Origin of the sequence: Methylobacterium amylolyticum (assembly GCF_030700245.1) — a bacterium.
Taxonomy (GTDB): Bacteria; Pseudomonadota; Alphaproteobacteria; order Rhizobiales; family Beijerinckiaceae; genus Methylobacterium.
This window is the reverse complement of the sequence record NZ_JAUYZI010000049.1, coordinates 1-41,750: the sequence shown is the minus strand read 5'-3', so window position 1 is coordinate 41,750 and position 41,750 is coordinate 1. Positions and strand designations below refer to the sequence as shown.

The 41,750-nt window shown below is 72.6% G+C and carries 38 protein-coding genes and 2 tRNA genes; 21 read left to right on the top strand and 19 right to left on the bottom strand.

Annotation, left to right across the window (positions count from 1 at the left end):
* Positions 1–951: 951 nt before the first annotated feature.
* Together Q8W71_RS26030 and Q8W71_RS26025 are read left to right on the top strand one after the other, a co-directional pair.
* Positions 952–1,491: a phasin family protein gene (locus tag Q8W71_RS26030; RefSeq protein ID WP_305528320.1), complete on the top strand. Its 540-nt coding sequence runs from the start codon at positions 952–954 to the stop codon at positions 1,489–1,491.
* Entirely contained in the window at positions 1,488–2,435 is a 948-nt protein-coding gene (locus tag Q8W71_RS26025; protein ID WP_305528319.1) for an alpha/beta fold hydrolase, read from the top strand. The genes Q8W71_RS26030 and Q8W71_RS26025 overlap by 4 nt, the downstream gene beginning before the upstream one ends.
* A gap of 159 nt (positions 2,436–2,594) precedes the next feature.
* Here the strand turns inward: Q8W71_RS26025 and Q8W71_RS26020 are convergent, their stop codons facing one another.
* On the bottom strand, positions 2,595–3,062 hold the full coding sequence (locus Q8W71_RS26020) for an Lrp/AsnC family transcriptional regulator (RefSeq protein WP_305528318.1): 468 nt from the start codon (positions 3,060–3,062) through the stop codon (positions 2,595–2,597).
* 220 nt (positions 3,063–3,282) lie between these two features.
* On the opposite strand from Q8W71_RS26020, the gene Q8W71_RS26015 reads away from it, so the two are divergent.
* Both Q8W71_RS26015 and Q8W71_RS26010 read left to right on the top strand, forming a co-directional pair.
* The gene (locus Q8W71_RS26015; RefSeq protein WP_305528322.1) at positions 3,283–5,607 is read left to right on the top strand and encodes a 1-deoxy-D-xylulose-5-phosphate synthase N-terminal domain-containing protein; all 2,325 of its coding nucleotides are present in this window, start codon (positions 3,283–3,285) and stop codon (positions 5,605–5,607) included.
* A gap of 354 nt (positions 5,608–5,961) precedes the next feature.
* Positions 5,962–6,405 carry a helix-turn-helix domain-containing protein gene (locus Q8W71_RS26010; protein WP_305528317.1) on the top strand — a complete coding sequence of 148 codons (444 nt, stop codon included), beginning with the start codon at positions 5,962–5,964 and terminating at the stop codon, positions 6,403–6,405.
* A 52-nt stretch (positions 6,406–6,457) separates the two neighbouring features.
* On the opposite strand, the gene Q8W71_RS26005 is transcribed toward Q8W71_RS26010, so the two are convergent.
* From Q8W71_RS26005 to Q8W71_RS25995, 3 genes are all read right to left on the bottom strand, one after another.
* Positions 6,458–7,501 (bottom strand): patatin-like phospholipase family protein, encoded by a 1,044-nt coding sequence (locus tag Q8W71_RS26005; protein WP_305528316.1) that lies wholly within the window; start codon positions 7,499–7,501, stop codon positions 6,458–6,460.
* Positions 7,498–8,268: a DUF4336 domain-containing protein gene (locus Q8W71_RS26000; protein WP_305528315.1), complete on the bottom strand. Its 771-nt coding sequence runs from the start codon at positions 8,266–8,268 to the stop codon at positions 7,498–7,500. Before Q8W71_RS26000 ends, Q8W71_RS26005 begins: the two co-directional genes overlap by 4 nt.
* Positions 8,269–8,405: 137 nt before the next feature.
* Positions 8,406–8,564, bottom strand: a complete 159-nt coding sequence (locus Q8W71_RS25995; RefSeq protein ID WP_305528314.1) for a hypothetical protein — start codon at positions 8,562–8,564, stop codon at positions 8,406–8,408.
* A gap of 547 nt (positions 8,565–9,111) precedes the next feature.
* Between Q8W71_RS25995 and Q8W71_RS25990 the strand changes: the two genes are divergently transcribed.
* Complete coding sequence (locus Q8W71_RS25990; RefSeq protein ID WP_305528313.1) at positions 9,112–9,921, top strand: outer membrane protein; 810 nt, start codon at positions 9,112–9,114, stop codon at positions 9,919–9,921.
* A gap of 105 nt (positions 9,922–10,026) precedes the next feature.
* On the opposite strand, the gene Q8W71_RS25985 is transcribed toward Q8W71_RS25990, so the two are convergent.
* From Q8W71_RS25985 to Q8W71_RS25965, 5 genes are all read right to left on the bottom strand, one after another.
* Positions 10,027–11,562: a CYTH and CHAD domain-containing protein gene (locus Q8W71_RS25985; protein WP_305528312.1), complete on the bottom strand. Its 1,536-nt coding sequence runs from the start codon at positions 11,560–11,562 to the stop codon at positions 10,027–10,029.
* A 267-nt stretch (positions 11,563–11,829) separates the two neighbouring features.
* Positions 11,830–12,375, bottom strand: a complete 546-nt coding sequence (locus Q8W71_RS25980; protein WP_305528311.1) for a c-type cytochrome, methanol metabolism-related — start codon at positions 12,373–12,375, stop codon at positions 11,830–11,832.
* A gap of 173 nt (positions 12,376–12,548) precedes the next feature.
* Positions 12,549–13,067 carry a cell wall hydrolase gene (locus Q8W71_RS25975; RefSeq protein WP_370875538.1) on the bottom strand — a complete coding sequence of 173 codons (519 nt, stop codon included), beginning with the start codon at positions 13,065–13,067 and terminating at the stop codon, positions 12,549–12,551.
* A 544-nt stretch (positions 13,068–13,611) separates the two neighbouring features.
* A complete protein-coding gene (locus Q8W71_RS25970) occupies positions 13,612–13,908 on the bottom strand; it encodes a DUF2218 domain-containing protein (protein WP_305528309.1) in 297 nt (98 codons plus the stop codon).
* 244 nt (positions 13,909–14,152) lie between these two features.
* Entirely contained in the window at positions 14,153–15,598 is a 1,446-nt protein-coding gene (locus Q8W71_RS25965; protein WP_305528308.1) for an FAD-binding oxidoreductase, read from the bottom strand.
* A 134-nt stretch (positions 15,599–15,732) separates the two neighbouring features.
* Here Q8W71_RS25965 and Q8W71_RS25960 point away from each other — a divergent pair, with 134 nt between their 5' ends.
* The 3 genes from Q8W71_RS25960 (at position 15,733) to Q8W71_RS25950 (ending at position 17,092) form a co-directional block, all read left to right on the top strand.
* Positions 15,733–16,428 (top strand): fumarylacetoacetate hydrolase family protein, encoded by a 696-nt coding sequence (locus Q8W71_RS25960; RefSeq protein ID WP_305528307.1) that lies wholly within the window; start codon positions 15,733–15,735, stop codon positions 16,426–16,428.
* Between the two features lie 4 nt (positions 16,429–16,432).
* On the top strand, positions 16,433–16,897 hold the full coding sequence (locus tag Q8W71_RS25955; RefSeq protein ID WP_305528306.1) for an NUDIX domain-containing protein: 465 nt from the start codon (positions 16,433–16,435) through the stop codon (positions 16,895–16,897).
* Between the two features lie 120 nt (positions 16,898–17,017).
* A tRNA-Gly gene (locus Q8W71_RS25950) sits at positions 17,018–17,092 on the top strand.
* 141 nt (positions 17,093–17,233) lie between these two features.
* Here Q8W71_RS25950 and Q8W71_RS25945 read toward each other — a convergent pair.
* Positions 17,234–18,190, bottom strand: coding sequence for a hypothetical protein (locus Q8W71_RS25945; RefSeq protein WP_305528305.1), 957 nt, complete (start codon positions 18,188–18,190; stop codon positions 17,234–17,236).
* Between the two features lie 329 nt (positions 18,191–18,519).
* Between Q8W71_RS25945 and Q8W71_RS25940 the strand changes: the two genes are divergently transcribed.
* The 3 genes from Q8W71_RS25940 to Q8W71_RS25930 are packed head-to-tail and all read left to right on the top strand — an operon-like array spanning position 18,520 to position 21,346.
* Positions 18,520–19,944 (top strand): ATP-binding protein, encoded by a 1,425-nt coding sequence (locus Q8W71_RS25940; RefSeq protein WP_305528304.1) that lies wholly within the window; start codon positions 18,520–18,522, stop codon positions 19,942–19,944.
* Positions 19,941–20,615: a response regulator gene (locus Q8W71_RS25935; RefSeq protein ID WP_305528303.1), complete on the top strand. Its 675-nt coding sequence runs from the start codon at positions 19,941–19,943 to the stop codon at positions 20,613–20,615. Before Q8W71_RS25940 ends, Q8W71_RS25935 begins: the two co-directional genes overlap by 4 nt.
* A 44-nt stretch (positions 20,616–20,659) precedes the next feature.
* Positions 20,660–21,346 (top strand): TenA family protein, encoded by a 687-nt coding sequence (locus tag Q8W71_RS25930; RefSeq protein WP_305528302.1) that lies wholly within the window; start codon positions 20,660–20,662, stop codon positions 21,344–21,346.
* A 30-nt stretch (positions 21,347–21,376) separates the two neighbouring features.
* Here Q8W71_RS25930 and Q8W71_RS25925 read toward each other — a convergent pair whose 3' ends face one another.
* Together Q8W71_RS25925 and Q8W71_RS25920 are read right to left on the bottom strand one after the other, a co-directional pair.
* Complete coding sequence (locus tag Q8W71_RS25925; RefSeq protein WP_305528301.1) at positions 21,377–22,243, bottom strand: branched-chain amino acid aminotransferase; 867 nt, start codon at positions 22,241–22,243, stop codon at positions 21,377–21,379.
* Between the two features lie 179 nt (positions 22,244–22,422).
* Positions 22,423–22,863: a cupin domain-containing protein gene (locus Q8W71_RS25920; RefSeq protein WP_370875537.1), complete on the bottom strand. Its 441-nt coding sequence runs from the start codon at positions 22,861–22,863 to the stop codon at positions 22,423–22,425.
* A gap of 450 nt (positions 22,864–23,313) precedes the next feature.
* Between Q8W71_RS25920 and Q8W71_RS25915 the strand changes: the two genes are divergently transcribed.
* From Q8W71_RS25915 to hpaI, 4 genes are all read left to right on the top strand, one after another.
* Complete coding sequence (locus Q8W71_RS25915) at positions 23,314–24,606, top strand: O-acetylhomoserine aminocarboxypropyltransferase/cysteine synthase family protein (protein WP_305528299.1); 1,293 nt, start codon at positions 23,314–23,316, stop codon at positions 24,604–24,606.
* 24 nt (positions 24,607–24,630) lie between these two features.
* Positions 24,631–25,662: a homoserine O-succinyltransferase MetA gene (metA, locus tag Q8W71_RS25910; RefSeq protein ID WP_305528298.1), complete on the top strand. Its 1,032-nt coding sequence runs from the start codon at positions 24,631–24,633 to the stop codon at positions 25,660–25,662.
* A gap of 26 nt (positions 25,663–25,688) precedes the next feature.
* Complete coding sequence (locus Q8W71_RS25905) at positions 25,689–27,455, top strand: long-chain-acyl-CoA synthetase (RefSeq protein ID WP_305528321.1); 1,767 nt, start codon at positions 25,689–25,691, stop codon at positions 27,453–27,455.
* Positions 27,456–27,535: 80 nt separating this feature from the next.
* On the top strand, positions 27,536–28,303 hold the full coding sequence (gene hpaI / locus Q8W71_RS25900; protein ID WP_305528297.1) for a 4-hydroxy-2-oxoheptanedioate aldolase: 768 nt from the start codon (positions 27,536–27,538) through the stop codon (positions 28,301–28,303).
* Between the two features lie 5 nt (positions 28,304–28,308).
* On the opposite strand, the gene Q8W71_RS25895 is transcribed toward hpaI, so the two are convergent.
* Positions 28,309–28,812, bottom strand: coding sequence for a CYTH domain-containing protein (locus tag Q8W71_RS25895; protein ID WP_305528296.1), 504 nt, complete (start codon positions 28,810–28,812; stop codon positions 28,309–28,311).
* Positions 28,813–28,958: 146 nt separating this feature from the next.
* Here Q8W71_RS25895 and Q8W71_RS25890 point away from each other — a divergent pair, with 146 nt between their 5' ends.
* Positions 28,959–29,675 (top strand): CatB-related O-acetyltransferase, encoded by a 717-nt coding sequence (locus tag Q8W71_RS25890; RefSeq protein ID WP_305528295.1) that lies wholly within the window; start codon positions 28,959–28,961, stop codon positions 29,673–29,675.
* A gap of 78 nt (positions 29,676–29,753) precedes the next feature.
* Here Q8W71_RS25890 and Q8W71_RS25885 read toward each other — a convergent pair whose 3' ends face one another.
* The 4 genes from Q8W71_RS25885 to Q8W71_RS25870 form a co-directional block, all read right to left on the bottom strand.
* Complete coding sequence (locus Q8W71_RS25885; RefSeq protein WP_305528294.1) at positions 29,754–32,390, bottom strand: TIGR02302 family protein; 2,637 nt, start codon at positions 32,388–32,390, stop codon at positions 29,754–29,756.
* A 105-nt stretch (positions 32,391–32,495) separates the two neighbouring features.
* A complete protein-coding gene (locus Q8W71_RS25880) occupies positions 32,496–33,704 on the bottom strand; it encodes a polyhydroxyalkanoate depolymerase (protein ID WP_305528293.1) in 1,209 nt (402 codons plus the stop codon).
* A 291-nt stretch (positions 33,705–33,995) separates the two neighbouring features.
* Positions 33,996–35,498 carry a phosphomannomutase/phosphoglucomutase gene (locus Q8W71_RS25875; RefSeq protein WP_305528292.1) on the bottom strand — a complete coding sequence of 501 codons (1,503 nt, stop codon included), beginning with the start codon at positions 35,496–35,498 and terminating at the stop codon, positions 33,996–33,998.
* Positions 35,499–35,730: 232 nt separating this feature from the next.
* On the bottom strand, positions 35,731–35,940 hold the full coding sequence (locus tag Q8W71_RS25870; protein ID WP_305528291.1) for a hypothetical protein: 210 nt from the start codon (positions 35,938–35,940) through the stop codon (positions 35,731–35,733).
* A gap of 197 nt (positions 35,941–36,137) precedes the next feature.
* Between Q8W71_RS25870 and Q8W71_RS25865 the strand changes: the two genes are divergently transcribed.
* The 4 genes from Q8W71_RS25865 to gph all read left to right on the top strand — a co-directional run bounded on the left by Q8W71_RS25865 (position 36,138) and on the right by gph (position 38,245).
* Entirely contained in the window at positions 36,138–36,794 is a 657-nt protein-coding gene (locus tag Q8W71_RS25865) for a Maf-like protein (RefSeq protein ID WP_305528290.1), read from the top strand.
* Positions 36,791–36,976, top strand: a complete 186-nt coding sequence (locus Q8W71_RS25860) for a DNA gyrase inhibitor YacG (protein WP_305528289.1) — start codon at positions 36,791–36,793, stop codon at positions 36,974–36,976. Before Q8W71_RS25865 ends, Q8W71_RS25860 begins: the two co-directional genes overlap by 4 nt.
* A 108-nt stretch (positions 36,977–37,084) precedes the next feature.
* A tRNA-Phe gene (locus Q8W71_RS25855) sits at positions 37,085–37,160 on the top strand.
* A 371-nt stretch (positions 37,161–37,531) separates the two neighbouring features.
* On the top strand, positions 37,532–38,245 hold the full coding sequence (gene gph, locus Q8W71_RS25850) for a phosphoglycolate phosphatase (protein ID WP_305528288.1): 714 nt from the start codon (positions 37,532–37,534) through the stop codon (positions 38,243–38,245).
* 22 nt (positions 38,246–38,267) lie between these two features.
* Here gph and Q8W71_RS25845 read toward each other — a convergent pair whose 3' ends face one another.
* A complete protein-coding gene (locus Q8W71_RS25845; RefSeq protein WP_305528287.1) occupies positions 38,268–38,729 on the bottom strand; it encodes a response regulator in 462 nt (153 codons plus the stop codon).
* A gap of 335 nt (positions 38,730–39,064) precedes the next feature.
* On the opposite strand from Q8W71_RS25845, the gene Q8W71_RS25840 reads away from it, so the two are divergent.
* Complete coding sequence (locus tag Q8W71_RS25840; RefSeq protein ID WP_305528286.1) at positions 39,065–39,844, top strand: SDR family oxidoreductase; 780 nt, start codon at positions 39,065–39,067, stop codon at positions 39,842–39,844.
* A 33-nt stretch (positions 39,845–39,877) separates the two neighbouring features.
* Here the strand turns inward: Q8W71_RS25840 and Q8W71_RS25835 are convergent, their stop codons facing one another.
* Positions 39,878–41,245, bottom strand: a complete 1,368-nt coding sequence (locus Q8W71_RS25835) for an MFS family transporter (protein WP_305528285.1) — start codon at positions 41,243–41,245, stop codon at positions 39,878–39,880.
* Positions 41,246–41,750 lie beyond the last annotated feature (505 nt).

Sequence of the window (41,750 nt, the reverse complement as noted above, 5' to 3'; positions counted from 1 at the left end):
ATGAGCCGCGCCCGGACCCCATCCTGGGCCGATCCTGAGGTAAGACTGCGGGCCCGCATGCCACTACGGGCACGGGCCGGGCTGCAAAGCCCCAGCGACGATGCGGGTTCCGGGGGCGCGAGCCGGGGGAGCAGCGATGCTTCCTGGGCCGGGCGCCCTGGCCGAGACCGCTCACGTGCGGGCGTAGACCGGGCGGGCTGTCAGACACCGCGACGACAAGATGGCCGGCGGCCCCGGTGACGGGGGGCGTCGGCCACGGGGCGCCGCGGGGGCCGGCTTCCGCGTGTGTCACACGACCAGGGCTCCCGCGGCGTCCCGCGTCCCCTGTTCCAATTGGGCCATGTCCCCGGCGCGAAAGCGGGTGGGGGCGATCCGCCATGTCCGGATGTAAGCCGATGCTCCACCGTCCTTGCGAGCGCAGCGAAGCAACCCAGGGTAGCGCCACCTCCGGAGGGCGCGCGCTGCCCCGGGTCGCCTCGCCCCAGGCTCGCGACGACGTCGCGGGCCCGGTCGACCGGGCGGGACGGCCGGATCGGGAGACCGTGAGTGTTGCGCAGGGCTCCGAACTCGGATGAACGCAGCACAGCCGCAGCGTGTCGGTCGGCGGTTCTGACACGCACTCCGTCATCCCGGGGCGCCGGAGGCGAGCCCGGGATCCAGAAACGCCGACGACAGCCATGCCCGGCACGCCAAGCCCGGAGCGCCCTGCGGTTCTGGATTGCCCGCCTCCGGCGTGCCCCTTCGGGTCCGGGCTCCGCTGCGCGGCCCCGGAATGACGGTGGTGGTGGATCGCAGCCGAGGTGGCCCGGCGTTAACCCGAGTTCGGAGACCGTCAGTGTTGCGGAGCGGTGATTGACGGCGTCGCGAAGCTGTCGGATCCCGCAACCTCCGGGCGTTTGTGCGGCGCCGCCGTTGCCGTATGGATGCGGTTCGGGATCAGGGGAGAGGGCGGTGGAGAACGACAACCTGCCTGCGGTCTCGTCCGAGGCCGGCCGCCGGATGGCCGAGAGCGGCGTCGCCCGGGCGCGCGAGGCCTACGAGCGCTACGCCGAGGCCGGCGAGCAGGCGCTCAACGCCTTCGAGACGTCCATGGCCCAGAGCTTCGAGGGCTGGCGGCAGGTGATGGGCTCCACCCGCGAGGCCGCCGTCCAGCTCGCCGACAGCAACGTCGCCGGCGCCCGCAAGGCGCGCGAGCAGTGGGAGGGCGCGGCGGCCAAGCTCTACAACGCCTGCGAGGACAATGCCGGCCTGATGCTGGCCGCCATGCGCGAGATCGCTCACCGGGTGCTGGTGGCCTCTGACACCAACGTCCGCGCCTCCCTCGACTTCGCCGAGCGGCTCGCGCAGGCCCGCGACCCGAAGGAGGCGATGGCCTTGCAGGCGAGCTTCCTCCAGGAGCAGTCGCGCCGGCTCACCGACCAGATGGTCGACCTGCACCGGACCACCACCCGGCTCGCCCGCGAGGCCGCCGCGCACGCCGAGGCGCCGTGATCCCGCTGATCGGGTCGCCCGTCGGCGAGCCCGCGCCGCCGGGCCGGCCGCCGCGGCTCGGCGAACTGAGCGAGGCCGACGTCCCGTTCCGCACCGGCCATTTCCTGGCCTACGCCCCGCACGATTTCCACCGCATCGCCTACGTCGAGTGGGGCGACGCCGACAGCCCGTACGTGGTCGTCTGCCTCCACGGCCTCAGCCGCCAGGGCCGCGACTACGACCCGCTCGCCTACGCGCTCGCCAAGGCCGGCTACCGGGTGGTCTGCCCGGATCTCCCGGGCCGCGGCCTCTCGGGCTGGCTCAAGGACCCGGAACTCTACGCCCTGCCGCAATACGCCGCCGACATGGCCGCGCTGATCGCCCACCTGCGGGTCCCGGGCAAGATCGACTGGATCGGCACCTCGCTCGGCGGGCTGACCGGGATGGTGCTCGCCGCCGCCCGCCGCACGCCGATCCGGCGGATGGTGATCAACGACATCGGCCCGTTCCTGCCCTGGGCGGCGGTCCGGCACATCGGCTCGCGCCTGCGCGACGCGCCGCGGTTGCACCACAACCTCGCCTCGGGCGAGGCGCGCCTGCGCACGGTGCTCGCGCCGTTCGGCCCGCTCACCGACGAGCAGTGGCGCCACATCGCCCGGCACAGCTTCTTCCCCGAGCCGAACGGCGGATTCCGGCCGCACTACGACCCGGCGATCGGCGACGCCTTCCGCCCCGGCCGGGTCTATAGCGTCAGCATGTGGCGCGACTGGGACGCGATCACCTGCCCGGTGCTGCTGCTGCGGGGCCAGCACTCCGAGCTGCTCTTGTCCGACACCGCCGACGAGATGACCCGCCGCGGGCCGCGGGCGAAGCGGGTCGAGATCCCGGAATGCGGCCACGCCCCGGCGCTGCTCGACGAAGGCCAGATCCGGATCGTCACCGACTGGATGGGGCCGGCGGGGTAGAGGGCGGTAGTATCGCGGGCGCGGCGACGCGACCCGGGGCGGCGCGAGGCCGGGAGGTGTGACGCTGCTGGGAAGCGTGGCGCTGCCGGGTTGCTTCGCTTCGCTCGCAAAGACGGCGTGGTGACCGAGAGCCTTGCCGATGTTCGGAATACAGAAGAACTAAACCGGCAGGACGTTGGTGTACTTCACCTGCCCGAGCGCAAAACTCGACTCGATCGAGCCGACGCCGTCGAGGCGGGTGAGCTTGTCCTTCAGGAATCGCTCGTAGGCGGCGAGGTCCGGCACGACGACGCGCACGAGGTAGTCGTGCCGCCCGGTCATCAGGTAGCACTCGACCACCTCCGGCCAGCGCGCCACGGCCTCCGCGAACCGGTCGAGTTCCTCCTCCCGCTGCCGCTCCAGCTTGACCGAGGCGAACACCGACATCGGCAGCCCGACCCGGGCCTGATCGACCAGGGCGACGTAGCCCTTCAGGATCCCGGCCTCCTCCAGCATCCGGACCCGACGCAGGGTCGGCGAGGCCGACAGGCCGACCCGCCCGGCGAGATCCTGGACGGTGATTCGCCCGTCCCGCTGCAACTCGGCGAGGATCTTCCGGTCGATCGCGTCGAGGGGCCGGATTGGCATGGAACGGCGGATATCCGGGCGCGATTGAACGATGCTGCCAAATCGTAGCGGCGTCGGAGCGCGTTTGGCAATTCAGACCCCGCGGCCCGTGGCATGGTCCGGCCATCGCCTTCGAGCCGATTCGCGACGAGAGAAGCCCGCCGTGCCCGTCACCCCCGCCGATCCGCGCCTGCCCTACCTCGCCGAGCTGGAGCGGCGGGCGCTGTGGCTGTCCACGTGGATGATCCACAACGCCAACCACGTCCGCCCGAACCACGACGGCATGAAGGTCGGCGGCCACCAAGCGTCCTCGGCCTCGCTCGCGACGATCCTGACCGCCCTGTACTTCGCCGCGCTGCGGCCGGAGGACCGGGTCGCGGTCAAGCCGCATGCCGGCCCGGTCTTCCACGCGATCCAGTATCTGGCAGGCCGGCAGACCCGGGAGAAGCTGGAGAACTTCCGCGGCTACGGCGGCGTCCAGTCCTACCCGTCGCGGACCAAGGACACCGACGACGTCGATTTCTCCACCGGCTCGGTCGGCCTCGGCGTCGCGCAGACGCTGTTCGGCAGCCTCGTGCGCGACTACGTCCGCGCTCACGGCTGGGGCCTCGACCAGCCCGAGGGCCGGATGGTCGCGCTCGTCGGCGATGCCGAGATGGACGAGGGCAACATCTTCGAGGCCCTGATGGAGGGCTGGAAGCACGGCCTGCGCCGGACGTGGTGGATCATCGACTACAACCGCCAGAGCCTCGACGCGGTGATCCGCGAGGGCCTCTACAGCCGCTTCGAGGAGATCTTCAAGTCGTTCGGCTGGGACGTGGTCGTCCTCAAGTACGGCTCGCTGATGGACGCGGCCTTCGCCGAGCCCGGCGGCGCGCGGCTGCGCACGTGGATCGACACCGCCCCGAACCAGCTCTACGCGGCGCTGACCTTCCAGGGCGGGGCGGCGTGGCGGCGGCGCCTGACCCAGGACCTCGCCGACGACGCGCAGGCGCTGGCGCTGGTCGAGCGCCGCAGCGACGACGAATTGGCCGCACTGATGGGCAACCTCGGCGGCCACGACATGGTCAACCTGCTGAAGGCCTTCGAGGCGGCCGACAACGACCGCCCGACCGTGTTCATCGCCTACACCGTCAAGGGCTACGGCCTGCCGCTGGCCGGCCACAAGGACAACCATTCGGGCCTGCTCACCCCCGCCCAGGCCGAGCTGTTCCGGGACAAGGCGCAGGTGCGCGCCGGCCGCGAGTGGGAGCCGTTCGAGGGCCTGAACCTGCCGGAGGCGGACGTGCGCCGCTTCATCGAGCGGACGCCGTTCTTCACCTCCGGCCCCCGCCGCTACGCCGCGCCGACGCTCGCCGTGCCGGCCGATTTCCCCTGCCCGCGCCAGCCGACCCTGTCGACCCAGGCCGGCTTCGGGATGATCCTCAACGATCTCGCCCGCTCGGACGCGCCGATCGCGGAGCGCATCGTCACCACCTCGCCCGACGTGACCGTCTCGACCAATCTCGGCGGCTGGGTGAACCGGCGGGGCCTGTTCGCCCGCGAGGAGCTGCGCGACCTGTTCCGCTCCGAGCGCATCCCCTCGACCTTCAACTGGGACTTCTCCACCAAGGGCCAGCACCTGGAACTCGGCATCGCCGAGATGAACCTGTTCCTGCTGCTCTCCGCGCTCGGCCTGTCGGACCGCCTGTTCGGCGAGCGGCTGATCCCGATCGGCACGCTCTACGATCCCTTCATCTGCCGCGGCCTCGATGCCCTGAACTACGCCTGCTACCAGGACGCGCGCTTCATCATCGCGGCCACCCCCTCGGGCGTGACGCTCGCGCCGGAGGGCGGCGCCCACCAGTCGATCGGCACGCCGCTGATCGGCATGTCCCAGGACGGGCTCTCGACCTTCGAGCCGGCCTACGTCGACGAGCTGTCGGTGATCCTCGCCCACGCCCTCGACCACGTGCAGCGCGAGGGCAAGGACGGCGGCTCGGTCTACCTGCGGCTGTCCACGCGCCAGATCGCCCAGCCGCAGCGGCCGATGACGCCGGAGCTGAACCGGGCGATCGTCGAGGGTGCCTACTGGATGCGCGAGCCCGGGCCGAACGCCGACGTGGTCGTGGCCTATACCGGCGCCGTCGCCCCGGAGGCGATCGAGGCGATCGGCCTGATGGCCGAGGACCGGCGCGACATCGGCCTGCTCGCGATCACCTCCGCCGACCGCCTCCACGGCGGCTGGAGCGCCGCGCAGCGGGCGCGCGAGGCCGGGGACCACGACGCGTCGAGCCCGATCGAGGATCTGCTCGCCGGCCTGCCGTCCCATTGCGGGATCGTCACCGTCTGCGACGCCCACCCGGCCACACTCGGCTGGCTGGGCTCCGTGCACGGCCACCGCACCCGCGCCCTCGGCGTCGAGCGGTTCGGCCAGACCGGCACGGTCGCCGATCTGTACCGCCACTACGGGCTGGACGCCGAGGGGATCGTCGCCGCCGCGACCGCGCTGGCGCCGGAGCGGCCGATCCGGATGCGCGGCTTCGGCCACCGCCCGGGCCGCACCGGGCTCAAGCTGCTCGCCTGAGCCGGCTGGACCCCCGGGTCGTGATTCGCGCGCCGCCGCGGATGTCGGCGGGCATCGGCCGGCCGGTGCCGGGTCGTCCGGCCCGGCGCCGGGCCGTGCGTACTCTCCCGAAACCGCCGACCGGAAGGTGCCGGTAAGGCAAAATGCAAAGAGGGGTTGAAAAAGCGCTGCGATTGGGAGAGCTTGGCCGGGAGTTTCAGGCGCGGCCATTCCAGTTGTGCGCAACCGATATGCGGCGGCGACATGGGCTGATCGTGGACTTGACGCGTTCTATTGTGCAGCTTTGAGTTGCATCGGCGCGGTCCCACCGGAACGCTGCCCTATGCGCGTTTCCGAAAGAGCCAGATCCCGCCCATGCCGAACCGCAAGCCCAAACAGACGACCGAGATCGATCACGGGGTCGGGAGCCGGATCGCGTTCCTGCGGGCCGCCAACGGCCTGAGCCAGTCGGCCCTGGCGAGCGCCCTCGGCGTCAGCTTCCAGCAGGTGCAGAAGTACGAGACCGGCAAGAACCGCGTCGGCGCCGGGCGGCTCCAGGCCATCGCCGACCGCCTCGGCGTGCCGGTGTCGAGCTTCTTCGGCGAGCCGGAGCAGCCCGCCGAGGGCGAGACCGGGCCGGCCCTGCTGCGCATTTCCGGCGCGGTCGACCTGCTGCGGGCCTACAATTCCATCGCCGACGAGCAGATCCGCCGCGACGTGCTCGCTCTGGTCAAGTCCGCGGCCCGGATCGGTCAGGCCGCCGCCGGCGCGAGCGCCGAGGGTGGGGCGGACGACGCGGCGACTCGGACCGGCTTCTGACGGCGCCCGGAACGGCCGCCCCCGAGGCGGGAGCCACCGCGATCCTGGTCCCTCACCCGTACTCCGAGAGCGCGATCCTGCGGAAGCGCCCGCCGTCCGGCGGGAGGTCGCGCAGGATGTCGAGGCCCCGCGCCATGTCGGCCCGGCCCGCCGACCAGCGGTCCCGCAGCGAGGCGGGGGAGTAGTCGAAGCTCTTGCCCGCCACCTCGTCGGGGCCCGCCCGGTAGACGGCGTGGAGCAGCGTCGCCGTCGGGCCGTCGGGTTGGAAGCGCTGCCGCAGGGCGTACTCGCGCTCCAGCGCCGCGATGGTCCGGCGAGGGGCACCCGCGAAGATCAGGTCGTTGGCCCGCTCCAGCACCGCGTCGAGCGAGGCCGGCCGCGGCGCGGCGCTGGCGAACAGGTCGAGGGCGATGCAGACGCGGTCGCGCTCCGGCTCGTCGGCGAGAACCGGGTCGAGGGGCAGGTTGTTGGTGTAGCCCGCGTCGCACAGGAGCCGGCCCTCGATCTCCACCGGCGGGAAGGCCGGCAGGATCGCCGCGCTGGCCAGGACGTGCTCGGGCCCGATCCGCGTCCGCCCGCTGTCGAAATACACGTCCGACCCGGTCTCGACATCGACGCAGGCGACCGTGAGCCGGGTCTCACCGCCGTTCAGCCGGTCGAAATCCACCAGCCGCTCCAGGGTCCGGCCCAGCGGCGCGTGATCGTAGAGCGCCACGTCGTTCGGCACCCAGGGCAGCGCCGACCACAGCCCCGGCAGTCGGTGCCGGTAGATGCTCGGACGGCCCGCCGCCAGCGCCAGCGCGACGTGCAGGCCGTTGTACACCTGCCGGGACCTGAGATCCGCGGCCGGGGCGCGGGGCGTCTCCTGCCGGGCTTCGGCCCAGAACTGCCGCAGGCGCTCCAGCCGCCGCTCGGGCGGGTTGCCGGCGATCAGCGCCGCGGTGACCGCGCCGACGGAGGCGCCGACCACCCAGTCCGGCCGCAGCCCGGCCGCGTCCAGGCTCTCGAACGCCCCGGCGTGGTAGGCGCCGAGCGCGTTGCCGCCGCCGAATACGAGGGCGAGATCGGATCCGGGAAGCGCTGTGGCGCCGGTCACGCGGGCGCCCCCTCCCGGGCGGCCTCGGGGCCGAGATCGCCGAGCCATCCCAGCGATGTCCGGAGCGTCCGCGCGGCGTCGCGCTCGAACCACGCGCCGTGGGCGAAGATCACCTGCCGGGGGGCCAGGGCCACGAGCCGCGCCGCCGCGCGCGCCGCCTCGCGGCGGCGCAGCTTGATCACGAGGCGCAGGTAGGGCGGGGGGCGACCGGCCGGTGCGGTCATGCCGGCGAGCCGCAGCACCGGCCCCAGGATTGGTCCGAGCTTCGCCGGCTCCAGGTTGAGGACGAGATCGGTGAGAACCAGGGTCCGGCTCGCTCCGTGGAAGAAGGCCACCTCGCGGAAGCCGAGGCCGCCCGGAACCACGATCTGCGCGAGGTCGGCTGCCCATTCCGGGGGCGCCGCATCGCCCAGCACCCGGTCGATGCGCAGTCCGGACCGGCGCACCGGCCGGCGCTTGCCGAGGTTCGGCGCGGCCCAGGTCAGGGCCTGCGGGCAGTGCTGCTGCCACGCCTGGAGGAACGTCCAGTGGGCGATGTTGGGAGCGACGAGGTGCCGGATCGGCCCCATCGTCTCGATGTCCGCGTGCAGGTCCGGATCGTAGCGCGTGGGCGAGTGCAGCAGGATCCCGCCGTCGCGCAGCCGGATCACCGTCATCCGCACCGGCAGGGGCATACCGAGCACCCGCAGCGGACCGCTGTCCACGATCCAGACGTCGTCCGCCACGGGCTTCAACGCGTCGAGCGGCGGATAGGTAGCGTCGGGCAAGCGGCTGTCCTTCCGGCACGGGCCGGCGGGCGGCCCCTGCGGAGAACTGCGCTGAGGCGCCGCGTTTCCCGCGAAATCGTCGGGGGAGGCCGGAACGTGGCGGTGCGCGGGGCCGCGCCCGCGCACCGGGAGGCTGATCAGCGCGATTTGCCGAGGGAGGCCCCGAGGCCGACGCCGAGGCCACCGAGATTGAGACCCACCCCGAGGCCGCCGTTGCCGAGCCCGACGCCGAGGTTGCCGCCGGTGACCGACTTCAGGGCTTTGGTATCGAGTTTCTGCTTCTGCACGTTCGTCACCTCTTGCTCGACGAGCGACCGGACCGTCACTCCGTCATCAATTTATGGTTGAAGATCTCGAGGTCCATATCGCGCGGCTCGATGCGCAATGCGTAGGTAATTCGTGCTGATCCCCCGTGGCGCGGGCCGGTAAGTCTCGGCCATTGCGGGGGCGTCCGTGGCCGGAAGATTTCTGCGTCGCCGATCATTCCCGCCGACCGCGTTGGAACGACCGATCGCGATCGCGCCGGGCGCACGGTCCCCCGACGCGCCTCGTCGAGCCATCCCCGTCAGCGGCCCGGCGGTTCCGCCGCGATTCTCATCACGAATTCGCGATGAAAAAATGCCTTTCCTTCGATCACGACTGCAATCGGACGCATCAGAAGGCATCAAGAGTGTCCAGCAGGGCCGTATCGACTGCGGGGATCTGCGAACGTGGCCGCCATTCACAATTCAGAAACGATGTTGCGCCGCACGTAACGGAAATCATGTTGCAGATGCGCTACAGATCGAATGAAGGACTGATGTTACGGTCATCGCCATCAGTCATCGCCGAACGACGGACATCATGAGCAGGATCGTAACCTCCCTGGCCGCCTTCACGGCCCTCACCGCCGCCGCGGCTGCGGCCGATCTGCCGCGCCGCGCGCCGCCGCCGGTCTTCACGCCGGTGCCGGTCTTCACCTGGACGGGCGCCTATTTCGGCATCAACGCCGGCTACATCACCACCACCAAGGACACGGTGTTCACCGCCGGCGTGCTGCCCGCGAACAACGGCGTCATCAACGGCAACCGCCCGGCCGCTCTGCCCCTCCCGCAGGACGGTTTCACCGGCGGCGGCCAGATCGGATACAACTACCAGTTAACGCCGGGCGCCGGTGTCGTCGTCGGTCTCGAGGCGGACGCCGCCTACACCGATCTGAACCGCAGCCGCGGCTTCATCGGCACCAACCGCGGCATCAGCGTCTTCCGCCAGTCGACCGACTACCTCGGCACCGTGCGCGGCCGCCTCGGCTACGCCTTCGACCGCACCCTGGTCTACGCGACCGGCGGTTTCGCCTACGGCGACGTGAGCTATCGCGGCCTCTACGAGAGCGCCGCAGGCGTGCCGACCTTCTACGGCGCCCGGACCCGCACCGAGACCGGCTGGACGGCCGGCGGCGGCATCGAGTACGCCCTGCCCACCGACTCCTTCCTGAACTTCTTCAAGTCGTCGGCCGTCACCGTGAAGGCCGAGGGCCTGTACTACGACCTCGGTCGCCGCTCGGTGGTGCTGGCCGGCTTGCCGGGCGTCGGCGTCGGCTCCTACGTCTCGCGCTTCCAGAACGAGGGCGTCCTCGGTCGCGTCGGCCTGAACTACAAGTTCGGCTCGTACTGAGGCCCGTCCGACTGGCCGCGCGCATCCCCAGCCCGATCACCCTGGCCGCACGCGGTTCAAGAACGCCCCGGGAGCGATCCCGGGGCGCTCGCGCGTTCGCAGTGCCTACCGCCAGAACGGCTTCACGTCGACGAGGTCGGAGCGCGCCTGGGCGGCATCGGTCAGGAGGGTGCGGCTGCGCGCCTCGACATCCGCCGCCGTCATCCCGGCGGCGAACAGCGCCGAGGGGCTCGCCTGACCGCCGGTGACCTCGTGCAGGATCTCGTCGGCGGTAGCGATGTCGTTCAGCGCGCCGAGATGGTCCTGGAGTTCGGACAGGGCCTTCACGAAGGCGGCGTGACGGCGGGTGGCCTTCTTGCCGTCGTACAGCCCGGCGAAGAACTCGGCTCCGTAGCGCAGCTTCTTGGCCGCGATCCGCACCTGATGGCGGTCCTCCGGGTTGAGATCGTCGAGGTGGCGGCCGCGCTTCTTCACCTGGCGGCGCCGCTTGTCGAGCACCCGGGCGGCGAAGTCCCGCGCCGGCTCGGCCCGCGCCTCGGCCCGGTCCCCCGCGTTGTCGCGCAGCCACGGCCCGGCATTGGTCCAGCGGACGAGGTCGAGGACCAGCGTCCGCCACGCGTCGGAGCGGAGCATCTCCTGGACGGCGTCGTGGGCCTGCGCGCGGCGATCCTCCAGCAGGGTCTCCAGGGTGAGCAGGCCGGGCTCGTCGGGGTGCCGCTCCCGCTCGGCCGGCAGGGTCGTCGCGAGAAATACGTCGAGATTGCGCGCGTGCCCGAGCGGCTCGGTGATCCGCTTCAGCTCGGCCCGGAGGCGCTCGCCCTGCGCGTCGCGGACGAGGTCGCCGAACAGCGAGAAGGCCGAGCGCAGCCTGCGGATCGCCACCCGCACCTGATGGAGCGCGTCGGCGTTGCGCCCTTGGAGCAGGATGTCCTCGTTGGTCCGCATGTGGCGCAGGCAGGCGTGGACGACCGCCTGGAACGCCTGAGCCGCGTTCATGTCGGTCCGCAGCCGCACCGGTTCGGCCTTGCGGACGCGGTCGGCCTCGCCCGCCGCCAGGAGGTAGCCGCGCTCCGACTTGCTGCGCACGCCGAGCCGCAGCGGGGCCAGGGCGGCCAGGGCGTGCGCCAGGGCGAACACCTCGGCGGCGGCGCCGTCCTTGAGTTCGAGCTCCACCTCGCAGATCCCGACGACCCGATCCTGCGCCGGCGCGACGATGCGGCCGCTGTCGAGGGCGACCTCGATGCGTGAGCGACCCTGCTCGACCCCGTAGGTCCGCCGCGTCACCGCCGTGGTGAAGACCGGCTGCGGCGGCGCGGCGCCGTCGAGGATCGCGGCGGCCGGGGTGTCGGCCAGCAGGGCGAGGTCGGGCTCCGGGCCCGAGACCGGCCATTCCCATTCCGGCCGCTCGAACAGGCCGTCCCCCTCGGCCTTCAGGGTCTGGATGTGCTGATCGCCCTTCTTGCGGACCCGCAGGCCCAGCCCGGCCGCGCGCAGACGCAGGTCGGCGGTGTCGTGGTAGACCGAGGTGAGCAGCGCTTCGTCCTGCTCCGCCGCCTCCTGAAGAAGCGGGTGGGCCTGCAGCGTCGCGAGGTCCGACAACTCGCCTTCCAGTTTCAGCTCGATCTCGCGGGGCTCGCTCATCCGGTCCGTCCTGAATCCTTCTCGGCTCGCCCGGCGCGGCGCGAGGCGAGGGGTTGCGGTCAGGCACAACGCCGATCGGGCGCCTGGGATCACACTGCCTAGCGGGACGGCGCGCGGCGCGCCAGGGGCCGGCCGGCCCCGGTCATCCGCATCCGGCGGCGGGCGGATCCGCGGATCGTCCGCGACCGGTGGAGACCGTGCCGCCGCGCCGAGCCTCCGTGTGCCGACGTCGAGGCGGCCGGTGGCGTTCGAACGCCTTCGAGCCGGTCACTTCATGCAGGCGTCCTCGGCCTTCGTGAACGCGGCCGGCTTCGGCTCGTGCTTGGGCGGGCGGTTGCGGCCCAGCGCGCCCTCGGCGCGGGCGCGCAGATACGTGTAGATGTCGGGCAGGTAGCAGGTGACGTTCCGGTTGTCGCCGAAGGCCGGCATCACGAGTTCCTGCGACGCGCTCACGTCCTTCTTCCCGCCGAGCACGATGCCGGCGAAATGGGCGTAATCCATCGTCTTGAGCGAATCGACCAGCGACGGGGCGTAGGTCGACCCCATCCCGTCGGGCCCGTGACAGACGATGCAGTTGGAGTTGTACCGGACGTAACCGGACATCGTGTACCAATCGACCTTCTTGCCGCCGTCCGTGACGTGGTAGGTCGGGTCGCCGTTCTTGTCGGTGTACTGCCCGTCCTGGAGCTTGGCCGGCTGCGTCGGGCCCAGGCTCTTGAGATCCGGGGCGGTCCCGTCCGTGGCGGCCCGCGCCGCCCCCGACGCGATGAGCCCGGCGGCGAGACAGGCGAGGCCCATCCGAAGACTGCGCATCCCATTCCTCCCGTGATCGCTCCGGCGCGTCCGTCCGGAGCGGAAGGACAACAGGAGAGTCGCGGGGGGAATTCCGTCCTGTACCGATCAAGTTGTCGTGCGCGGTCCGTACCGCGAGCGGCGAGGAACTGTGGACGTTCCGGGCCGCCCGTTCTGGTCAGGCCGGCATTCCGTCAGGGCGTCGCCGCGCCGTCCGGCCTCGCGCCGGCGCCCGCTCCGGCCACGTCCGCCACGGGCGGCGCCGCCGGGGCCGGCCCCGACGCCGCGTCCGCCGCCGGAGCCGCGAAATGCGCGGTCTCGGTCCGCGCGGCGCGTCCGGCGGATCGCTTCTCGTAGAAGGCGTTGCCGCCCGTCACCGCGACGTAGTGCATGTTGCCGTAGGGGTAGCGACGGCCGGCGGTGTGGAAGTACATCGCCTTCGCCACCTTCGGGTGCCGCTCGCCGGCCAGGAGCGCGTCGGCCACGTCGGCGACCGTGTCGAGGTCCTTCGCCTGCATCGGTTTCGTGAGGACGCCGGCCGCGAACTGGCCGCGCTGGCCGACCACCTCGCAGATGCTCCCGGGAAAGATCGCCGCGTGCAACCGGTTCAGGACCACCGTCCCGACGGCGAGGAGCCCGTCCGCGTCGCTGCGGTTCGCCTCGAAATACATGGCGCGCCCGAGGCAGTCGCGCTCGGCGTCGCTGACGGTCATCGGCCGCTCGCGCCCCGGAATCGAGCCCGTCACCGTGGGCGACGCGGTATTGCAGGCGCAGAGGCTGCCTCCCAGCAGCAAGACCGTCGATGTCCGCACCGTCTTCGTCGCCACGACACCCCGCATCCGTTCTGGCTCCACGCGCGCTCCACATGGCCGCGCGAGCTCAGAGCCGCGCACGACAGGGCGCCGCCCGACCTCGACATCGGCTCGATCGAGCTTGACTGTATGTTCTGGGCAAGGATGTGACGGCCACGCTTGAGGCTGCAGGCCGGGCGGTGGTCGCCGTCGCAGGGAATCCGCGTCTCGGGGTATGACGGGCGCTTCGAGCGGCGCGCCGGTCCGTTGCGCCCACGACGGCGCGAGTGTCCACAAGCCTCGGCCGCGCTCGGTCCGTCAGCCGGGGCGCGACACGTGGCGCGACCGTGATCCGCGCGGGTCCGGCTATGGCGTCGACGGACGACCTCCGTCAGCCATCGACAGGCCTGCTGTGCTGCGCCGGTTCCTCGCGGGTGCAGCGGGGAACCGTCTCCGGTCGTGCTGGCTACGCGACGGCCCGGGACCAGCGGATGTCGCCGAGGCTCTCGCGGAAGGCGAAGCGGAGCAGGTGGTCGGAGACGACGTTCTCGAGCCGCGTCAGGTTCGTCGGGTCGGCGGTGTCGATGCGCATCACCAGCGCGTCGGGTTCGGCGTCGAAGGTGCAGACGCGGTCCTCGCCGAACGGCACCGTGCCGTGCTGGGGCGTCGCCTCGACCTTGAACTTGTGGCTCCAGTGTCGGCAGAGCTGCTGGAGGTAGCGACTCGCCTCGGCGGTCTGAACGCGGGCCTGTGAGGTAGGCATTCCGTCTGGCTCCGGATGACGTGGGCTGGCGGGGCTCGTCGTCTCGCAAGTGCGAGATGACGGTCTGCCAAGCAAGGGGCGGGCCCATGCCGGCGGACGTGTCCGCGCCGTTGGCGGAGAGGGTCGGGCCGCAGCGTTAGCAGGCGGTTAACGGACCCGCCGCGACCGCGGTGGCGGTGGCCACCGCGCCAGTCCCATGCGCCCGCGCCGGAGCCGAATTATGGCGCGGCGCACAAATCCGGGGTCATGGCCCGGCCGGCGCGTCCGCCGCGCGCGGGAGCACCTTGCCGGGATTGAGGAGGTCTTCCGGATCCAGGGCCCGCTTCAGGCGCCGCATCACGTCGAGGCCGACCGGGTCGGCGTAGAGGGCCATCTCGTCGCGCTTGATCAGGCCGACCCCGTGCTCGGCCGCGATGGAGCCGCCCAGCGCGTGCACGATGTCGTGGACGATGCGGTTGAAATCGCCCCACCGGGCCAGGAACGCGTCGCGGTCCATGCCGGGCGGCTGGGTGAGGTTGAAGTGGATGTTGCCGTCGCCGAAATGCCCGAAGCCGCACGGGCGCAGGCCGGGCATCGCGGCAACGCAGGCCGCGCTCGCCCGCTCCAGGAATTCGGGCAGCGCCGAGAGCGGTACCGACACGTCGTGCTTGATCGAGGCGCCCTCGCGGGTCTGGGCCTCGGGCACGCCCTCGCGCAGGCGCCACAGGCCGTCGTTCTGCGCGCCGCTCGTGCCGATCGCCGCATCCTCGATCAGGCCGCCCTCCAGGGCGTCGGCCAGCGCCGCCTCCAGGTCGGCCCGGGCGTCGGCCTGCGGCCGCGACGAGGAGACCTCGATCAGCGCGTAGGCGGCGTGATCGCCCGCCAGCGGACGGACGGCGCCGTGGACGTGGCGCAGCACGATCTCCAGGGCGAAGGGCGGCAGGTACTCGAAGGCGGTCAGATCCCGGTCGGCCCGCGCCCGCAGGTGCACGAACAGGTCGAGCGCCGCCCGGGCCGAGCCGAGGCCGACGACGGCGACGCCGACCGAGCGCGGCTTCGGAAAAAGCTTCAGCACCGCGGCGGTGACGATGCCGAGCGTGCCCTCGGCCCCGATGAACAGGTGCTTGAGATCGTAGCCGGCATTGTCCTTGCGCAGGCCCCTCAGGCCGTCCCAGACGCGCCCGTCGGCCAGCACCACTTCGAGGCCGAGCACCAGCTCGCGGGTGTTGCCGAAGGCCAGCACGTTGAGCCCGCCCGCGTTGGTGCTGACGCTGCCGCCGATCCGGGCCGAGCCCCGGGAGCCGTAGGTGAGCGGGAACAGCATCCCGGCCGCGTCCGCCGCCGCCTGCACGTCGGCCAGGATCGCCCCGGCCTCGACGGTGAGGCTGGCGTTGACCGTGTCGACGCCGCGCACCCGCGTCAGCCGCTCCAGCGACAGCACGACGCCGCCCCCCGGCACGCCGCCGCCGGTGAGCCCGGTATTGCCGCCCTGGGCCACCACCGGCACCCGCGCCGCGGCGCAGAGCCGGACCGCGCGCGCCACCTCCGCGGTCGAGCCGGGACGGAGCACGGCCAGCGCCTCGCCGCGGTAGAGGCCGCGGCTCTCGACGCGGTAGGGCGCCGTCACGTCGGGATCGGTCAGGACATGGCGGTCGCCGAGGCTCGCGCGGAGGTCGGACAGGAGGGCGTCGCGGGGGTCGAAAGGGATCATCGCGGGTTTTTTGTAGACCGTGCGTCGCGCGGGGCAAGCGGGCCGTATGGCGGGCCGTCGCGGGTGCCTTACAACGGATGGAACGGCGGCGCGCCCGCCGCCCGGTCTTCGAGCGCCAGCACAACGAGGCAGCGATGCTCTCCGTCATCCAGAACCCGCCGCGCATCGCCCTGCCGATCGTCGGCTGCGGCGACCTGTTCCCCGTGCGGCGCGTCTACTGCGTCGGCCGCAACTACGCCGCCCATGCCCGCGAGATGGGCGCCGATCCGGATCGCGAGCCGCCGTTCTTCTTCATGAAGCCCGCCGACGCCCTCCAGATCGTCGGCGCCGAGCCGGCCGCGCATCCCTACCCGCCGAAGACCGCGAACTACCATTTCGAGGTGGAGATGGTGGCGGCGCTGTCCGGCGGCGGCCGCGACCTGCCGGTCGAGGGTGCCCTCGACCACGTCTACGGCTACGCCATCGGGCTCGACATGACCCGGCGCGACGTCCAGGACGAGGCCAAGCGGCTGTCGCGGCCCTGGGACACGGCCAAGGCCGCCGACGGCTCCGGGCCGATCGGGCCGCTCTACCCGGCCTCCCTCGTCGGCCATCCGAAGCGCGGGCCGATCACCCTGTCGGTGGACGGCGCGGTGCGCCAGCGGGGCGATCTCGGCGACATGATCTGGTCGGTGGCCGAGCAGATCGCCTACCTCTCGGGCTACTTCGCCCTTCACCCGGGCGACCTGATCTTCACCGGCACGCCGTCCGGGGTCGGCCCGGTCGAGCGCGGCCAGCGCATGGTCGCGGCGGTGGCGGGCCTGGGCGAGATCGCCCTCGACGTCGTCTGAGCCGATGCTGCTCGATCGGCCGCTGCTGCGCCGCCTGTTCCATCTCGGCGCGCTCGCGACCCGCGGCGTGACGCTGGGCGTGCGCGGGGCGGCGATCGACGGGCAGGGCCGGGTGGCGCTGGTGCGCCACACCTACATCTCGGGCTGGCACCTGCCCGGCGGCGGGGTCGAGCTCGGCGAGACCGCGGTGGCGGCGATGACCCGCGAGTTCCGCGAGGAGGCGGAGATCGTCCTCGACGCGCCGCTGCGGCTGCACGGCTTCTACCGCAACGCCGCGGCGGCGCCGCGCGACCACGTCGCGCTGTTCGTCGCCCCGGCCTTCGCGGTGCTGCGCACCAAGACGCCCGACCGCGAGATCGCCGCCTGCGCCTTCTTCCCCGCCGACGATCCGCCGGAGGGCACCACCCGTGCCACCCGGGCACGCCTGCGCGAGATCCGCGACGGCCTGCCCCCCGCCGCGGACTGGTGAGGCGGCCGCCGCGGGAATCGCCCTCGCGGCTGCGAAACGCGCTTGCGTCCCCCGGCGGAATGGTGTTTAGAGAGCGCCGCCGGGGGCCGCCGGCACCGACCGGGCGGCACGGCACAGTGAGCGGGTGTAGCTCAGGGGTAGAGCACAACCTTGCCAAGGTTGGGGTCGAGGGTTCGAATCCCTTCGCCCGCTCCAGTTTTTCCCAACCACATCGAAGACGTCCGAGGCCGCCAGTGTGCGGCCTTCGTCGTTTCTCCGGCCCGGTTCGCGCGGCGAAGCGGTCGCATGAACAGGCTTGCCCGGCGTCGGCAGGGCCGACGCCGGGCGCCCGCGCTTCTAGAAGACGTTGCGGACCGCCTCACCCAGCGCGTCGACACTCTCCTTGAGCTTCCGGCCGGCCGGGGCGAGCGAGGGGAGCTTGATGCCGAGCACCTCCGTCTCCTCCGGTTCCGGCTCGGCCGCGGCGACCGCCGTCTCGGGCTGGGCGCCCGGGGCGCGGGCGGGGGCCGGCTTGTGCGCGGCGGTCGCCTTGCGCGGCGGCTTCTGCGCGGCCGCGGCGGGGGCGGCCGTCGGCGCCAGGGCCGCGGGCGTCGCCGGGGCGGCGGCAGGCTCTGCGACCGTGCGGGCGCGAACGGTCTCGGCGGCGCGCGGCGGCTGGAGCGCGGCCGTGCGGGCGGGCGGCAGCGGCACGGCCTGACGGGCCGGCGCGATCACCGCCGCCGGCACCGCATTCGGGATCTGCTGCGCGGGCGTCCCGGATGCCGTTCGCACCGCTGCCGGCGTGGCGACCGCGGCGGGCGCGGTGACGGAAGGCGCGGAGACGGAAGGCGTCGAGGCAGCGGCCGTCGAGGCGGCGGATCTGGCGGCAGCGGGCGCAGGGGCGCCAGGCGCAGGGGCAACGGGAGCGGGCGCAGAGGGCGGCAACACGGGGATCACCGGCGGCGCGACGGCCTCCGGCAGGGCGGCCATGCGCAGGGCCGGCGTCGGGGGCTCGGGTGGCTTGGCGGGCGCGGGCCGCGCCGCCTCCGCCGTCTGCGCCGGGGCACCGGCGAGCGCCGGCAGGCCGTCTTTCAGCTCGGGCCACGCCGCCGCGCGGCTCGCGGGCGCCAGGACCGGGCGCGGCGGGGCGGCGAGACCGGCCATCACCGAGGAGGCGGCGACGCCGAAGGCGCCGAGGCCCGCGGCGGCCGCGAAGCCGATCAGCCCCACCCGCAGCAGGCCCGGGCGCGCGGGCGTGTCCGATGGCGGCCGGGCGGGCCGGGTCTCGGACGGGTCCAGGGCGAGGTCGTTCATGGTCCGGGGTCTCGACGCGACGCGACTCTGAGGACGCGACCGGGCTCCCCAGAACCGGCCGGCCCCCGCCGAAGCTTTCGCTGCGCTTCGGCACGGTCGGGGATTGAGGAACGGCAATGCGGCGCAATGATGTCCCGCCGTCGGGCGGTACACCCCAGTCGTGTCCCCTTCGTCCACAGGATTTAGTCGGGCCGGCTTAAGGATTGGTAGTCGATCCGCGGCCGGATCGTCTCGATGCCGCGGGATCCGGCCGCGCAGCCCGCGGGGCCGGCATGGACATCGGCGGCGCTCCGGCTATGCCTGTCGCCGTGGAGACCCGCCCGACCGCGATGCCCGTACCGGACGATGCCCCGGCTGCCGACGACCGGCGGGCGGACCGCTGGCCGTGGTCCGGCTGGTCGACCCGGGCGCGACTGGTGGCCGTGGTGCTGCTGATCGACGCGATCGCCGCCCTCGTCTCCTGCGCGGTGGTGGTGCTCAATGCCCGCTCGGCGGTGCGGGTCGAGACCCGTGCCTCCCTCAGCACCGTCGAATCGCTGGTGGCCGACACGATCCGCCTGTCGGACAGCGCCCCGCCCGACACGCTGCTCCAGACCCTCGACCTGCGCTTCAAGGTGCTGCGGCACGTCCGCGTCGCGGTGCTCGAACCGGACGGCGACCGGGTGGGCGGCCCCGAGCCGCCGCCGCGCCCGGGCCGCGAGGCGCCGCGCTGGTTCGCCGACCTGATCATGCCGCCGATCGAGCGGCACGCGATTCCGATCACCGTGAACGGGCAGGTGCTCGGCACCGCCCAGATCACCACGCAGCCGATGGACGAGATCGACGAGATCTGGGGCTACGCCCGGGCCCTGTCGATCACGACCTTCGCGATCAACGCCGCGATGCTGATCGCCCTCTACCTCGCGCTCGGCCGCATCCTCGCGCCCCTGCGGCGGCTCGGCGACGGCCTGACGCAGCTCGAACACCACGACTACACCGCGCGCCTCGAACCGCCGGGCACCCGGGAACTCGCGGTGATCGCCGAGCGCTTCAACAAGGTGGCGCAGGCGCTCGCCGAGGTGCGCTCCGCCAACGGCCGGCTCAACCGCCAGCTCCTCACCGCGCAGGACGACGAGCGCCGCCGCACGGCGCTCGAACTGCACGACGAGTTCGGCCCCTGCCTGTTCGCGCTCGAAGCGAACGCCGCCTCCATCGCCCGGATCGCCTCGGGGCCCGCCGAACCCAATCGTGAGAAGCTCGCGGCGCGGGCGGCCGAGATCGGGGGGATCGTCAAGCAGGTGCAGAGCGTCAACCGCGAGCTGCTCAACCGCCTGCGCCCCCACGGGCTGGGGCAGGCGCCGCTCGCCACCTGCTTGGACCTGCTGCTGCGCGGCTTCGCCCAGCGCCATCCCGGCACCGCCTTCGCCGGCCGGTTCGACGGGCTGGCACGGGGCTACGGCGACCTCGTGGACCTCACCCTCTACCGGTGCGTCCAGGAGAGCGCCACCAACGCCGTGCGCCACGGCGGCGCCGCCCGGGTCGAGGCCGAGGCGGAGGAGGGCGACGGCCTGATCCACCTCACGATCCGCGACGACGGCAGCGGCATTCCGGCCGAGCCCAGGGCCGGCCTCGGTCTGTCGGGGATGCGCGAGCGCGTCGAGGCGCTCCAGGGTACATTCACCCTTGACAAGGGGGGCCCCGGCGGGCTCGTCCGTATCACGATCCCCGTGCCGTCCGAGCGGGGCGACGAGAGCACCGCCGCGCCGAGCGCATGAACGCCATCGCCTCCCAGATCGACGCCGCCGCGACCCGCCTGCCGGTCCTCGTCATCGACGACCACCCCATCGTCCTCCAGGGCTGCCGCCGGGTGCTGGAGGATGCGGGCGTCGAGACCATCGCCGAGGCCACCACCGTGGTCGGCGGCTATCGCATCTTCCACCGTCTGCGCCCGCCGGTGGTGATCTGCGACCTCACCTTCCAGGGCAGCGGGCTCGCCGGCCTGGGGCTGATCCGCCGCATCCGGGCGGTGGCGCCCGACACGCGCATCCTCGTCTTCAGCATGCACAACGATCCCGTCATCGTCGCCCGCGCCCTGGAGGCCGGGGCGCTGGGCTACGTGCTCAAGGACCATGCCTCCGCCGAGCTGTTCGAGGCGTTCGGCAAGGTCCGCCACGGCGAGGTCTATCTCGACCGGCGGCTGGCCACCGAGGTGGCGATGCTGCGCGCCGACGCCCGCCGCACCCCGGAATCGCAGCTCACCCCGCGCGAGCAGCAGATCCTGGCCCGCCTCGCGCAGGGGCGCTCCTACGGAGCCATCGCCGCCGACCTGTCGGTGAGCTACAAGACGGTGACCAACGCCTGCTCGCAGATGCGCCAGAAGCTCGGCGTGCGCACGCTGGCCGAACTGATTCACGTCGCCGTCACCCACGCCCAGCGCCAGGGCTGATTTTTTGCGATCTGGCCGCGCGGGTCTGCGCAGGGAGGTTGGCCGTGGCGGCGTTCGGGGGTGAGGCTGGGACGTTTTCGGAAGAAGCCTGGGCGCGCAACGCGGCCGCCTACGAGACCATCCGGACGATGCCGTTCAACGCGGAGCTCGCCGCCGGCACGCTCGCTCCGGAGAGATTCCGGCACTACATCGTCCAGGACGCGCATTACCTGATCGGTTTCGGCCGGGCGCTCAGTCTCGCCGCCGCTAAGGCGCCGGATCCGGACGGGATCGTGCTGTTCTCCCGCGCCGCCCAGGACGCGATCGTGGTCGAGCGGGCGCTGCACGGCGGCTTCTTCCGCGACTACGGCATCGGTCCGGACGCCTTCGCCGCGACGCCCCTGACGCCGGCCTGCGACCACTACGTCGCGTGGCTGACCGCCACCGCCTACGCCGAGCCGTTCGAGACCGTGTGCGCGGCGCTGCTGCCCTGCTTCTGGATCTACGCGGAGGTCGGGACCGACATCCTCGCCCGGGCGCGGCCGGACAACCCGTACCGGGCCTGGATCGACACCTATGCCGGCGAGGAGTTCGCGACGGCCGTCGCGGCGATGATCGCCGCCACCGACCGCGCCGCGGAAGAGGCGTCTCCCACCATCCGCGCGCGGATGCACCGGGCCTTCGCCCACGCGACGCGGCTCGAATGGCTGTTCTGGGACAGCGCCTACCGCGAGGCCGGCTGGCCGCTCTGACAGGATTTTGCCTGCCCGGCGGAAACCGGTTCAGCCCGCCCGGCCATGCGCGAAGTCCCAGTAGAGCTGGCGTGCCAGCCGGAACATCGGTCCCGGCTCGAACCGCACGTCGTCGAGCCCCGTCACCGGCGCCACCTTGGCGTAGTTGCCGGCGCTGAACACCTCGTCGGCCCGCAGGAAGTCGTCGTAGGTCAGGGTCTGCTCGATCACCGGCACGCCCGCCCCGCGCAGGAGCGCGATCACCCGCGCCCGGGTGATGCCGGCGAGGAAGGTGCCGTTCGCCACCGGCGTGAACACCGCGCCGTCCCGGGCCAGGAACGCGTTGGCGTTGGCGAACTCGGCGATGTTGCCGAGCCCGTCGCGCATCAGGCAGTTGCCGAAGCCGCGGTTGAGCGCCTCGATGAGGGCCCGGGCGCCGTTCGGGTAGAGGCAGCCGGCCTTGGCGTCGACCGGCGCGACCTCGATCGATGGCCGGCGGAACGGCGACAGGGTCGCGCGCACGCCCGTCGGCAGCGGCATCGGCGCGGTGTAGAGCGACAGGCACCAGTTGGTGGAGCTTGGATCGAAGCGCACGCCGCCCGCGAACCCGGTCTCGGCCCAGTACATCGGCCGGATGTACAGTTCGGCATCGTGCGGGAAGCGGGCGAGCCCGTCCCGGACGAGGTCGCGCCACGCCTCGACGCTCACCTTCGGCAGGAGCCCGAAATTCTCGGCCGAGCGATTCGCCCGGGCGAGGTGCAGGTCGAGGTCGGGCGCCACGCCCTCGAAGGCACGGGCCCCGTCGAACACGGTCGAGCCGAGCCACGCCGCGTGCGTGCGCGGGCCCATCATCCGGACGTTGCCGGGGTGCCAGGCACCCTCGAAGAAGGTCCAGGTATCGGCGTCGGGCACCGTCATGGCGGCCTCGGGTTCGGAGAGAGGTCTGGCGCTCGGCCGGGCCGGCGAGCGCGCGGGTGCTTGGGGCCGTTGTCTTGACGCGCTCTCTCTCGCCGAACCGGCATCCGCTTCGGCGGCGAGCGTTCTGAGATTCGGAGCCCGGCGCGAGTCCCCCACGGATCGGGCCGGGCGCCGGAGGGTCAGGCCGCGCCGAGAAGGCCCGTCGCCTGCGGGGCCGAACCGCGCTTGAAGATCCGCTGCGCCTTGCCGATCGCCCGCATGGCGAGCCCGACCAGCTTGGGCTGGGTGCGGCGGCAGAAGGCGACCTTCCGGACGTAGCTCTCGACGTGCCAGTGGCAGACCGCGCCCCGCGGCAGGAAAAGCACGTCGCCGGCGGTGAAGGTCTTGGCCGGGCCGTGGCCGTCCGAGATCGTCGCGGACCCTTCGAGGAAGTAGATCGTCTCGTCGATGTCGTAGTGCCACTCGAACGTGCCCGCGGTGCAGTCCCAGACCAGCGTGCTGGCGAGGCCGTCGGCGCTGCGCGAGAGGGTGGCGTTGCGCGCCTGCGGTTCGCCCGCGTGGATCCAGCTCGGCTCGATCGGTGCGGAACGCAGGTCGACCGAGGTGACGGACGCGATCATCGGAATCGTTTGCATGACTTGCCCCAGCAAGGAGCACGCGATCACCGGACTGGCACCGCCGCTGCTCGCGAGCATCAGGATCATGCGGTCATGCTCAAAGCAAGCGCAGTCTCAAGGTTTGATTAAAATTCCAGGTCTGTAGGTTCTACCTCAGCAGTCTGCCGCCACACAGAAGCGGATGAAGATTGTACCGTGACCGTACACCTGACCCGAAATGAGATCTGAGTTCCCGGACGATGCTTCAACCTTCGCGTGTGTCTGCCGCCGCCGAGGCGTCCGGGCCGACCCTGTTCTTCCGTGTCGTTCAGAGCGGCACGGGTCTCTCGATCGCGGAAAGGTCCCCCGAGCGGGCGTCCAACGCCTGTGCCGGAATGGAACGGCACGGGGTGGTTCGGACCTTGCGCGAGCCCCGCCGACGCATCCGACGTTCCTGAGACGGACTTCCACACCATGCGCAGCGAGACGATCGCGATCCACGCCGGCTTCGACCACGATCCGGCGACTCACGCGGTGGCGGTGCCGATCTACCAGAACGTCGCCTACGCCTTCGACAGCGCCGACCACGGCGCCGCCCTCTTCAACCTGGAAGAGGAGGGCTACCGCTACAGCCGGATCTCCAACCCGACGGTGGCGGTGCTGGAAAAGCGGGTCGCGGCGCTCGAAGGCGGCCACGCGGCGCTCGCCGTCGCCACCGGGCAGGCGGCCCTGCACTACGCCATCGCGACGCTCGCCGACCACGGCGGCAACATCGTCTCGGTGCCGCAGCTCTACGGCACCACCCACACGCTGCTCGCCCACGTGCTGCCGCGCCAGGGCATCACCACCCGCTTCGCCGCGAGCGACGCTCCGGAGGACGTCGCCCGGCTGATCGATCCGGAGACGCGGGCGGTCTACTGCGAATCGATCGGCAACCCGGCCGGCAACATCTGCGACATCGCCGCGCTCGCCGCGGTGGCCCACGCCCACGGCGTGCCGCTGGTGGTCGACAACACCGTGGCGACCCCGATCCTGCTGCGGCCGATCGAGCACGGGGCCGACATCGTCATCGCCTCGCTCACCAAGTTCATGGGCGGACACGGCACGACGCTCGGCGGGGTGATCGTCGATTCCGGCCGGTTCGACTGGACGGCCCAGCCCGGTCGCTTCCCGATGTTCACGACGCCGGACGCCTCCTATCACGGGCTCGTCTACGCGGAGCGTTTCGGGGCGGGCGCCTTCACGGCCCGCGCCCGCAGCGTCTACCAGCGCACCACCGGCGCGGTGCTGCCGGCGCTGAGCGCCTTCCTGCTGCTCCAGGGCATCGAGACCGTCGCGCTGCGGGTCGAGCGCCACGTCGAGAACGCCGCCGCGGTGGCGGATTTCCTGCGATCCCACCCGGGCATCGCCTGGGTGAACCATGCCGGCTTCCCCGACAGCCCCCACCACGCGATGGCCCGGAAGTATCTCGGCGGCCGCGGCTCGTCGCTGCTGACCTTCGGCGTGCGGGGCGGCTTCGAGGCCGGCAAGGCGTTCTACGACGCGCTGGGCCTCGTGAAGCGCCTCGTCAACATCGGCGACGCCAAGTCGCTCGCCTGCCACCCGGCCTCGACCACGCACCGGCAGATGAACCCGGAGGAGCAGCGGATCGCGGGCGTCCTGCCCGAGACCATCCGGCTGAGCGTCGGCATCGAGCACATCGACGACATCAAGGCCGACCTCGCCCAGGCGCTCGACGCGGCGAGACCCGCCGCGCGCGCGGCCTGACCGCCTCACTCTCGGGGGAACGCCATGCTGGATCTCGGTTCGTCGACGGTGGCCCGGCCGTTCGGTGCGGAGGAGCCGGACGTCCGACGCGTCCACATTCCCAGCGACGGCGTCGTCGAGCCCGTCGAGGCCCCGCGCCCGCTGCGGATCGGCCTGCTCAACAACATGCCGGACGCGGCGCTGGTCGCGACCGAGCGGCAGTTCCGGCGCGCCGTCGGCGCGAGCGCCACCCTCCGGCTGTTCACCCTCGACGGATTGCCCCGCGGCGCGGCCGCCGAGGCGCATCTCGCCGCGGGCTACGCGCCGCACACGGCGCTGGCCGCGGCGGATCTCGACGCGCTGATCGTCACCGGCTGCGAGCCCCGGCCCGGCCCCCTGGAGGACGAGGCGTGGTTCCCGGACTTCGCCGCGGTGGTGGACTGGGCGGCGGACCACACGGTCTCGACCCTGTTCTCCTGCCTCGGCGCCCACGCCGCCGTGCTGCATCGCGACGGCGTCGCCCGCAGGCCGCTGCCGGCCAAGCACTGGGGCGTGTTCGACTGCGCGGCGCAGGCCGACCATCCGCTGCTCGCCGGCATGCCGCGGACTGTGCCGGTGCCGCATTCCCGCTGGAACGACCTCGCGGAACCCGACCTCCTGGAGCGCGGCTACACGGTGCTGCGGCGCTCGGACGCCGTGGGCGTCGACCTGTTCGTCCGGGAGGCGCGCAGCCTGCTCGTCTTCCTCCAGGGCCACCCGGAATACGACGCCGACAGCCTCCCCCGCGAGTACCGCCGCGACATGGGCCGCTTCCTCGACGGCACGCGCGCGGTCTGCCCGCCCCTGCCTGAGGCCACCTACACCGACGAGGCGGCGCGGTGCCACGACGCCTTCGCGGAGCGCGCACGCGCCGGGCGCGATCCGGGCCTGATGGCCGCCTTTCCCGATCTCGCGGCGGCCCCGCCGCGCCCGGCGCTCTGGCACCACGCGGCGGGGCAGCTCTTCGCGAACTGGCTCGGGCAGGTGGCCTTCCGCCGCGCCGCCCTCGACCCGCACAGCGTCCGAGGCCGCGCGTGAACATCCACCGCCTCCCGCAGGCCGACATGACCGGAACGCCGCGCCCCGCCTCGACGGACGGCTGGATCGGCGCGCTCGCCCGCACCGCCCGCATCGACGCGCAGCCCGGGCGGATCTTCCCGGTGGTGATCGACGAACTCGCCGCAGCCCACGGCGACGCGCCGGCCCTGATCGGCGCGGACGAGACCCTCAGCCACGCCGATCTCGCCGCCCGGCAGAACCGCTACGCCCGCTGGGCGCTGGCCCGGGGCTTCGCCCGGGGGGACACCGTGGCGCTGCTGATGCGCAACCGTCCGGACTACCTCGCGATCTGGCTCGGCCTGACCCGGGCCGGCCTGCGCGTGGCGCTCCTCAACACCAACCTGCGCGCGGAGGGCCTCGCCCACTGCATCGGGGTCGCGGCGCCGCGCCTCGTGATCGCCGAGACCGGGCTCGGCGACGCGCTCCACGGCGCCCTGCCGCATCTCGATCCGGCCCCGGCGATCCTCTGGCAGGGCCCCGGCGCGACCCCATCCCTGGCGGAGGCCGCCGCGGGCCTGGACGGCGCACCGCTGCGGGTGGACGAGGCGCCGCCGCTGACCCTGCGGGACGAGGCGCTGCTGATCTACACCTCCGGCACCACCGGCCTGCCCAAGGCAGCGCGGGTGAGCCACCACCGGATCATGAGCTGGACCCACTGGTTCGCCGGGCTGATCGATCCGACGCCCGCGGACCGGATGTACGATTGCCTGCCGCTCTACCACAGCGTCGGCGGGGTGGTGGCGCCGGGCAGCACGCTGCTCGGCGGCGGCGCGGTGGTGATCCGCGAGAAGTTCTCGGCGCGGACCTTCTGGGCCGACGTGGCGCAGAGCGGCGCGACCCTGTTCCAGTACATCGGCGAGCTGTGCCGCTACCTCGCCGCGGCGCCGCCGGATCCGCTGGAGCGCGCCCACCGCCTGCGCCTCTGCACCGGCAACGGCCTGCGGCCGGAGGTGTGGGAGGCGTTCCAGGCCCGCTTCGCGATCCCGCGGGTGCTGGAATTCTACGCCGCCACCGAGGGGACCCTGTCGCTCTACAACGTCGAGGGCCGGGTCGGCGCCGTCGGCCGGGTACCGCCGTTCATGGCCCGGCGCTCGCCGGCGCTGATCGTGCGGCACGACCATGCCACAGGGCTGCCGCTGCGCGACGCGGAGGGGTACTGCATCCCGGCCGGCCTCGACGAGCCGGGCGAGCTGCTCGGGCGCCTCTCGACGAGGGCCGAGTACAGCTTCGAGGGTTATACCAGCGCTGCGGAGAGCGACCGCAAGGTGCTGCGCGACGTCCTTGCGCCGGGCGACGCCTGGATGCGCACCGGCGACCTGATGCGGCGGGACGCGCAGGGCTACTTCTACTTCGTCGACCGGATCGGCGACACCTTCCGCTGGAAGGGCGAGAACGTCGCCACCACCGAGGTGGCGGAGGCCCTGTCCCGCTGCGCGGGCGTGCGGGAGGCCGCGGTTTACGGCGTTGCGGTGCCGGGAACCGACGGCCGCGCCGGCATGGCCGCGCTGGTCACCGGCCCGGGCTTCGACGTGGCGCGCCTGTATGCGGAGCTGGCCGAGCGGTTGCCGCCCTACGCGCGGCCGCTGTTCCTGCGGCTGTGCCCGGAACTCGGCCACACCGAGACGTTCAAGCAGACCAAGGCCGGGCTCGTCGCGGAGGGGTTCGACCCGGCCCTGACCCCGGACCCGCTCTACGTCGCGCACGACGGCGCCTACCGCCGGCTCGACGCGGAGACGGTCGCGCGGATCAGGGCGGGGACGGTGCGGCTGTGAGCTTGCGCCGGCCCGCGCGGGCTGCCTAACCTCGCGGCACCCTCGCGCGGCCCGGACCGCGCGGATCCGGAGGACGCGCCGTGGACCTGCCCGAGAATCGCTTCAAGCGCGACCTGCGCGCCGGCCGGCAGCAGATCGGCCTGTGGTGCTCGCTGCCCTCCGCCTACGCCGCCGAGGCGGTGGCGGGCTCGGGCTTCGACTGGCTGCTGTTGGACACCGAGCACTCGCCGGGCGATCCGCTCACCGTGCTGCCGCAGCTCCAGGCGGTGGCGCCCTATCCCGTGGCGCCGGTGGTCCGGCCGGTCTCCAACGACGCGGTGCTGATCAAGCGCTTCCTCGACCTCGGCGCCCAGACGCTGCTGATCCCCTACGTGCAGGATGCCGACGAGGCCCGCGCCGCGGTAGCGGCGACGCGCTACCCGCCGGAGGGGATCCGCGGCGTCTCCTCGCTCACCCGCGCCACGCGGTTCGGCCGGGTGCAGGGTTACGCCAAGCGCGCGGCCGACGAGATCTGCCTGCTGGTCCAGGTCGAGACCCGCGCCGCCCTCGACCGGCTGGAGGAGATCGCCGGGGTGGAGGGCGTCGACGGGGTGTTCGTCGGGCCGGGCGACCTCGCCGCGAGCCTCGGCCACGCCGGCGAGATGGGCCATCCGGAGGTGGTCGCGGCGGTCGAGGAAGCGATCACCCGCACTCGCGCGGCGGGCAAGCCCGCCGGGGTCCTGACCCCGGACCCGGCCTTCGCCCGGCGCTGCATCGAACTCGGCACAACCTTCACCGCCGTGGCGCTCGACATCGGCGTGCTCGCGCGCGGCACCGAGGCGGTCGCCCGCCAGTTCGTCCGGAGCTGAGGCGCTCAGGCGGCCGAGGCCAGAATCGCCTCGGCGGACAGGGGGCGGCCGCTCTCCCCGAGGCGCAGCAGCGCCGACTGGCGGAAACGGGGATCGCCGGTGACCTCCTGGCCGAGCCAGGCCGGCCGCGCGAACGGCTGGTCCTCGCGCTCCAGCTCGACCTCGGCGAGCACGAGGCCCGCGAGCGTGCCCCCGTACACGTCGACCTCCCAGGACAGGCCCTCATGGGGCACGCACCAGCGCGTCTTCTCGAGGATGCGGCCGACGCAGACCTCGGCCAGCATCGCCTCGCCGTGGGCGCGCGGGACCTCGTACTCGAACTCGGTGCGGCTCAGGCCCGCGCGCGCGCCCTTCACCGTCAACCACGCCCGCCCGCCGTCGAGCCGCACCCGGACCTTGCCCGCCTCGAACTGACCGATGAGGCCGTCGCGCAGGGATCGGAATCCCGTGGCCGCCGCCCGCCACGCCCCGTCGGCGACGAGGAACTTCCGCTCGATCTCGAACCGCATACCGTCCCCGATCTCAGATCGGGCAGGCGATAGCACATCCCGCGCGCCGCCGCAGACGGCCGCCGCGCGCGATTTCTGGAGAGGCCGCGTCCGCGCCCGTGCTACAGCGCGCCCGGGCGCCGCGGGCGCCGGACCTGGGACCACCGATGGCTGCGACTGCCGAGGACCGTAAGGCGAAGCTCTTCGAGCGCGGCGTGATGAGCGCGCACCTGCCGCCGTTCGGCGTGCCGGAAGCCTGCGTGTTCGAGGCACCCTGCCACGTCGGCACCGTGGGCATCGACGGGTCGCTGCGCCTCGGGGCCTTCTCCTACGTCACCAGCGGCTACGTCCGCCGCTGCGAGATCGGCCGCTACTGCTCGGTGGAGGAGGGCGTGCAGGTCGGCCGCCTCGGCCACCCGGACGGATGGGTCACCACCTCCCTGACGCTGGGCGGCGACTACCGCACGGCGCTGAACATTGAGGATCCCCGGGCCGAGACGTGGCGCCTCGGCATGACCCCGCCGGCGCCGGCCGCCGAGGCGGCGACGGTGATCGGCAACGACGTCGCCGTCGGCTACGGGGCGACGATCCTGCCCGGCGTGACCGTGGGCGACGGCGCGGTGATCCGCCCGATGGCCGTGGTGGTCGCGGACGTGCCGCCCTACGCGGTGGTCGACGGCTCGCCCGCTCTCGTCCGGGAGATGCGGCTCCCCGACCCGCTGATCGCGCGCTTCCTGGCCCTGCGCTGGTGGCGCTTCGCCCTGTGGGACCTCGACCGGGCCGCCGTGACGGATCCCGAGCGCTTCCTCGACGCCGTCGAGGCCAAGGTCGCGGCGGGCTTGCAGCCGTACCGGCCGGGCGAGATCCGCGTCGCCGATCTCTGACGCGCGTAGCCCGCCCGTGCCGCCCGGAGAAACCCGCGCGGCGCTCAGCCCTGTCGCGACGCGCTCCCACGGGAACGGTCAGTTGCGTCTCAGCAGGCGCTCGAAATAGTCGAGTTCCTCCCGCGGCCGGGTCGGGTCGCCGAGCTTGCGCCGCAGCTCCTCCATGATCCGCCTCGCCCGCTGGACCGCGGATTCGTCGGCGGTCGGCACGCGCACGCGGCCGTCTCCGGTGTCGCGGCCGCGGGTCGGGCGACCGAGGGGGTCGTCGTCGCGGTTGCCGGCCTGACCCTGCGGCCCCGGCTGCTGGCCGCCCTCCTGCTGTCCCTCGCCCTGGCCCTCGGCCATGTCCTGCATCTGCTGCGCCATCCCCTCGGCGCCGCGCTTCAGCCCGTCCAGGGCGCGGCCCTGGGCATCGACCGCGTCCCCCTCGCGCCCCTGGCGCAGGGCGTCCTCAGCCTCGCGCATGGCGTCCTCGGCATCGGCGAGGCCCTGCTCGCCGCGCATGCCGTTCTCCTTCATCCGCCGTTCGAGATCCTCGAGCCGCTGCCGCAGCGCCTGCTGGCGCTCGCCGATCCCGCCCTTCTGGCCCGACTGCCCCTTCTGGCCCTGCTGTCCCTGGCCCTGCTGATCCTCGGAACCCTGCTGTCCACCCTGCTGACCGGGCTGGCGCTGGCCCTCGCCCGGCTGGCCGCCGCGCTGACCCTGCTGCTGCTGGCCGCGGTTCGACGGGCGCTGGCCGCCGCGCTTCTCCTGCCCGTCCTTGAAGGTCTCGTCGCGCAGGCCCTGCTGGTCGCGGGTCATCTCGTCGAGTTCGCGCATGCCGCGCTGCATCTCGCGGCTCGACTGGTCCGAGCGGCCGCCGCGCTCCGCGGTCTGGAGGTTCTCCAGGATGTTGCGCAACTGGTCCATCAGACGCTGCGCCTCGGCAGTATCGCCCCGCTTCATCGCCTCGGCCATGTCCTGGAGCATCTTGTCCAGGTCTTCCGGCGTGACCGTCTTGGACTGCTGATTGCTCTGACCGCGCTCCGACCGGTCGCGCGGCTCGCGCCCCTGCTTCTGCGCCATCTCGGAGAGGAACTTGTCCAGGGCCTGCTTCAGGTCCTGGGTCAGACGCTTGATCTCCTCATCGGGCGCGCCGCGGTCAATCGCTTCCTTGAGCCGGTCCTGCGCCTGTCGCAGGCCCTTCTCCGCGTCGGAGAGGTCCCCGTCCTCGATCTTGAGGGCCATCTCCCACAGCAGATCGGCCACCGCGGTCAGGTCCGCGTCGTCGCCGGCCCGGCGCAGGCGGCCCGCGGCCGTCCGCAGGCCGAGGAAGATCGCGGGCTGCGGGGTGAAGGTCTCCGGGGCGATCAGCAGGGCATCCAGGGCGGCCTGCACCCGGCGGCGGCCGGTGTCCGGGGTCGTGACCAGCCGGCGCCGCTCCTCGGCGAGCGACCGGGCGAGGGGATCGCGGAACGGCCGGGCCGGCAGGGTGATCTCGGAGACCGGGGTCCGGCCCTCCTGGCCCGCCTCGTCCTTGACGAGCACGTGGAAGCGCACCCGCGCGCCCGACCAGGGGTTGTCGGTGAGGTCGACGAGCGTCTTGGTCTCGGCCTCGCCGCTCGCGTCGGCGGGCAGCGCGAGGTTGATGCGCGGCGGCGGCACCAGGGAGCGCCCGCCCTCGGCGGCCTCGACGATCCCCTCCGCCGAGGCGATCCCGTAATCGTCCTTGGCCCGGTAGGTGAGGTTGAAGGTGCCGCGACCGTTCACCTCCGGACCGCCGACCAGCGCCACCTCCGGCGGCCGGTCGGGGATCGCCTCGACGATCAGGCGCTGCCGCTCGCCGGGCATCGCGACGGTCAGCTCCGCGCCGCCGGTGATCCGGAACCGCTCCTCGCGCAGGTCCGGGCGCGCCTCCTGGCCGGGCACCGGCACCAGCGCCGCGCTCGGAGTCAGGACGGTGCGGTCGGCGGCCGCCCCCGCGCCGGCGATGCGGACGATGAGCTGGGAATTGACCGGCGCGCGCAGGCGCTGCTCGCCGCCGCCCATGGTCACCAGCAGGGGCGGCATCCGGGTGTAGAGCGGCGGGTCGATCCAGCCGTCGACGCGGAAGCTGGGGCCCGGCGCGGGCGGGGCGTGCCAGTCGAAGGCGGAGCCCAGACGGTCGCGCCATTCCGGGCCGGCGGCGAACAGGCTCGCCACGGCGGCGACGATCAGGCCGGCGCGGACCGCGTAGGGGTCGCGCCGGGCCATGCCCGGCCGCGGCGGACCGACCCGCAGGGCGGCGACCGCCCGCGCCGCCCGGCTCTGGTGCAGCGCCCAGAGGGCACGGCTCGCGGGGTCGCCCGCGCCCACCGCCAGCGTGTCCTGCGCCGCCGAGGCGGGGCCGTGGACCAGGGCCGGATCGCGCGCGCCCGCCTCCCGGTCGAGGCGCGCCAGAGCGGCGCGGCGGTCGAGCCGGGGCAGGCGGAGCAGGGGCGCCAGGGCGGCGGCGAGGGCGACGGCGAAGGCCGCGGCGCCGATCTGCCGCCAGACCGGCGCGAGGTCGAGCCAGAGTCCGGACCACGACAGGATCAGGAAGACGAGGCCGACGCCGAGCCCGCGCCACAGCACCGGCCACGCCGCCTCCCACAGGGCGGCGGCCCGCGCCCGCGCGACGAGCCGGTCGAGCCGTTCGGCGGCCGGCTCGGCCGTCCCGCCGGTTCGGTCTCCGCTGGAACCCTGCCTGCCGCTCACGCCGACCTGTCCATCGCCCCGCCGCGCCGCCGACGGCGTCGCACCCGCGAGGCTAGCATGGTGGTCCCCGGGCGCCAGCGGGTCAAATCGGCGCGACGTGCGGCCTCAGGCGTGCGCCTGGATGAAGGCCCGGACCTGCGGGTAGATCTGCCCGTCCCAGCGGCGGCCGGCGAACACGCCGTAATGGCCCACCCCCGCCTGGAGGTGGTGGCTGCGCATGTAGGGCGGCAGGCTCGCGCACAGGTCGTGCGCCGCCATGGTCTGGCCGACCGCGCAGATGTCGTCGCGCTCGCCCTCGACCGTCATCAGCGCCGTGCGCCGCACCGCCCGCAGGTCGACCGGCTCGCCGCGGTAGGTCAGGGCGTTCCGGGCCAGGGTGTAGTCCTGGAACACCGTCTTGACCGTCTCGATGTAGAACTCCGCCGCGAGGTCGAGCACGGCGAAGTACTCGTCGTAGAACGTCCCGATCGCCTCGGCCTTGGCGTCCTCGCCGTGGGCCATGTGCCAGAACAGGTCGGCGTGCCCCTGCATGTGCCGCTTGGCGTTCATGGCCATGAACGCCGAGACCTGCATGAAGCCGGGATAGACCCGCCGGCCGGCGCCCCTGTGGCGGGCCGGCACGGTGGCGATCAGGTTGCGCTCGAACCACGCGATCGGCTTCGAGGTCGCCAGCTCGTTCACCGCCGTCGGGTTGATGCGGCAATCGACCGGTCCGGCCATCAGCGTCATGCTGCGCGGGGCCGCCGGATCCCGGCTCTGCGCCATCACCGCGGCGGCCGCGAGCGTCTGGACCGCCGGCTGGCAGACGGCGAGCACGTGCGAGCCTTCGCCCATGGTGCGCAGGAACTGGACCAAGTGGGCGACGTAGTCGTCGAACCCGAACGGTCCCTCCGAGGCCGGCACGTCGCGGGCGTTGTGCCAGTCGGTGATGTAGACGTCGTGGTCGGGCAGCATGGTGCGCACCGTGGCGCGCAGCAGGGTGGCGAAGTGGCCCGAGAGGGGTGCGACGAGCAGCACCTTCGGCTGCTCCGTCTGGATGTCCTTGCGGAAGCGCAGCAGGGTGCCGAACGGGGTGGCCTGCACCGGCTCCTCGACGACCGCCACCTCGCGGTTGCCGACCTTAACCGCACCGATCCCGTAGGCCGGCCGGGCGAATGTCAGCCCGGTGCGCATCATCATCCGGGCGCCGGCCGACATCCAGGTGATCGGCTCGCCCCAGCCCGTCCAGGGCGACCACGCCGCGTCCAGCACCTGCCCCCACGCCCGGGTCTGCGCGGCCAGATCGGTCTGCAGGTCGAACGCGTCGTACAGCATCGGGCGGGCCCTCGCGGGTGCGCGGCCCGGCACGCGGGCGATCAGATCGGCGGGGACGGGCGGATGCCGGAGGGCGGATTGCATCTGCATGGCCGCGCAGGATGGGTCGGCCAAAGCACGTCCGCAACCTGCCAAAAGTCCGATACAGCCTTAAGGACGCGCGCCTGTGGCATTGATGCACCGCATTTCGGCGCGTCCGCAGCACATCTTTGAAGCGCGCGGCCGATTTACAGCCTGCGCGCGTCTTCGTTACCGAATTCTGATCCCCAGGTTGTGTGACGGGAGGGTCTGTCAGAGGGTCTGATTGTAGGCGCCGACCTCCGGATTCTCCCGCAACACACCGTCGACCGCCTTGAACATCGCCCGCAGCCGCTCCTCGGAGACCGGGCTCTCGACCACCACCACCAGCTCCGGCTTGTTGGAGGAGGCGCGCACGAGGCCCCAGGTGCCGTCCTCGGTCGCCACCCGCACGCCGTTGACGGTGACGAGGTCGGTGATCCGCGCCCCCGCGATCGGCTCGCCCCGGTCCTTCATGTCCCGGAAGCGCGCCGTCACCCGCTCGACCACGCCGTACTTCTGGTCGTCGGGGCAGTGCGGCGACATGGTCGGCGAGCCCCAGGTCTTGGGCAGCGCCCGGTAGAGGTCGGCCATCGACCGGTCGGGGTTGCGGTCGAGCATCTCGATCACCGCGATGGCGGTGAGCAGCCCGTCGTCGTAGCCGCGGCCGATCGGCTCGTTGAAGAAGAAGTGCCCGGATTTCTCGAAGCCGGCGAGCGCGCCGAGCTCGTTGACGCGGCGCTTGATGTAGCTGTGCCCGGTCTTCCAGTAGTCGGTCTTGACCGCCCGTGCCTTCAGCTCCGGGTCGGTGTGGTAGAGCCCGGTCGACTTCACGTCGACGACGAAGGTCGCGCCGGGGTGCAGCTTGCCGAGGTCGCGGGCGAGCATCACGCCGATCTTGTCGGCGAAGATCTCGGCGCCCTCGTCGTCCACCACGCCGCAGCGGTCGCCGTCGCCGTCGAAGCCCAGGCCCACGTCGGCCCCGTGCGCCTTCACCGCGTGGGCGATGGCGTGGAGCATCTCCATGTCCTCGGGGTTCGGGTTGTAGCGCGGGAAGCTGTGATCGGCCTCGACGTCCAGGGGCACCACCTCGACCCCCAGCGCCTCCAGCAGGCGCGGCGCGAAGGCGCCGGCCGTGCCGTTGCCGCAGGCCGCCACCACCTTGAGCTTGCGGGTGATCGGCTTGGCGCGGGTCTTCAGGTCCTTGAGATAGGTCTCGGCGAAGCCCTCCACGAACTCGTAGGCGCCGCCCCCGCGGTACTGGAAGGTGCCGCCGAGCACGATCTCCTTCAGCCGAGTCATCTCCTCGGGCCCGAAAGTCATCGGCCGGTTGGCGCCCATCTTCACGCCGGTCCAGCCGTTGTCGTTGTGCGAGGCGGTGACCATCGCCACGCAGGGGCAATCGAGGGCGAACTGCCCGAAATAGGCCATCGGCGACAGGGCGAGCCCGACATCCTTAACCCGCAGCCCCGCGGCCTGCATGCCGGCGATGAGCGCGAGCTTGATCGAGGACGAGTAGCCCCGGTAATCGTGGCCGGTCACGATGTCGGGGCGCACGCCCATCTCGTGGACCAGCGTGCCGATGCCGAGCCCGAGCGCCTGGACGCCCATCAGGTTGATCTCCTGCGGGAACAGCCAGCGCGCGTCGTACTCGCGGAAGCCCGTGGGCTTGACGAGGGGCAGTTGCTCGAACGCGAAGGTGTTCGGCGAGAGACCCGCTTCGGGCTTGGGAAACATCGGGCGCGCTCCGGTCGGCCGCAGAGGACCGACGCCCTAGCGAAACCCGCGCTCCGGGGAAAGATGTCGCGACCGGGCGTCCGGCGCGGCCTCGAACCGTGACCGGGGCGAACCTGAGCGACCGGTCCTCTGGCTGGGCTTTCCCAGAGCGCTGAACGGGTCGGTCGGGGCAGGCCGCATGCACGTCCCGCGACAGGTGCGTGGGACGGCGGACAGCGGAGCCGCCTGCCGCTCAATCGCGCGCGGCGAGCCACACCGTGTCGGGCTCCTCGTCGGGCAGGAGCGCCGCCACCGCGTCGAGATCGACCACGTACTGATCGGTCAAAAGTCGCCACATGTCCGCGGAGGAGCGGACCTGGGGCCGCAGCCCGTCGAGGGTCCGGGCGAGCAGCGAGGCGTTCAGGAGCGTCGGGCGCGGCAGCAGCGGATCGGTGTTGAGCATCGGCGTCGGATCCAGGTGGACGGCCACACTTTCGACAGGCGTGGTTAAACCGCGGTTAAGGGGAGCGGTCGCCGCCGTGACCGACCGGGCGCCGCGGGCGCACGCCGTTCACAAGACCGGCGCCTTCCGGTATCACGCGCGAGCGCCGAGACGGGCCCGGCCGAGCGGGTTTCGCGGCCGGCGCGGACCGAGAGTTCATGGACGCCATCCCCGACAGCACCGGCACCCCGGCCGCGGCCCCCGTCGCCCGCCTCGTCCTCGCCTCCGCCTCGCCGCGGCGCCTCGCGCTGCTCCAGCAGGTGGGTATCGAGCCCGACGCGCTGCTGCCCGCCGACATCGACGAGACGCCGCGCAAGTCCGAGCCGCCGCGCGAACTCGCCCGGCGTCTCGCCCGGACGAAGCTCGCCGCCGCCGAGGCGGTGCTGCGGGCGGAGGGCGGCACGGTGCGGACCTGGCTCGTCGCCGCCGACACGGTGGTGGCCGTGGGACGGCGGGTCCTGCCGAAGGCGGAGGTGCCCGACGAGGCGGCGGACTGCCTGCGGATGCTCTCGGGCCGCCAGCACCGGGTCTACACCGCGGTCTGCGTGCTCTCCCCCGGCGGCCGCCGCGAGCGGATCGTCGAGAGCCGGGTGCGCTTCAAGCGCCTGTCGGGCCGGGACATCCAGGCCTACGTCGCCTCCGGCGAATGGCGCGGCAAGGCCGGCGGCTACGCGATCCAGGGTCTCGCCGGGGCCTTCGTCGTCAAGCTGGTCGGGTCCCACAGCGCCGTGGTGGGGCTGCCGCTCTACGAGACCGTGAGCCTCCTCGACGGAGAGGGGTTTCCGGTGCGCGCCGCCTGGGGCGGCCCGGCGTGACCCCCGGCCGCCGCACCCCGGCCTGTCCGATCTGCGGCCGGCCGACCGATCCGGCGTTCCGGCCGTTCTGCTCGCAGCGCTGCGCGGATGTCGATCTCGGCCGCTGGCTGAACGAGCGCTACGTCATTCCAGACCCCGAGGCGCCCGACGAGGCGCCGCGCGAGCCCGAGCCCGACGCCTGAGCGGGTGCCCGTCCACAGACGCTCACGCGGCCGTCGCGGCAGGCTAGACAGGCGCCGAAGCACTCACTATACCCCGCCTCGTTCGCGGCCCACGGCGCCGCGAGCGTCGCCCAGGTAGCTCAGTTGGTAGAGCATGCGACTGAAAATCGCAGTGTCGGTGGTTCGATTCCGCCCCTGGGCACCACAAACCTCGCTTCCATAGTCCTGACGAACGATCCGTCGGTTGGCAGAGTCCAACGCAGCGCGATGTGCCGCGATACGGCGGGTCAAGACTGGAACCGGCGCGGCCGACCGCTGTTGTCGATCAACCCACGCACAACCGAAAAAAGACCGCCCCTTCGCGGAGGCGGTCCGAAGTCTCGGGAGGAAACGCCCATGGAGGGCAGCGACGCGCCGACGCCATCGGCCCGCCGCATCCGGTGAACCGGCCGTCACCGGGTTGGTTCCGACCTTTTGCGTGATCGACGTTTCGTGATCCTGCCGCGCTTCGCCAGAGGTTCGGCCGCCGCGTCGGCCAGAAGGGGCGAACTGGTTCCATCCCGTGTACAGGGGCGTATGAACGCTGCCCGCTCCCGCTTCGACGCCCTCCTGCTCGACCTCGACGGCACGCTCGTCGACAGCTTGCAGGATCTCACGGACGCGCTGAACGCGCTGCTCGCCGAGCGCGGGCTCTCCGGCGTCGACCGCGCGGCGGCGGGGGCGATGGTCGGCGACGGGGTGCGCAAGCTGGTCGAGCGGGCGCTGCGGGCGCGGGGCGGGGACCCGGCCGCGGCCGACGCCCTGGTGCCGCGGTTCCTCGCCCTCTACGAGCCCATCGCCGCCCGCCATACCCGGCCGTTCCCCGGTGTCGTCGACACGCTCTCGGCACTGGCGGAGGCCGGCTTCGCTCTCGCGGTCGTGACCAACAAGCCGGTCCGGGCGACGCGGATCGTCCTCGACCGCCTCGGCCTTGACCCGCTCGTGGCGACGGTGATCGGCGGCGACAGCGTGGCGGCCCGCAAGCCAGACCCGGCGCCCCTGCACGCGGCGCTCACGGCCCTCGGCGTTCCGCCGGGCCGCGCGGTCATGGTCGGCGACAATCACCACGATATCGAGGCCGCCCGGGCGGCGGGCACCGCCGCGGTCGCGGTGTCCTACGGCTACGCTCACCGGCCGCCGCACGAACTGGGCGCGGACGCGCTGATCGACGCGTTCTCCGCGTTGCCCGCCGCGCTCACGGCGCTCGCGGAGGCGCACCAGCATCCGGTCGAAGCGCCCGGCGCACGGTGAGCGCGGGTGGGTCCTGCCGCGATCAGTTGACCGCGTGATGGGAATCGGCGAGCGCCCGGTGCATCTCGACCAGCAGCGACAGGGGCAGCCACGGCTTGTCCAGTTGCGTGACGGCGATCGGCAGCGGCTCGCGCGGGGTGCGCTCGGTGGCGAGGATCACGGGCACGCCCGGCCAGAGCAGCCCCAGCGCCCGCGCGAGGGCGAAGCCGTCCATCGCGCCGTCGAGCCGCTGATCGGCCACCACCAGAGCGACCTCGCCGCCGCGGTGCTTCATCACGCCGACCGCCTCCTCGGCGGTGTCGCAGCAGACGACGTCGAGTGTGCTGGCGCGCAGCAGCGTCGCCGCCTGCTCCGCCATGGTCGGGCATCGGCCCACCACCACCACGAGCGGCTGCTCCGTCACCGCCTCGGTCTCGGGGTCTTCGAGCCGGGCGAGCAGTTCGAGCAGCGGCTGCGGCCAGTCCTCGCAGGCGGTCACCGGCATGAGCTGCGCCAGACCGTGCGCGACGGCTTGAAGAAGGGGATTGCCTTGGCCGTAGGATGAGACCGTGGATTTATAGCGGACCTGATGCACGCGCTCCCCGCGTGGGCGGAAGCTGATTCCGACCGGCGCGGCCCTGATTGACCTACATCAATAACGTGAAGGGCAATGACGCCGCGCGTCGTCGGTTGCACGGGAGAGGCGAGAAAATCATCCGAGGCCGCCGCGTGCGGTCCGTCCCGGGCGGACTTGTGCAGGGCGTGGAGCCTTCGCGCCGGGGCGGCCCGGTCGTGCCCGCCGCGCTATATCCGGCGCCATCATCCGCGACGGAGGCACACATGGATCTCGGGTTGAACGGGCGCCGCGCCCTCGTCTGCGCGGCCAGCAAGGGGCTCGGCCGGGCCTGCGCCCTGGCCCTCGCCCGCGAAGGCGTGGCGGTGACGATCACCGCCCGCACCGCGGCGGTTCTGGAGGCCACCGCGGACGACATCCGCCGCGAGACGGGTGCCGCGGTGACGGTCGTCGTCGGCGACATCGCGACGGAGCGCGGCCGGGCCGACGCGCTCGCCGCCTGCCCGGACCCCGACATCCTCGTCAACAACGCGGGCGGGCCGCCGCCGGGCGATTTCCGGGACTGGGACCGCGAGGTCTGGATCCGGGCGCTCGACGCCAACATGCTGGCGCCGATCGCGCTGATCCGGGCGGTGGTCGACGGGATGATCGCCCGGCGCTTCGGGCGGATCGTCAACATCACCTCCGGGGCGGTGAAGGCGCCGATCGACCATCTCGGCCTGTCGAACGGCGCGCGCGCCGGCCTCACCGGCTTCGTGGCCGGGCTCGCCCGCCAGACGGTGCGGCACGGGGTGACGATCAACAACCTGCTGCCGGGCCCGTTCGACACCGACCGGATCCGGAGCAACGCGGCCGCAGGGGCCGCCAAGGCGGGGACGAGCGTCGAGGCCTTCCTGGAATCCCGCGCCGCGGCGAACCCGGCCGGCCGGTTCGGCGACCCGGAGGAGTTCGGCGCGGCCTGCGCCTTCCTGTGCGGGCGGCAGGCCGGCTTCATCACCGGCCAGAACCTGCTGCTCGACGGCGGCGCCTATCCCGGGACCCTGTGAGGCACGGCGGGGCCGGGCCCCGCCGCGCCCGTCTCAGGCGTGGGCGAGGGCGCGCTTCTTGCCCAGGGCCTCCTCGACGGTGCCGGCGCCGTCGAGGTAGCCGTGCACCTTCGGGTTCGGCATGATCAGCGAGGCCACGAAGGCGATCGCCAGCATGACGGTCACGTACCAGAAGAACGTGCTCTCCATGCCGGCATCCTTGAACCACAGGGCCACGAGCTCGGCGGTGCCGCCGAACATCGCGTTGGCCAGCGCGTAGGACAGGCCGACGCCGAGCGCCCGCACGTTGGTGGGGAACAGCTCCGCCTTCACGATGCCGCTGATGCCCGTGTAGAACGAGATCACCGCGAGCCCCAGCGTGATCAGCGCGAAGGCGAGGTAGGGATCCTTGTTGGTGCCGAGGATCGACATCAGCGGCACCACCATCAGCGTCCCGAGGCCGCTGTAGAGGATCATGTTGGCCTTGCGGCCGATCTTGTCCGACAGCGCCCCGAAGATCGGCTGGATCAGCATGTAGACCAGCAGCACGAACGTCATGGTCTGCGAGGCGGTGGTCTTCGGCATGCCCGCGGTGTTGACGAGATACTTCTGCATGTAGGTGGTGAAGGTGTAGAAGCTGAGCGAGCCGCCGGCGGTGTAGGCGAGCACGACGCAGAAGGCGCGCCAGTGCTTGAACAGCGCGCTGAACGTGCCGGCCTCCTCCTTGTCGCCGCCCTCCTTGGTCTCGGCGAGCGAGCGGCGCAGGTAGAGCGCCACCACGGCGAGCGCCGCGCCGATGAAGAACGGGATCCGCCAGCCCCAGGCGGTCAGCTCGTCGCCGGTCATCACCGCCTGGAGGCTCACCAGCACCAGCGAGGCCAGGAGCTGGCCGCCGATCAGCGTGACGTACTGGAACGAGGCGAAGAAGCCGCGCTTCCCCTTGATGGCGACCTCGCTCATGTAGGTCGCCGAGGTGCCGTACTCGCCGCCGACCGACAGGCCCTGGAGCATGCGCGCCAGGAGCAACAGCACCGGCGCCAGGGTGCCCACCGTCGCGTAGGTCGGCAAGATGCCGATCAGCAGCGAGCCGAAGCACATCATCAGCACCGAGATGACCATCGAGGTCCGCCGCCCCACCCGGTCGGCGATGCGCCCGAACAGCCAGCCGCCGATCGGCCGCATGAAGAAGCCCACCGCGAAGATGCCCGCCGTCTGGAGGAGCTGGCTGGTCGCGTCGCCCTTCGGGAAGAAGGCCGGGGCGAAGTACAGGGCGAAGAAGGCGTAGCAGTAGAAATCGTACCACTCGACGAGGTTGCCCGAGGACGAGCCGACGATCGCCATGATGCGCCGCTTGCGGTCCGCGGCCTCGTCCTCGGCGCTCATCGGTGCGATGCCGATCTGGCCGGCGGTGGGAGCGGACATGGCGTCTCCGGAACTCGTGCGACCCGGCCGACGGCCGGGTTCCCCTGCGCGGGCGGGACGTTACAGGCCGCGGCCGTGATCGCAAGGCAGCCTGGCCGCCGTGCGGGGGAAAGCCTTCACGCTGTCACGGGCCGGTGACCTGACGGGGCATGGATGCGCGCTCGGCGTGCGCGTGGATCCCGGCTTCGCGCCGGGGTTGAGGAACGGTTTGGCCGGGCCCGTCGTTGCGGGCCGACCCGAGCGCGAAGGGCGCGCCACGGACACGAAGCGAGTCGCCAAGCCATGAATCGATATCTGCGGGGAACGATCACGGCGGCCGTGCTGGTCGCCGGTGCGGCCACGGCCTTCGCGCAGGGCGGGCCAGGCGGCGGCGGAGCGGGCGCCGGAGGCGGAGCGGGTGCCGGCGCGGCGGGCGGAGCCGGCGGCGCCGGTGGGCCGGGCGGCGGCCCCGGCGCGGGAGGTCCTGGCGCGGGCGGTCCCGGCGCGGGCGGTGCCGGAGGCGCGG

Excerpts from the sequence above, each read along its gene's own strand:
- Q8W71_RS26020 (WP_305528318.1), bottom strand. The coding sequence starts at position 3,062 with ATGCCAATCCGGCCCCTCGACGCGATCGACCGGAAGATCCTCGCCGAG.
- Q8W71_RS26015 (WP_305528322.1), top strand. The coding sequence starts at position 3,283 with ATGATCCACAACGCCAACCACGTCCGCCCGAACCACGACGGCATGAAG.
- Q8W71_RS26010 (WP_305528317.1), top strand. The coding sequence starts at position 5,962 with ATGCCGAACCGCAAGCCCAAACAGACGACCGAGATCGATCACGGGGTC.
- Q8W71_RS25990 (WP_305528313.1), top strand. The coding sequence starts at position 9,112 with ATGAGCAGGATCGTAACCTCCCTGGCCGCCTTCACGGCCCTCACCGCC.
- Q8W71_RS25985 (WP_305528312.1), bottom strand. The coding sequence starts at position 11,562 with ATGAGCGAGCCCCGCGAGATCGAGCTGAAACTGGAAGGCGAGTTGTCG.
- Q8W71_RS25980 (WP_305528311.1), bottom strand. The coding sequence starts at position 12,375 with ATGCGCAGTCTTCGGATGGGCCTCGCCTGTCTCGCCGCCGGGCTCATC.
- Q8W71_RS25975 (WP_370875538.1), bottom strand. The coding sequence starts at position 13,067 with ATGACCGTCAGCGACGCCGAGCGCGACTGCCTCGGGCGCGCCATGTAT.
- Q8W71_RS25970 (WP_305528309.1), bottom strand. The coding sequence starts at position 13,908 with ATGCCTACCTCACAGGCCCGCGTTCAGACCGCCGAGGCGAGTCGCTAC.
- Q8W71_RS25965 (WP_305528308.1), bottom strand. The coding sequence starts at position 15,598 with ATGATCCCTTTCGACCCCCGCGACGCCCTCCTGTCCGACCTCCGCGCG.
- Q8W71_RS25960 (WP_305528307.1), top strand. The coding sequence starts at position 15,733 with ATGCTCTCCGTCATCCAGAACCCGCCGCGCATCGCCCTGCCGATCGTC.
- Q8W71_RS25955 (WP_305528306.1), top strand. The coding sequence starts at position 16,433 with ATGCTGCTCGATCGGCCGCTGCTGCGCCGCCTGTTCCATCTCGGCGCG.
- Q8W71_RS25945 (WP_305528305.1), bottom strand. The coding sequence starts at position 18,190 with ATGAACGACCTCGCCCTGGACCCGTCCGAGACCCGGCCCGCCCGGCCG.
- Q8W71_RS25940 (WP_305528304.1), top strand. The coding sequence starts at position 18,520 with ATGCCCGTACCGGACGATGCCCCGGCTGCCGACGACCGGCGGGCGGAC.
- Q8W71_RS25935 (WP_305528303.1), top strand. The coding sequence starts at position 19,941 with ATGAACGCCATCGCCTCCCAGATCGACGCCGCCGCGACCCGCCTGCCG.
- Q8W71_RS25925 (WP_305528301.1), bottom strand. The coding sequence starts at position 22,243 with ATGACGGTGCCCGACGCCGATACCTGGACCTTCTTCGAGGGTGCCTGG.
- Q8W71_RS25920 (WP_370875537.1), bottom strand. The coding sequence starts at position 22,863 with ATGATCGCGTCCGTCACCTCGGTCGACCTGCGTTCCGCACCGATCGAG.
- Q8W71_RS25915 (WP_305528299.1), top strand. The coding sequence starts at position 23,314 with ATGCGCAGCGAGACGATCGCGATCCACGCCGGCTTCGACCACGATCCG.
- metA (WP_305528298.1), top strand. The coding sequence starts at position 24,631 with ATGCTGGATCTCGGTTCGTCGACGGTGGCCCGGCCGTTCGGTGCGGAG.
- Q8W71_RS25905 (WP_305528321.1), top strand. The coding sequence starts at position 25,689 with ATGACCGGAACGCCGCGCCCCGCCTCGACGGACGGCTGGATCGGCGCG.
- Q8W71_RS25895 (WP_305528296.1), bottom strand. The coding sequence starts at position 28,812 with ATGCGGTTCGAGATCGAGCGGAAGTTCCTCGTCGCCGACGGGGCGTGG.
- Q8W71_RS25890 (WP_305528295.1), top strand. The coding sequence starts at position 28,959 with ATGGCTGCGACTGCCGAGGACCGTAAGGCGAAGCTCTTCGAGCGCGGC.
- Q8W71_RS25880 (WP_305528293.1), bottom strand. The coding sequence starts at position 33,704 with ATGCTGTACGACGCGTTCGACCTGCAGACCGATCTGGCCGCGCAGACC.
- Q8W71_RS25875 (WP_305528292.1), bottom strand. The coding sequence starts at position 35,498 with ATGTTTCCCAAGCCCGAAGCGGGTCTCTCGCCGAACACCTTCGCGTTC.
- Q8W71_RS25870 (WP_305528291.1), bottom strand. The coding sequence starts at position 35,940 with ATGCTCAACACCGATCCGCTGCTGCCGCGCCCGACGCTCCTGAACGCC.
- Q8W71_RS25865 (WP_305528290.1), top strand. The coding sequence starts at position 36,138 with ATGGACGCCATCCCCGACAGCACCGGCACCCCGGCCGCGGCCCCCGTC.
- gph (WP_305528288.1), top strand. The coding sequence starts at position 37,532 with ATGAACGCTGCCCGCTCCCGCTTCGACGCCCTCCTGCTCGACCTCGAC.
- Q8W71_RS25845 (WP_305528287.1), bottom strand. The coding sequence starts at position 38,729 with ATGCCGGTGACCGCCTGCGAGGACTGGCCGCAGCCGCTGCTCGAACTG.
- Q8W71_RS25840 (WP_305528286.1), top strand. The coding sequence starts at position 39,065 with ATGGATCTCGGGTTGAACGGGCGCCGCGCCCTCGTCTGCGCGGCCAGC.
- Q8W71_RS25835 (WP_305528285.1), bottom strand. The coding sequence starts at position 41,245 with ATGTCCGCTCCCACCGCCGGCCAGATCGGCATCGCACCGATGAGCGCC.